This window comes from Streptomyces aurantiacus (assembly GCF_001418335.1).
GTDB lineage: Bacteria > Actinomycetota > Actinomycetes > Streptomycetales > Streptomycetaceae > Streptomyces > Streptomyces aurantiacus.
The window spans coordinates 1-46,459 of the sequence record NZ_LIPP01000056.1; the positions used below are offsets into that span (position 1 = coordinate 1).

Below are 46,459 nucleotides of genomic sequence, written 5' to 3' on the forward strand. Positions count from 1 at the left end.
CCCAGGGGCGCGAGGAACTGCGCGCTCAACCACGGCCGACCCGCAGCCAACGCAAGAGCCAAACCCCCACCCCCAGGGGCGCGGGGAACTGCGCGACAAGCCCCCACGCACCCGCAGACAAAAGGGTCAGCTCTTGTTGAGCGAGCGGGTGACGCCCGCCACCACGGCAGTGGTCAGCAGCCATCCCGCCGCGATCAGCCCGTACGAGAGCCACATGACCCCCCGCTCGTCCCAGTGCCAGGCCTCGCGCTGGCCGAAACCCCCGATCGGGATCAGCAGGTCCAACGTATAGGCGAGGGCACTGAACTCGGGCCCCTCGCCCTCCTTGTCCGCCATGGGTGAGTGGGCGTGGAAGACCGTCGTGCCGATGAGCGACAGCAGCATCAGCCAACCGCCCGCCCGCCAGGGGCGATACCCGTAACCGACCACGGCGTCGAAGACGTGGCCCCAGATCCGGGCGACCGGGCGCAGCGTCCCACGCCGGTGACGTTGCTTCGCCAGCAGCACGAGTCGCGCGTCGTCGTCGTGGCCGATCAGGCGGTACCAGCCGGCGAGTTGCTCGTACGGCTGCGGGCTGTAGCCGGGCGACCGGCGTATCCACGCGATCCTGCGGGCCGCCCCGACCCGTACGCCGAGCCCCGCCGGCGGCGCGTCGTCCGCGTGCAGGGAGGTGTAGGCGAGGCCCTCAAGACGCAGCTTCGCCGTCCGGCTCACCTCGTTGTCGCGCAGGACCTCCACGCGTGCGCTGCGCAGGTCGACGCCACCGGGCGGGGCGACCGCGGGCGTGAAGTCGAGCTCGGCCACCTGCGCGCGGGCCAGGTCCAGCGCGGCGCCCGGCGAACCGAGAGCGGCGCCCCGCACCGACAGCCGGCTGGTGACGTGCGCACCGCGCAGCCGGACCGCACCGGTGGTCGCGAAACCGTCGGTCATCTCCAGGGTCGACACCGTGGCGGCGTCGGCGAGCAGCGCCTCGCCCCGCGGGTTCGCCAGCCGCGCTCCCTCCATGAACAGGCCGCCGGACAATTGCGCGCCCAGCAGCCGGAGTCCTCCCCGGGTCGTCAGGCCGCGGCAGAAGACCGCGCCCTCCATGACGAGCCCGCCCGCGAACAGCGCCCACTCGTCGTCGGTGGACAGGGTGGCCTCGTTCAGTGACAGTTCCCCGGCGATGTGGGTGTTGATGAGCGCGACCCGGGCGCCTTCCACGGTCGTCCCCCGGAGGTCGAGCCGGCCCTCGATCCGGGCCAGCGCCGCGTCGATGCCCGGTATCCAGCACTCGGCCAGCCGGATCGACCGCGTGGCGCAGCCGCGCAGCCCCACCGGCTCCTCGAAACGGCAGGAGTCGAGCCGTACCGTCTGGGCGATGTCCGCGCCCGCCAGGTCGAGGGCGCCGGCCACCCGCGCGCCGGTCAGGCGGAGCGCCGCGACGGCTCCCGGCCTGGCGGGGTTCGCGCCCAGCAGCAGAGCGGCCAGGACCTCCGCGCGGACCGTGCGCCCTGGGCCCCACGCCTGCCCCTGGCGGGCGTCGTCCTCCCCGGGAACCCCGCTGCGCAGGTCCACGAGCCGGCCCTCGGGAAAGGCGTCCCAGACGGCACGTTCCGGACGCGTCAGATCGTCGTACTCCAGCACCCCGGAAGGCTATCCGCGCCACCGTGCCGGAAACCGGCGGAACCCCGGCGGAACCCCGACGGAAGCCCGGCGGAAGCCGGTGAAACCCGTGCCGGACACCGGCCACCGCGGGCATAATCTCTGACTGAGTCAGCCATCCGCGTCGCGAGGCAGGTGCCAGGAGTCATGACCATGGACAGCGTCGTTCAAGAGAGGGAGATCCGTGAGATCCGTGCCTTCAACCGCTTCTATACGAACCTCATCGGCGCCCTCGACTACAGCCGCCGGCTGCACGCGCCGTACACCCTCACGGAGTCCCGCGTGCTGTACGAGCTCGCCCGCTCCCCCCGTACGGACGCGGCCGACCTCCGCGCCGAACTCGGTCTGGACTCCGGATACTTGAGCAGACTGCTGGCGAAGTTCGAGAAGAACGGCCTGATCGAGCGGACGCCGTCGGAGAAGGACACCCGGCGCCGCCGGGTCACACTCACGGCCCGCGGCAGGGAGACCGCCGACCTGCTGGACGAACGCTCGCGGGACTCGGTCGGCTCGCTGCTCTCGACCGTGCCGCCCGCGGACCGGCCCCGGCTCACCGAGGCGATGCGGGACATCCGCGAGATCCTCTCCGGCTCGCGGCGCCGGCGCCCGCGCCGCGAGGACGTCCTGCTGCGCGAGCCGGGACCGGGCGACCTCGGCTGGATCGTGCAGCGCAACGCGGCGCTCTACACCGCCGAGTACGGCTGGAACACGGACTACGAAGGCCTGGTCGCCCGGATCGTCGCCGACTTCGCCGAGGACCACGACCCGCATCTGGAGCGGGTGTGGATCGCGGAGCTGGACGGCCGCCCGGTGGGCTGCGTGATGTGCGTACGGGACGAGGCACCCGGCGCCGCCCGGCTGCGCCTGCTGCTCGTCGAGCCGGACGCGCGCGGCCTCGGCATCGGCGACCGGCTGGTGAGCGCCTGCGTCGAGTTCGCCCGGGGTGTCGGCTACCGGGAGACGGTCCTGTGGACGAACGACGTCCTGTCCTCCGCCCGCCACATCTACCAGCGCCACGGATTCACCCTCCTCGGCGAGAAACCGCACCGTTCCTTCGGCGCCGATCTCGTCGGCCAGGACTGGCGTCTGGACCTGCACGCCACACAGGAGTGAGAGCGGAAGTGAGAGAACGCGCGCGGCGGGTAGGGTCCGCTGCATGCTGCGCCGGTCCGACCTGGATCGGATCGGAACGGTCCGGAACGGTCCGGAACGGTCCGGAAACATCACGCCCGGAACTCGATAGCGAAGGTGCAATCGTGAAACTGGCCTTCTCCACCCTCGGTGTCCCCGGACTCCCGATCAGTGACGTCGTACGGCTCGCCGCCACCCACGGCTACCACGGCGTCGAGTTGCGCGCGCATCCCGAGGAGCCCGTGCACCCCGGCCTCGACCTCACCGCACGGGCCGACGTGGCCGCCGAGTTCAAGTCGGCGGGCGTCGAGATCCTGAGCGTGGCCGGGTACACGCGCGTCGCGGCGCCGGGCGACGACGAACCGGTCATCGCCGAACTCCGCGCACTGCTCGACCTGGCCCGGGACCTGGGCGCCCCCTTCATCCGGGTCTTCCCCGGCGCCGGTGAGGACCAGAGCCCCGAGGAGGCCGACGCGGCAGCCGCCCGCCGCCTGGGCACGGCCGCCGAGTACGCCGCCGACCTCGGCGTACGGATTCTGCTGGAGACCCACGACTCGCACCGCACCGGCGCCGCCGCGATCCGCGTCCTCGGCCTCGTCGGCCACCGCCAGGTGGGCTCCCTCTGGGACGTCATGCACACCTGGCTCGGCGGCGAGCAGCCCTCGACCAGCCATGCCGCGCTCGCGCCGTTCCTCGGTTACGTCCAGGTCAAGGACATCGCCTCCCCCGACGACACCACTCCGCTGCCGCTCGGCGCGGGCGTCCTGCCCCTCACCGAGTGCGTCGACCTGCTCTCCCGCGCGGACTGGGACGGCTGGCTGTGCTGGGAGTACGAGAAGCGCTGGTACGAGTCGGCCCCGCCGCTCGAAGGGCTGCTGGGAGCGGGCCGCGAGCACCTGGCCCGGCTGCTGAACGAGTCGGCGTAGGGCATAGGGCCTAGGGCATAGGGGCACAAGGATGGCTGTCGTCCGGACCTGCTCCGGCTGAGCGACGACAACGTGTGGCGGTCCACGTCGGCGACTGGGCCGAGCGGCGGCGTGTCGTCCGTCCGCGCTATTGACTGGCAGTTATTTCCCGGATATCCGTGACTCCTTGGCAGTTTCCTTCATGCTCGCCCCTCCACGGGCCCTCCCGGGCCCCTTCCGGAAGGAGCGCACGTGCACACCTCCAGACGTACGCTGCTCGCGGCGACCGCGGGCGCGGCGGCGGCCGTCGCCGTCGGCGGCACCCCCGCGTCGGCCGACCAGGACGACAGGCTCCAGGACCACAGGCTCCGGGACCACAGGCTCCGGGACCTCATCTCCCGTATGACGCTCGAAGAGAAGGTCGGGCAGCTCTTCGTGATGCGGGTGTACGGGCACTCGGCGACCGCGCCCGACCAGGCCGACATCGACGCCAACCTCGCGGAGATCGGCGTACGGACGGCCGCCGAGCTGATCGCGAAGTACCGGGTCGGCGGGATCATCTACTTCGGGTGGGCGCACAACACCCGCGAGCCGCACCAGATCGCGGACCTGAGCAACGGGATCCAGCGGGCCTCGCTGGCACAGCCCCGCGGGCTGCCCGTGCTCATCTCCACCGACCAGGAGCACGGCATCGTCGCCCGCGTGGGCACGCCCGCGACGCTCTTCCCGGGCGCGATGGCCCTCGGCGCGGGCGGTTCGCGCACCGACGCCCGCACCGCCGGGCGGATCGGCGGCGCCGAACTGCGCGCGATGGGCATCCGGCAGGACTACGCGCCGGTCGCCGACGTGAACGTGAACCCGGCCAACCCGGTCATCGGCGTACGCTCCTTCGGCGCCGACCCGCAGGCCGTGGCGGGCCTGGTCGCCGCACAGGTGAAGGGCTATCAGAGCGCCGGGGTCGCGGCCACCGCCAAGCACTTCCCGGGGCACGGCGACACCGAGACGGACAGCCACTACGGCTTCCCGGTCATCGAACACACCGAGGCGCAGTGGGACGAGCTCGACGCGCCCCCGTTCCGCGCCGCCGTCGCCGCCGGCATCGACTCGATCATGACCGCGCACATCATGGTCCCGGCGCTCGACCCGGCCGGTGACCCCGCCACCCTCTCCCACCCGATCCTCACCGGCATCCTGCGCGAGCGGCTCGGCTACGACGGGGTCGTGGTGACGGACTCGCTCGGCATGGAGGGCGTCCGCACGAAGTACGGCGACGACCGTGTGCCCGTACTCGCCCTGAAGGCCGGCGTCGACCAGCTCCTCAACCCGCCGAAACCGGACCTCGCCTGGAACGCCGTCCTCCAGGCCGTCCGCGGCGGCGAGCTGACGGAGGCCCGCCTCGACGAATCGATCCTGCGCGTCCTGCGGCTGAAGGCGGGACTCGGGCTGCTGAAGGACCCGTACGTCACCCGGCGCGGGGTGGACCGGACCGTCGGCGTCCCGGCGCATCTGAAGGCCGCGGACCGCATCGCCGAGCGGACGACGACCCTGCTGGTCAACTCCGGCCGCCTGCTGCCGCTTTCACGGCGTACGCACAAGAAGGTGCTCGTCGTCGGCGCCGACCCGGCCTCACCGTCCGGCACCACGGGGCCGCCCACCACCGTGCTGGCGGACGCCCTCAACGAGCTGGGGTTCACCGCGACGGCCCTGTCCACCGGCACGGCACCCTCCGCCTCGGCCATCGCGAAAGCCGTCGCGGCGGCCCAGGACGCGGACGCGGTACTCGTGGGGACGTACAACGTCACCGCCGCCTCCACCCAGCGCACCCTCGTCGACCAACTGCTCGCAACGGGACGCCCGGTGGTCGCGCTCGCCATCCGCAACCCGTACGACGTGGCCCAACTGCCTGCCGTCAGCGCCTACTTGGCGGCGTACTCCTGGACGGACGTCGAGCTGCGCGCCGCGGTACGGGTTCTGGCGGGGCGTGCCGACCCGACCGGCAAGCTGCCGGTGCCGGTGCAACGCGCGGACGATCCGGCACAGGTGCTGTACTCCGTGGGGCACGGCCTGACCTACTAGGACCCTTGACCCACTCGTGAGGACGCCTTCCGGCCGCGCCCGCCCGTTGTAGCCCGGAGGCTCGACGGACGGGCGCGGCTCAGGAATGGTCGCCGCGGGGGCGCTACGGGCGGAGCTGCTGGCGCTCCGTCATGCGCTTGTCCAGCTTCGAGTCGTACGTGGCCAGCGGCTTCGCCTTCTCCGGGTCCGCCTGGACGGCGGCCGGTGCGACGCCCGCCCACTCAAGGATGCGAGCGGTGGCGAGGGCCTTCTGCTCGGGGACGAGAGCCGCGACGTTGGCGCCGTGGTTCAGGCCCGGGGCCGTGAAGACGTAACTGTCACGGACGCCCTTGCCGAGGCGGAACTGCTCGGCGCCCCACGGGTCGTTCTGGCCGTACACGAACAGCATGTGGTTCGCGTTGTGCTTGACCCAGCTGTCGACGTCACGCATCGCGCCCGGCTGGAACTTCATCGAGATGTCGCGCGGCACGAAGTTCCGCGGCGGCTGGTAGCCGTAGCGGACGTACTTCTTCTCGATGTGCGGGAAGGTGATCGTCGGCGCACCGAGCTGGGTGCCCGCCTGGTAGTAGTACGGCGTGTACGGCGACAGGCCCTGGTCCGTGTAGAACGAGAAGCCGGAGATCGTGTCGATCGACGTCCAGATCTCGTCGTCCGTCGCGTTCTTCGCGTCGGCCGGGATCGAGTCGCAGTCGGCGAGCAGGCTGTACTGCCAGAAGGCCCACACGTAGTCGAGGACGACCGCCTCGTACGCCCGGTCCAGGCTGCCGACGGTGGTGAAGGTGTAGCCCTCGGCGGCGGCCAGTTCCTTGTACTTCTTCTCCAGCGACGTGCGGCGGACGAGTGCCTCGCGCTGCACCGCGTTCAGCCGGGTGCGGCACTCCTCGGTGCCGACCTTCGCGAAGAACCGGTCGTACGCCGAGTCCTCCTTGTTCACCACGTCGTTGGGGGCGACGTACGCGACGACGCCGTCCATGTCACGCGGGTAGAAGCGCTCGAAGTACGTGGCGGTCATGCCGCCCTTCGAACTGCCCGTGGAGAGCCACTTCTTGTCGTAGACCGGCTTGAGGGCCTTGAAGATGCGGTGCTGGTCGCTGGCCGCCTGCCAGATGTCGAGCTTCGTCCAGTCGGCCGGCGCGGGCCGGGACGGAGTGAAGTAGCGGTACTCCAGCGAGACCTGGTTGCCGTCCACGGTGCGGGTCGGCTCGCTGCGGCCGGGCGACGTGGAAACGCCGTAGCCGCTGGTGTAGAAGACCGTCGGGCGTGAGACGTCCTTGTGCAGCACGGTGAGACGCTGCTGGAAGGTGCCCTTGGACGGGTGCCGGTGGTCGACCGGCTGGGTGTAGTTGAGGACGAAGTAGCGGTAGCCGGTGTAGGGCTTCTCCTCGATCAGGCTCATGCCCGGGATCGCGAGGAGCCGGTCCTTGATGTCCGCGGCCTCGTCCGTGACGAGACCGGAGCCGGTGACGGCCCCGGTACTGGAACCGGTGGTGTCCGGCTGGGCGGCGGTGGCCGCCCCGGCCGTGCTCACGGTGCCTATGAGCACCGCGAGAGACAACAGCCATCTGAGCGTCTTGCGCATGCGTTCTCCCCTGAATACGCAGATGTCCGCCGGAACCTAGCGGAGCAACAGCTGTCGCACCAGGGGATGCCGGGGACATTACGGGCAGGACGGCACGAAGATCGCGCGACTGGGCGGGAGATCAGGAGGGGCGGCCCGCTCAGCAGAGAATCCAGCCCGTGGCCACCGAGCCCGAACCGACGGCTCCCGCGATCCGCACGCAGCGGTGGCCCGCGTGCACCCGCACCGGACCCGCGTACCTCGTGAACCGGCCCGCGTTGGGCACCCGCTGACTCCCGCGGGCCTGCACGCTCACACTCATGTACCGGCGGGCGCCCACCCTCTTCGGGTAGGTCACCGCGCACACGTAACCGCGCTTCTTGTGGACGTCCACGTGTCCGGTGGAGAAGGTCAGCGTGCGTACCTTCCGCCCGGCGCACAGTGCCGCCGCCGACGCGTCACCCACCGGGCCCGCGAGCGACAGCAGCCCGGACGCCGTCAGCACGGCCGTAGCGAGCGCGAGGTGTCGGCGTGCGGCTCTCATGTCCACCGATGTCCCTCCTCCCCCGGCCCGACCCGGCCCGAAACGGCTCAACAGCCCGACGACCCACAGCGATTGCCGCACTTTGGCGTACTGATGTACGGACGCGTGACGTATGGCGGACGGTTGCCTCGTCCGACATACGCGGCTTTTCTACGGATTCGAGCCGTGATCCGTCACGTCGATGTGCTGACCTTCGCGGCCGGGTCCGGCTCCCCCACGAACGTCCGCCACAGCCGCGCGTACCGGCCGTCCCGCGCGAGCAGTTCGTCGTGCGTGCCGTCCTCCGCGACCCGGCCGTCCGCCATCACCACGACCCGGTCCGCCCGCGCCGCCGTGGTCAGCCGGTGGGCGACGACCAGTGTGGTGCGACGGCCCGCGATGCGGTCGGTGGCCTGGTTGACCTGGGCCTCGGTGGCCAGGTCGAGGGCGGCCGTGGCCTCGTCGAGGAGCAGGATGTCCGGGTCGACCAGTTCGGCGCGGGCCAGCGCGATCAGCTGGCGCTGCCCGGCGGAGAGGTTGCGGCCGCGCTCGGCGACCTCGTGGAGGTAGCCGCCGTCCAGTGTGGCGATCATGTCGTGCGCGCCGACCGCGCGGGCCGCCGCCTCCACCCGGGCGTCCGTGGCGTCGGGCCGGCCGTACGCGATGGCGTCCCGGACCGTGCCCTGGAAGAGGTACGCCTCCTGCGGGACGACGCCGAGCCGGTGCCGGTACGAGGTCAGGTCGAGCGAGCGCAGATCCGTGCCGTCGACCGTGACCCGGCCGCCGGTGGGGTCGTAGAAGCGGGCCACCAGTTTGACGAGGGTGGACTTGCCCGCGCCCGTCTCGCCGACGAACGCGACGGTCTGCCCGGCCGGGATGCTCAGCGAGACCTTGCTGAGGGCCTCCTCCGCTGCCGCTGCCGCCCCCGCCGTTCCGTCCGCCTCGTCGGCCGCTCCGTACGCGAAGTCCACGTCCTCGAAGGCGATCTCGCCCCGCAGGGACAGCACGTCGAGCGGCTCCTCGGCGGCCTTCGTCGACGTCGGTTCCCTCAGCAGCTCCTGGATGCGGCCGAGGGAGACGGTCGCCTGCTGGTAGCCGTCGAAGACCTGTGAGAGCTGCTGCACGGGGGCGAAGAACAGGTCGATGTAGAGGAGGTACGCCACCAGCGCGCCGGTGGTGAGGGTGCCCGCGTCGACCCGCCCCGCGCCCACGACGAGCACCGAGGCGGCGGCCACCGACGACAGCAGCTGCACGAACGGGAAGTAGATGGAGATCAGCCACTGCCCGCGGATACGCGCCTGGCGGTAGTGGTCGCTGCCCTCCGCGAAGCGCCGGTTGCCCGCTCCCTCGCGGCGGAACGCCTGCACGATCCGCAGCCCCGACACCGACTCCTGGAGGTCCGCGTTCACCACGGAGACCCGCTCACGGGCGAGTTCGTACGCCTTCACGCTGGACCGGCGGAAGAAGAACGTGCCGACGATCAGCGGCGGCAGCGTCAGGAAGACGACCAGGGCCAGCTGGAGGTCGATCACCAGCAGGGCGGCCATGATGCCGAAGAAGGTGACGACCGAGACGAACGCGGTGACCAGGCCGGTCTGGAGGAACGACGACAACGCGTCCACGTCCGTCGTCATCCGGGTCATGATCCGGCCGGTCAACTCCCGCTCGTAGTAGTCGAGTCCGAGTCGCTGGAGCTGCGCGAAGATCTTCAGCCGGAGCGAGTACAGGACCCGTTCGCCGGTGCGTCCGGTCATGCGGATCTCGCCGGTCTGAGCCGCCCACTGGACCAGCACGCTGATCAACGCGATCACCGAGGCCGCCCACACACCGCCGAGCGCCGCCTCCGTGACACCCTCGTCGATGCCGTGCCGGATCAGGACCGGCAGCAGCAGACCCATGCCCGCGTCGACGGCGACGAGGCCGAGGCTGACGAGGAGCGGCAGCCCGAAGCCCCGCAGCAGCCGCCGCAGCCCGTACGAGTCCTCCGACGCGACCGCGCGTGCCTCGTCGACGGCGGGGGTGTCGGTGGCGGGCGGCAGGGCGTCGACCTGGGCGAGGAGCTCGGGGGTCGCGGGCGTGCCGGCCAGCGCGGTGTCCTTCGGTTCGCGGTCGCCGGTCCACAGGTGCGGGGTGACGCCGCGCTCGGCGTCGAACTCGGCGTCCAGCTCCTCCCGTACGGAGTCCCCTACGGAGGTGTCCTCCGTGGGACAGGACTGTTTGGTGTGACCGGGCGAGACGCCGCCCAGCTCGTCCGGGTCGGTGAGCAGCCTGCGGTAGAGCGGCGAGCGCTCGGTCAGCTCCTCGTGCGTGCCGATGTCGGCGAGGTGCCCTTCGTCGAGGACGGCGATGCGGTCGGCGAGGTTCAGGGTGGAGCGGCGGTGGGCTATCAGCAGGGTGGTGCGGCCCGCCATGACGCCGCGCAGGGCCTCGTGGATCTCGTGCTCGACCCCGGCGTCGACCGCCGAGGTGGCGTCGTCGAGGACCAGCAGGCGCGGGTCGGTGAGGATCGCGCGGGCCAGGGCCACGCGCTGGCGCTGGCCGCCGGAGAGGGTGAGCCCGTGCTCGCCGACCAAGGTGTCGTAACCGGCGGGCAGTGCGTCGATGAAGCGGTGCGCCTGGGCGGCGCGGGCCGCCGTCTCGATCTCCTCCTGGGTGGACTCGGGGCGGCCGTACGCGATGTTGGCGCGGACGGTGTCCGAGAAGAGGAACGAGTCCTCGGGGACGAGCCCGATCGCGGCCCGCAGGGAGTCGAACGTCAGCTCGCGCACGTCGAGGCCGCCGATGAGGACCGCGCCCCCGGTCACGTCGTAGAAACGGGGCAGGAGCAGGGAGACCGTGGACTTGCCCGAGCCGGACGAGCCGACGACCGCGAGGGTCTCGCCGGAGCGGATCTCGAAGCTGAGCCCGTCCAGGACCGGGCGTTGTTCGTCGTAGGCGAAGGACACGCCGTCGAACTCGACGGTCGCGGGGGCGTCGGCGGGCAGGGCCTTCGTGCCGTCCTCCATCGACGGCCGGGTGTCGATCAGCTCCAGGACGCGTTCGGCGCCGGCGCGGGCCTGCTGGCCGACCGTGAGGACCATGGCGAGCATGCGCACGGGCCCGACGAGCTGGGCGAGGTAGGAGGAGAAGGCGACGAACGTACCGAGGGTGACCTCGCCCTTCACCGCCAGCCAGCCGCCGAGCGCCAGCATGGCGACCTGGCCGAGCGCCGGAACGGCCTGGAGGGCCGGGGTGTACTTGGAATTGAGCCGGATCGTGCGCATCCGCCCCGCGAAGAGGCGGCGCCCGATCTCCCTGAGCTTGCCGGTCTCCTGGTCCTCCTGCCCGAAACCTTTCACCACCCGTACGCCACTGACCGCGCCGTCGACCACTCCGGCCACCGCGGCGGCCTGCGCCTGCGCGTACCAGGTCGCCGGGTGGAGCCTGGAGCGGCTGCGCCTGGCGACGAACCAGATCGCGGGGGCGACGGCCAGGGCGACGAGGGTGAGCGGGAGCGACAGCCAGGCCATGATCCCGAGGGAGATCAGGAAGAGGAGGATGTTCCCGATCGTCATCGGGAGCATGAAGAGCAGACCCTGGATGAGCTGGAGGTCGCTGGTCGCGCGGCCCACCACCTGCCCGGTCGACAGCTCGTCCTGGCGCCTGCCGTCGAGGCGGACGATCGTGGCGTACATGTCCGTACGCAGGTCGTGCTGGACGTCGAGCGCGAGGCGTCCGCCGTAGTAGCGGCGGATGTAGGTGAGGACGTAGACGACGACGCCGGCGCCGATGAGGGCGCCGGCCCAGGGGGCCATGTCACGGGTGTGGTCCCCCACCACGTCGTCGATGATCACCTTGGTGATCAGGGGGACGAGGGCCATGACGGCCATGCCCCCGAGCGAGGCGCCCAGCGCGAGCACGACGTCCTTCGGGTACCGCCAGGCGTACCCGATCAGCCGCCGTGCCCATCCCCGCTGCGTTGTCACTCCTGGTGCCTTCCCTCTGGTCATCAGGACGATCCGACCTGATCGTCCGGAAGGCACCAACACGAATCGAAGCGGATTTCATCCCTCCGCAACAATCCAGCACGCGACAGGTGATCGTTCAGAGGCGTACGCGCAGGGAGTAGAAGCGGGTCGTCTGGGTCGCGCCCTGGTTGTCGTCGCTGACCAGGAGGACCTTCAGGGCACTGTGGGCGCCGGGGGTGCGGCCGGTGATCGTCATGCCCTCGATGTTGTCGAGGAGCGGGTGGCCGACCAGGCGCCGGAACTGGGCAGCGAGATAGGTGTTCTTCGAGCGGGCAGCTGCCGTGGCAGCGTTGCCCAGGGCTCCCTTGAGCCAGGTGTCACCGTGGCGGGTGCGTCCGCTGGTGACCTTGTCGGCGGATTCGTGGTTGCCTGGGCAGACCCCGGCCCAGGAGGCGAGGGGGGAAGCGCCGCATGTCGACCCCGATCTCCGCGACCACGACCTGGGCTGCGGTGAGACTGATTCCCGGGATGGTCACCAGCAGCTCCAGCTGGCGTCGGTATGGCTCCAGACGGCGGTCGATCTCGGCGGTGAGCCCTTTACCGTGGCTGTGGCGGCGTCAATGTGATCCAGCATGGTGCGGGCCAGGAAAGCGTGGTGATCGGTGAAGAATCCGGTGAGCGCCTGGATCAGTTGGGCTTCCTTGTTCTTCAGGGCTCCGACGGCGAGCCGGGCCAGAACCTGGGGGGCGCGCTCACCGCTGATCAGCGCCTCCACCATCGTGCGGGCTGACTTCCCGCCGAGGTCGGAGACGACGCTCGACAGTTTGATCCCGGGATCCTCCAGCAGCTTCTCCAGGCGCTGGATCTCCCGGGTGCGTTCCACATCCGCAAACTCGCCGACCTCAACAATTCAGAACGGTCGGAACGGCCGCTGTGGGTGCACCTGATGGCTATGCGGAAACGCAGGACCCTCGTGGTCGGCGAACACTGCCACCAGAACGTCCACGCGGGACGAGGCGCAGCCCCCAGCCCGGAATTGAATGCTGGAGAGCCAGGTGCGGGGAAATCTCGCCTGCCCAACTCGGGAAGGGGCCGTCGAAAGGACCCGAGTCACGGGCGCCTCGTCGGCGGCCTGCTTCACTCTGTAGGAGTCGGGGGTGCAATTCCCTCAAGTCACCCGACCACTCGTTCTGGCATCCCGCGAGTTTCGGGCTATTGGATGTATCCGTGGCGAATCGCATAAGCCACGGCGTGGGTTCGGTTGCTCAGATTGAAGCGAGTGGTGAAGTTCTGAATGATGAGCTTGATGGTACGCGGTGAGTAATTCAGCTGGGCGGCGATCTCTTCTGTGTCCTTGCCTTCCGCCATGAGACTGAGGACATTGATGTCACGTGGTGTGATCTCAACTCGTTCGGACTCGACGCTAACCTGGGCAAGAAGGGTGACGAGAGATTCGAGGGGCATTTCGGTGCGGCCCCGTGACGCGGTGAGTACGGCTTCGACGAGCCGATCACCGGTCACCGCGTCACGGGGGAGGAGGATCTTCATCCCGCTCCGGACGGCGTCCAGCAGATTCCCCGGCCCGAGGTGGTTCGGAATGAGAACCGCTCTCTGGTCACCGACCTTGACGAACTTGTGCAGGTATTGGATCGCTCTCTGGTCCACGGCTTCGGTGAGCAGGACGACGACCGAAGCGGCGTCGCTCTCCTCCGTGATCCTTACGTCGTCGCGACCTCGTAACCAGCTGACGGCTCCCTCCTGGGACACCCGATCGTCCGCATAGACAGCCACCGAAACGACCTTCAGGTCCAATTTACGATCACCACCATGGCTCATTCTGTTGTGCCTGTTTCGTGAACTCCCGGAGCCGAGCAGGGTGCTCGGCTCGAACGTGGTACCCAGGTAGCTTTTCCGACCACCGGATCAGCGGCGAGGGTGTCCGGCGCGCAACGCGACTGCAGGTACGGCAAGTTGGTGTACGGTGATTCGTGCTAAGTGGTGCGACAGTGCGAGCGAGGTGGAGGTGTTCGATCTCCGGAAAGCGCGGTTTCGCGCTAGTCCGGCTATCCCGTCCAACTCTTGAGTTTCGCTCTTTTGAAGGTCGCGTTTAATGCCCAGGCTGTGGCGCAGTCCGTGCTGAATCCGAGCACTCATTGCCGACCTTCTACTGGCCTACGTGCTTCTAAGAATGCTCGGCTCGTGTGCTGCGATCACGGCTTAGATCAGGCTTCCTTAATCTAAGGGCTGTCCCGTAATTCCCGGCGGCGCACGACAACAGCTACGGCACCTCGCGGCATTGCCGGATCACCCGAATACACCCGGTATGAGGGTGACCCGGCGCCTTGCGATGCACCGCATCTGACGCCGCGCGCTGATCCACCGGGCATTACGGGAATACCCTTAGTACCCGCTCGGCGGCTGCCAAACCGTCGGTACAGGTTCTCTCGGACTGGCCTGAACAGTAATAATGCACCCGGACAGTAGTGTTATGCCCGTTGACGCTGGACGTCTCCACCAGCTCCAGCTACCTCGCCCGCGCCGGGAGCGGGATCCTCGACGTCACTGACCCGCAGTACATCTGACGCGCCGTAGCTCGTAATCCGAACCACCATGTTGCAGTCCTTCCATGCCCCGCTGTCTGGTGGCTCCGATTTTGGTCCCTTCAGGCAGCATCACGGTGGGTCCGCTGTTCCTGGGTCCAGCAGACCCACCTTCGCCCCCTGTGGGCGCTCTCCATAGCGGTCGCTTTCATCTTGAGTGCGATATTTTGAGTTGGTTTATTCTTCCTCGCGACGTGCTGCTGTTGAGGCGGTTGTTCTCAGTGAGGTATGTGAGATGAAAGGGCTGCTTGCGCCTGTCTCATTCATGAACCACCGTGTCTGTCCCGTGCTTCTACGGGTGTGACTTCCAGCGATAGAGATCACCTTCCAGCAATTGTTGTCCCTGCCTCGCAGCATGGAGACGGCTGGGGTACGTGCGGCCAACATGAAGTGCCGGCTGATGAAGTTGGGGGTCGAGGAACAGCGCCAGGACGGCCAAGCTGCACCCCTGAAGGCGGATCACAGCTACGCCGTACTGCCCATCGGCTCTTTCCTGGTGGACAAATACCTCTCACACATGGCCCGGAGGACCGCTTCCCCCTCCGACGACGTCCTTCGGTACCGCAAGCAGCGACGGTGGTGTCCCCGCCCGAGGAGTACGACGCGCTGGTGACCGTGGGCCGCTACGGCACACCGGTACGAGAGGGAGCGCTGTGCCGGGCTTTCAACCTGGCGAAGGAGGCGGCCCGGGCCAAGGGAGTCTCTATCCCGCAGACGGCGGCCTTCCGGGACCTGCGTCACTTCATAGACGCTGTCTTGATCGCTTCCGGCGTTGCACCGCGCAGCGTCCCGGCTCGGATGCTGTGCACGGCCTCTGGTCACACGGAACATCCGGGCAGGTCAGAGGCCGTTAGTACTGGGTTCCTCAATCGGTGTACACATATCGGCGCCGTAGTAGGCGGCTTGGTGGTGCTGGTCTGCCCCAGACCCAGGGTTTGGCGCGGGAGTTGAGCTGGCTGGTTGCGAGGGTGGTGGCGTGTTCGATGTCGTCGGGGTTGGCGAATGACCGGCCGGCGAGGGCTGTTTTGCAGAAGATCCGCCACCAGCCCACCTGCGGTTGAGCCAGCACGCGCCGACAGGGATGAAGGCGTGGTGGATGCGGGGATGGTCCTCCAGCCAGATCCGGGTGGACAGGCTGCTGTGGGAGGACAGGTTGTCGGTGACGATCCAGATCTCGCCGGTCGGGTTGGCGTCCTCGACCAGCTGCAGGAACTGCTGGTAGAAGACGCTGTTGCGGGAGGACGCGGTCATGGTGATCTGCTGGCCGTCCCGGACACGTAAGCCCCCGTAGACCCAGGTCTTCTCGGGTCCGCGGCTGTAGTCGAGTTCCGCCTTGATCCGGTGCCCGTCGGGTGACCAGGCGGGTGCGGGAGGGAAAGTCCGCGGGATCACCGGCCCCAGCTCGTCGGCGCAGATCACCGTCGCGCCGACGGGCGGTGAGTGTAGAGGCCGATGATCCTCGTCCTTTTGGGACGAAGTCCGGGTCCTTCGACCGCATCCATGACCGGGTGCGGCGCCAGCGCACACCCTCGGCGAGCAGGATGCGGCGCACCTGCGAGCGGCCCGCCTCGATCCCCTCCACCCGCGCTGCCGCGGCCAGAGAATCCAGAGTCCACTCGGCGGGTCCGGACTCGTCGAATGCCCACAGCTCCCCGACCGGCTCCCACCGCAGCCGCCCCGGCGGCACGGTCTTGACCAGAGAGATGATCCGAGATCGCTCCTCCTCGGTGATCCGCCGCTTGCGGCCCTGCCCACCCAGGTCATCCAGCCCTTGCAGCCCCAGCAGGTTGAAGCGGTGCAGCCAGCAGCGGATCGTCTTGTGGCTGCAGCCCAGCTCCGCAGCGATCGCCGGCACCCGTAGCCCTGACCAGCTCAGCTCAACCATCCGCGCCCTCATCACCACGTCCCGCGGCGCCTTCCGCGCCCGCGACAACCGACGAATTACCACCCGCTCGTCCTCGTCACGCCTCCGCCGTGCTCATAACACCATCGCCCAGCACCCGCCCCCGAGCACCATCAACTACCCCGCCACCAGGACATATACCCAACGAAAGCGGAACCCAGCAGTAGAAATCAGTGCATTGATACTGTGCGCAGTCGACCTTCAGAAGGATAGCCAACAGGATCGATGCCCCATAGGGCAACGTGGGCGCCCTTTCGAACACGACTCGTAGACATAGATTGTTCCCGTGGCGTTCTCCCGTGAAAATGTAATGGTAATTCAAGCCGGAGTTCCTACGTGCAGTGTCGAGTCCTTATCGGGGTGTCGAAAATCAAGGCTCCTCGATTGCGAAGCACTCAATGCAACCCTGCAGTATGACGATTGGCTTTGGCTTACTTGATATAGCTTGCAGAGGTCACCCTTCGTTGTTGTAACACAACTCGGCAACCTAGGTCGAATCTTTGCGGGGCCTCGAAAATCAACAACTGGAGTATCAGTGACAATTCAGACCGATACCGCACTGGAGAAGTCTGCGAGTGAGAATGAAGACATTCTCGCGATTCTTGTGGGCGAGTCGAGTCGCGCCCACGAGATCTCCGAGATGAATGTGAAGATGCCCCCGATGGCGATGATCCCCGTCACTCCCGTGGTGGTCGCGACAAGCATCGCAGTCCACTGCTAAAACGCCAGGGATCCATTCATTCACGGAGTGAGTTCAATCACTAGTGTGCGGATGATTGATCTTCCGGAGTGAGGAACTGTGCCACGCCGGTTGCGCAGATTGCTACCGGCGTGGCACAGCAGTCTCATACAGTTTCTAACTGCTGCACGCTGATCTCCCGGAAAGGAGATGGGTTTGAAGTCAGATCCATCGATTTCTGTTGAAGCAATTATTGCCGAGAGGGCGTCAACGGTATTTGGGCCAGATGCTCGTCCGATTTCTCCTGCTGTAAGGAGCGTTCAGAACGGTCGACCAATCCTCGACAATGTTGCTGGCGCCCGTCTCCATGAGGTACTTGAGCAAGAAGGAAAGCTCGAGTTGGCTACCCTGCGCTCAACCGGTGGCGTACTGGCTTGCCTGCACCGCGAATCCGCGCCGACAGAGCGAGCGTCACAGTCGGAGACACCTCCCTGGGGGCCTTTGCCGCACGCTGTCTATGCATGTTTGTCACCGCCTCGTCGCGCGGTTGTGGCGAGGATTCACAGCAACACTCCGCTCCGCGCTGCCGGCCGGAGGCTCTCCGCTGGTGCGATGAATGGGAAAAACTGGTGTCACGGGGATGCCCGTCTGGACAACTGGTGCGTGAGAGACGGGGCTCCGGTGCTCATCGACTGGGAACGCTCAGGTCTCGCCAGGCCGGAGTTGGACCTGGCAGCCCTTCTGGGATCGATTGTCGCTCTCGTACTCCAAAAGGCGTCGACCAGCACCGGTGACGCTTCCGAGGTGCGCGGTGCGATAGAGACCGCGCTGAAAGCGTCCAGGTCAATGCTTGCGGCCGCGCTTAACGGATATTTGGCTGCGGGTGGAGCTCGACCGGACCCCTGGCTGCTCGGCGGGAACGTGGGCAACCTACTTGTCTGCCGGGCCTACACAACGTCGGTTGTCGATCCGCACGATCGCACTTTGGCTTTGCTCCTTGACGTGGGGGTAGGTCTAATCGAGCATCCGATGCGGTGGCGAGCGTTGTGCCCTAGCGGTGGAGAAGTCTATGTCCACTCTAACTGACCTGCGTTCCGAGTTCGAAAAGATGTGCTTCTCTGCGCCGCAGAACGGCCGGTCCGGGGAGTTCCGGAGTCAGCTCGTCTGGGAGGTGTACCGCACTCTGCACTGTCGGATCTCACGGGGGACATCGCTCCATTCCAATGACCAGCAGGCTGTCAGATCTCTGGAACGGGCGCGGGTTAAGTTGCGCGCGCACCGTGTTCCGCACGATTGCTGGACAGGCTGGGACGAGGGAGCTGCCGTGCTTCGCGATGGCGATGGTATCGAGGTGATTCCCCCTCCTGGCGCAACGGTGGAAGAAACCCCTGATGGACTCGTGATGATCACTCCGTTCTTGAGTCTTACTACAGAAGGTCACTGGCTGGCTTGGAGCACAAAGGAAATCCCTTCGCCAGGGTCGATGAAGCTCTATGTGAATGCCCTCGCCGAGTCGGCGATCGACGTGTGGCTGGCAGTGTCGGACGCTTTGGCCGAGACAGATTTGACATGTCAGGTAAAAGTCGCCGCGTCTGTCGAACTCGCTCGTCGCGCAGACTGTTTGGTGGTGTACGCGCACAACAGAGACCTAGAGCGTGTGGCCGCCGTGGTAAGAAAAACGGCCGACCCAGGGTTGCTCGGTGCCGATGTGCCCGGGTTCGCCTGGCCTATCAGCCGAGGAATCGCGGTCGGATTGCCCGACGGCGAGGAGTCTTTCCTCGTTAGCACGGGGCTGGCGTGGTCCGCGCGCCTGGTGGACGCCTTCTTGGCCGGGCCGAGCGATATCGACCGCGCATTCGAAAGACTTGCGACAAGTCAGCAGCACGTCATTGTGACGTTCAGTCGGCAGGCGTCTGAGGCATGACCGACGACCGCCACGACGCCCCACTCAACGTGACGTCCGGGCCCCCTGCTGAACTCGGGCCCGGCCGCATTCTTCTCGTCGGCACGGGTGCACCCACCTCAGCCGGTCTTCCCATGCTCGCCACCTACCTGCGAAGCAGCTACAAGACGAAGATCAAGGTCGTACTGACGAAGGCGGCCCAACGGCTCGTATCCCCCGCCTTACTCAGTGCATCCTCGGGGCAGGCGGTGCTTCCCACACAGTGGGAAGAGGATCCTGACAGCGGTCCACTGCACGTTACCTGGGCAAACTGGCCTGATCTCATTGTGGTGTGGCCGGCCACACTCGAATTCATGGCTCGTTGTGCAGCTGGGCTCGCCAGCGATGTGCCGAGTGCAATCGTGCTCTCCAGTAGTGTCCCTGTGCTCTTCGCGCCGTCATTGGCTCCCAGTGCCGTTCACGCCGGTCCGTATCGGCGTGTCAAGAAAATGCTGCGGGAGGATGGACACACGGTGGTCGATCCGATCGCGGGCATCAGTCTGTCCGATTTCACGCCCTCGGAGGGTGCCTGCATCGATATCGAAAAACTCGTAAGGGAGATTAATAACGTTTGGCTCAACCGACCTTGTTCAGCCAAGTAGAAAACTTTCCACCTGAAGGAACGCCCGTGAGAAACACCGCTGGTGAAGCCGCCATCCGGAGAACAATCGATGTGCTCTGGACGCGTGGTGAAGTCAACCGGTGTACTGAACTGATCCACCCCGAATATCGCCTATATGATCCGTGGGGCCGACCGCTCGGCAGGGGAATCGACTGGTACATAAATAGCATCAACGCCTGGCGTGCACTATTCCCTGGCGGCACTTCGACAGCCATCATCCCAGTCAGTAGCGGCTGTAATGTTTCGTGGCATTGGAATGCAACAGTCCTTGTGCCGAGAGAGGCCCTCCAACCGCCTCTTCGCGAAATGTCCGACGAGATACCCGAACTCCGCGTTCTACGTTTCCAATGGTTTATGTTTACCACACTGAGCGCCGACGGCCGAATTATCGAAGAGGTTAGCATGTCAGATAGGGGCGAACTTCACCAGCAGATCGGAACTTCAACAGGTGATGAATAGTTCACATACAATGAGCTCCGTGGTCGCCAATCCGTGGTGCGATGAAAATTACCCGCCTCATTGGTCCGACGCCGGAGTCGTGGAAGTGCACGGCGCCCGGTTTCGGTTCGGCATCGCCACTGCCAACGCCACACAATTCGATGAGGCCGCTGATTACAACCGGGACCATGCGCTTGTCCGTGTCATCGCATTCTCTCTCAACCGCTGGGATCATGCTTCCTTCAGCGATGATGGAAAATCAGTTCTCGACAGTACCCACGGTATCGGATCAGACTTCGTCGCCGAAGTCATCTCTGTTGGCCGTCAGGTCACTGATCTTGGAGCCGGCCACCGAGTTGTACCGTGTGCGGACTGGCCTTCCCATCCTGGAATTCCAGGCGCCCGGGGCCTAGTCAGCACGAGTGCATCTCGTCAACTCTTGCGACTCCCGGCCAACGGACTCATGAAGGTATCCGAATCGATAACGGACGAGGCTGCGGCCGCGCTGTCCATGTCAGCCCAATCCGGTTATGCGATGGTTCGCCGACTGGATCCGCAACCGGGCCAGCACGTCACGGTCTGCGGCGCCTCCTCCGATGTCGGGCTAGCTGCGCTCGGCGCCCTGGCCTGTCGAAATATCAAAGTGTCGGTGTTGGATGCAGCCCCCGAGTACGCCCCCCTGCTGCGGAAGTTGGGCGTATCCCAGGTCCTCCAGTCGGGCAAAACCGGATTGGACAGTGCATGGTCGTACGCCGCATCCATAGGCGGGTTCGACGGTGTGCTCGACGCGCGAAGCAGCATTGACCTCCGTCCTGTGGAGCTCCTCGGCTTCTCTGGGCGCTATGTGGCATGTGGCATGCGAGCTGAGGTCCCTGACGATTTGGCTACGGCATTGCCGAGCGTTATCAGTAAGAACATAACAATTATCGGCAACAATTTGGGAATCCGGGCGGATCTGGCTGATGCCCTCCAGCATGTCGCGGAGGGAAGATGGGAGCCCGTCATCGACTCCGTGTACACCGAGAGCCAACTCACCGAATTCCTTGAGCGCGAGTTCGGGACCAAGAACCGTCTCGGCAGAGTGATATTTCGCTACCCCCGGAGTGGGAATCATGAATGAAAAATTCTTTGGCAGTTTTCGCACGATTGCCGCACTTGAGCTGCCAAGAACCTCCATGACCCCGCCGTTCGAAGGCGTCCTTGGCGAGTGTTACTCGGCGGTGGTCGGCGCGGATGCGCATGATCTGCAATGGGCACTGGACCGACTGGGAAGTGAGGCAGGTACTGTGCTCGATCTGTGCTGTGGGGGCGGGCGATTTCTCACAGAAGCCGTATCGGCAGGCCACACGGTTACCGGGGTCGACATCTCGCAGGACATGCTCCACGCGGCAACCCGACGTATGGCTTCCACTGACTTGGGTATTCAGTCTCGGGCACGCTTGCTGGCTGGCGACGCGCTGACTCTAGATTTGGAAGAGACCTTTGACTACGTCATCCTGGGCGGCTTGACCATCACCCTCTTTGAGGCTGAGGAACGTGCCGCATTGTTGCGGACAGCCGCCCGCCACCTCAAACCAGGAGGCCAGCTCCTACTTGATTACTCGCCGGTTGAAGATCGCCAAGAAGATCACACAGGACATTTTACGGTACCTGTCGCTATCGGCGATCAACGTGGATTCTACGACGTAGGCTGGAGCTGGCGACCGAATGTCCGTCAATCTGTTACCAACACATATTGTGAGCTGGTGGACCGGCATGGTGTCACAGACCGCTACCTCAGCGCTTTCTCCTTCAAGCTTTTTACAGGCGCGGAAATGTCAGCCGAACTTCAGGTGGTCGGTTTCGAAATATCCCAGGTCAGCGACGTGGATCAGAAGCCCTCCAGTCCGGATGTAGTTCATGATTTGCCGCCTCTTAACCTGTGGCTTGCGGCAGAACTCACGGCGGCGTGATCCCGCGAACCAATGCTGGCCCGAGGAGTAGATTAAGCTGTGAACGAAGAAATCGCCAATGAATTGCACAGCCGGGTCGAACGCGACCAAACCGTCCGGTCCGTGGTGGCGTCTTCGCCTGAACGGCTTGATGAGATGCTGTCCTGCGACCGCGAAAATGCCCGATGGCTACGGGGAGTCATCCGACGCCATGGATGGCCCGGTATCTCAATGGTGGGCGAGGCGGCCGAGATCTGCGCGTGGGTACTGGCCCAGCACGCCGATAAGGAAATTGTATTTCAGCACCAGTGCCTCCAGCTTCTTATCGAGGCCGCGGACGCCCACGAAGCGCCGGTTTGGCAGGTCGCTTTCCTGAGCGACCGGGTGTCGATGCATGCCGGTCAGCCGCAGCGGTACGCCACTCAGTACCGTCGGCTCCAAGGTGGATGGGAACCGCTGCCTGTCGAGGACCTGAGTGGCCTTCGTATGCGACGCCTGTCACTCGGACTAGAAGCGATCGATGACTGCTCACCGGACGCCGAAATATGCAACGCCGGCTCAAGGGCAGTTGGGCAATAACTCGAAAATCAGAAGTTTGGCAACCATATCAGTACAGGAGATGTGATGCAGGGAAGAGAAGTAGAATTCAGCTTTGAGAACATTTACGGAAAGGGCATGGCGTCAATCTATGACATGTTGAACCCACATAGTTCAGACGAAGTGCAAGAGACGGCACAGTTCATCTACGATGAAGCGCCGAAGGGGCGAGTTTTGGAGTTGGGGGTGGGCACCGGTCGACTTGCCCTACGGCTTGCCGATATGGGCATGAACGTACACGGGATTGACGCGTCCGAGCCCATGCTCCAAAAGCTGCGTGAGAGGGATTCGGCGGCGAGAATAAAGGTCAGTGTGGGAGATTTTACTGAATCACTGCCCGACGATAAATATGATGTCGTGCTGATGAGTGGTGGCACGTTCTTTCTTATAGCAAGTCAGGAGAGGCAGATCGAGACTCTGGAGCTGATGAAATCAAGACTGAAATCCGACGGCGTCGTGGTCATCGAGAACTACGACCCGACGTATCACCATCGTAACGCTGAGCCCGCCACCAGGACCTTTCCTCTCGAAAATGGCATCCTCATTGAGACGGAAACAGTAGTTCGCCTCTATCAGGCAGCTATCACATCACGAACGGTGGTTGGCGCCGAAGGTTTCCAGGGAACATTTAACGAACATCTTCGATACGTCTGGATGTCCGAGTTCGACCTCATGGCACGGATTGCTGGCCTGAAACTTCGAGACCGCTTCAGTAGCTGGAAGCGCGAGCCGCTTACGATGGATCCTTCTGCGCCCGTAAACCGCTATCTTTCTGTCTTCGAGCGCCAAGGCCATTCCGAAACTCTTTGAAGTCGAATTATCGCCATCTCGTCCCTCAGCTCGGTTCAATGCGCAATCGGTTCGGCTGTGCATGCCGGGAGCAAGGCCGCCGTCGAATCGTTCACGCGGGTGGCGGCGAAGGAATTCGGCGCACGCGGCATCACAGTCAACGCCCTCCTGCCGGGGCCGTCGACACTGCACGACTGCGCCGCGAGTTCCCCCGGCAGGCATGCGCCGCCCTTGCGCTCCGCTCCCCACTGGGACGGATGGGCACGCCGGACGACGTCGCACACGCAGTCCGCTGGCAGGCGACGACGCGCGCTGGATGACAGGTCAGCTGATCCGTGTCGACGACGGGCTCGGCTCCTGACGGCTCCCATAGTGGCTGACCCTCCCGGGACCGAGCCCGCCAAGACCTTCCAAACCCAGAGAAGATTGGTACGGACGCACATGACAGCACCCCTGAAAGACCAGGACGTCGCCCGTTTCCACAACGACGGTTACCACTTCCCCGTGCCGGTGCTCACCGGTTCGGAAGCGGAAGAAACCCTTGGCGCGGTCGGCCGCTACCGCAAACGGACGGCAGAGGCCGGCGGTGCCCTGGCCCGCCACTGGGATCACCCGAAGATGCATCTGGTGGCCGACTGGGCGGACCGGCTGGTACGGGACGACCGCCTCGTGGACATCGCGGAGCAGCTGGTCGGGCCGGACGTCCTCGTCTGGTCCACAAGCCTGTTCACCCGGGCCGCCCGCAGCCAGGACGACCTGACGTGGCATCAGGACGCCCCGTACTACGGCTGGCAGGGATGGCAGGGATCCGTGGTCCGCGTCTGGCTCGCGCTGACCCCCACCACCCGTGAGAACGGCACCATGCGTTATGCCCCGATGACGCACCGGCAAGGGCTGCTGCCGCACCGCTTCGAGGGGACGTCCCCCGCGGAACTGCGGCGAGGCGAACGCACGGACATCGCGGTGGACGACAGCAGTGCCGTCGACGTCGTCCTCACAGCCGGCCAGTGCGCCCTGCACACCCCGGCCACCGTGCACTGCTCGGGGGCCAGCGTCAGCGAGCAGGGCCGGGTCTGCTTCGCCGTGGACTACATCGCGCCGACCGTGGCGCCGACCGGCGGTCCCGACAGCGCTCTGCTCGTCCGGGGGCACGACACAACGGGGCACTACGAACTGGAGGAGCCGCTGCGGACCGCCTTCGGCGCGGCGGAGATCCAGCGCTTCGAACGGGCGACGGAGATCCGGTTCCGCCGACTCGGCGCCGTCATCCGGCAGGTCCGGGCCGCCGCGAAGACGGCGCCGACCGTCACCGGATGAACAGCGACGACGACTGGAAGTCTGCCGGACCTACCCTCACTGGCCGCGCCCGAGACATACTGTCGCCGTGATCGAGGACCCCAGACGCGAACTCGCCGAATTTTTGCGGACCCGCCGAACCCGGGTGCGACCACAGGACGTCGGCCTGGAACCCGGTCCGAGGAGGCGCGTCGCCGGGCTGCGGCGTGAGGAGCTGGCCCTGCTGGCCGGGGTGAGTTCGGACTACTACCAGCGCCTGGAGCAGGGGCGCGACGTACGCCCCTCGGAACAGGTCCTGGACGGCATCGCGCGCGCCCTCAACTTCTCCACCGAGGAGTCCCGGCACCTGCACAGCCTCGCCGCCGCCGCGCGCACGCCGGCCCGCGTCCCGCGCCGGTACGAACCGGAGGAAGTTCCGGACACCACGGAGCGGTTGCTGCGCGCGATGCCATCGCCCGCGTTGGTCGTCGGCCGTTTCCTCGACGTGCTGGCCTGGAGCCCGCTCGCCGGCGTCCTGCTCGGCGAATTCACCCGGCTCCCGGTGGCAGAGCGGAACTTGCTCTCGCTCCTGCTGCACCCGGAGGCCGGCCAAATGTGCCGGGAACGGACAGCCACCGTCACCGAGCTGATCGCGATGCTGCGGACACAGGTCGCCGCCGATCCCGGGAACCCGCGCGCCGTAGAGTTGGTCGGCGAACTCGCCGTCCGGAGCGACCAGTTCGCGACACTGTGGGCCCGCCATGACGTGGAGGAGACGACCCGCGGCCGGATGCGCATCAAGCACCCGTTGGTCGGGAAGCTGAACCTGGACTGGGACGCCTATCCGCTGCCGGGCACTCCCGGGCCGATGTTGATCGTCTACACCGCCGAGGAAGGCGGACCCGACGACGAGCGACTCCAACTGCTCGCCGGTCGGCTCGCCGCCCCCGGCCCGGCGTCGGACTCCGCCCAACAGCGGTTGCCCGACACCCCGGTAGGGCCTGCCTGACGATTCCGGTCGGCTTTCGTCTACAAGATTCACCATGTCAAAGACGTCATCTACGGCGAGGACGCCTCCCGCTTAGCTTGACTCGGGGATCTTGGAGTTCCTTGGTGCGGCAGCATGATCAACGGGCATGCTCGGGTGGTTCCGTTGACCGATGCAGTTGTCGAGGTGCCCGTTGTCCCTTCGCCCCGTTCTGGTGAGCAAGTCCCTTCTCTGACCGCGCAGATCGCGATGGCGAGCAACCCGGGTGGTACGACGGCGATATGGGCACGCGATCGACTCGATGGGCTGTGGTGCGACGAGGACTTCGCCGGCTGGTACCCGCGGGATGGGCGCCCGGGGCTCTCGCCTGCTCAACTGGCCACCGTCTGTGTGCTGCAGTTCCTGCTCGGCCTGTCGGACCGGCAGGCCGCTGAGGCGGTCCGCTGCCGTATCGACTTCAAGTGTGCGCCGTTTCACTCGGCGCTGGATCGCTCCCGCAGGGAGCCGAGGCTCGGAAGGAGGTGGCCTCGGGGCCGCCCGTCTTACCCGGACGCGAAAGCGCGAGGGGACCACAGCATGGCGGGAAAGCACGGAAGGTCGCGAAGGCATCGAAGACCTTGCTGTGCAAGGCCCGCGTGATACGGCGAAGGCCATACTGCTTGAAGCCGAGTCTCCAGGGACGCAAGTCGTACGTCCTGCGACACGATGCCTGTAGTCGCAGCCACCGGTATCGGGCGGTCCTATTTGAGCCGCCTCAACCCTTCCGGCCGGTGGACAGCGGGCAGTGAGCCTTTCCCAGTAAGCGCCTGTCGCTCGCTGTGATCGCGATGCTGGCGCTGTGGTTCCGTGTGGTCCCCAAGTCCGGGCAGGGGTAAGGCCCCTGGTAGGAACGATCTTGCGAAGGAAAGTTCCGAACAAGGGGCCTCACGTGCCGATCAGTGTCACATACACCGCCGTGCTCGATGTGAAGCGGTCCACCGCCGAGCACCTGGCCCGGCTGCTCCGCGACCACCGGACCGGGGTCAAGACCCGCAGGGGGCGGCGCGCGCTGAGCTGTTTCAAGCAGTCGGTAGTGATCCTGCGCTGGTTTTTCGACGGCGCCCGTCTGTCCCAACTCGCCCGCGACAACGGTCTGTCGGCCTCCACCGCTTACCGGTACCTCCACGAAGGACTGACCGTGCCGGCGGCCGGAGCTCCGGACCTTGCGACCGCGCTGGAGCGTGCGAAAGCAGCCGGGCTGACGCATCTGAACCTTGACGGCACCGTCATCCGAACCGACCGCGTCGCCGCCCCCGGCCCAGGCGGCGCAGACCTGTGGTGGTCCGGAAAACACAAGCACCACGGAGAAAACGTACAGGTCATCTCCACCCCGGACGGCTGGCCGATCTGGGTCTCGCCAGTACGGCCCGGCAGGGAGCACGACACGACCTGCGCCCGCCACCACGGCCTGACCGACGCCCTGGACCGCACCGCCGCCGAACTGGGCATGCCGACCCTCGTCGACCTCGGCTACGAGAACGCCGGCCCGGGCTTCCGCCACCCCGTCAAGAAGCCCGCAGGAGGGGAGCTGACCGAGGCCCAGCAAACCTACAACAAGGTCGTCCGAGGCATCCACAGCGTGTGCGAGCGCGCCAATTCCCTGCTCAAGATGACCTCCAAGGCCCTGCGCAGGGTCAGCCTCGACCCCAGCCGCATCACGAAGACCGCCGCCGCAGCCCTCGTCCTGCTCCAGCTCAAGTACGGCCGCATCATCTGAACGATCACGCACCGTCGTGATCCATTACCGGGAAAGACTCAGTGCTGCTCCTGGTAAAGGAGCTCTTCGCGTACGTTGCCGGCGTGGTCCCGGGACACCAGGACGGCCGTGGCGGGGCCGCGCTCGGTGAGGTCGGTGAGGTCGGGCCCAGCAATGAGAAATGTCCCGCCGGCGATTTGGGCCGGCAGGTCGGGCATGTTGTCACGGCGCAGGACCACGGAGGCGATGTCGGCGTCGTCGACCAGACCCACAACGGCGATGGTGCCGCTGGCCCCGTCAACGAAGTCGTAGTACATCCGTGTGAACGCGATGCTCTTGCCGACCACGGCGAAGTCCTGGACCGGGCCCTGCTGAGGGGTGAAGTCGAACACGAAGGGATCCTCGACGCTCTCCCGCCCACCGGTTCGGTGCCACACAAGTAGCTTGCCGTAGCGGCCGAGCCGCACCTGCTCGGTCGGTGTGAGGTCCGCGTGGACGCCGGGCCGCCACTGCTCAGGGTCGACGACCGGAGGTGCGTCGGCCGCGGCGAGGGCCGCCACCAGACGGGCGGTGGCCTCCGTGGCCGGTGCGGGCCGGTCCACGACGGCGGCCGAGCGCGGTGGCAGGGCCGCCGCGGGCACGACCTCGCCTCTGGGGCTGTGGTTGATCCGCAGGACGAGACCTGCTGGGCCGACGAGGAACGCGTTGGGTGCGACGAACACGCCGTCGGCGACCAGCGTCCAACCGAGCGGGCGCCGGTCCGCGGCCAGCTCCACGGCCAGGCCGGTTACATCGGGCGCAACGACACCCGCGATCGTGCCGAATTCGCTGTGGAAGGTCACCGAGGCTCCCTCGCCCGCCGACGGCGCCTCGCCGGCGGGCGAGGACAACGTGACCCGCTTCGGGGTGAGTTCGGCGAACACCGCCCCGGCCGGTGAGTCGAACGCGATCACTTTGACACCGTTGTACCGCACGGTGAGCAGCGGCAGCCACTGCGCCGGATCGGGATGCGCACCCGTCGAGGCCGCGGCGCAACGGCGCACGTCCGACGCATCGGCCCACCCGGTCCGCAGGCGGTAGAAGTCCTCCACCGTACGAGTGCCGGTACGGCGCCGGTCGCCAGGTGTCCCGGGGAGCGCGGTGAGATGCTCGCGCAGGCGTGGCCAACTCAGGAACCCGTAGAGGCGGGCGATCACCAACTGGGCAGTGTCGAGGGTGAATCCGGCCGGATCTTCCAGACTCTCAAGCGCGTGTCGGGCGACCAGCGCCAAAGCGGTGGGGGACTGGGATCGCACGGCCCGCTGCAAGTCCTTCGCCCGCTTCTTGAGCTGCTGCGGACTGGGACGCTCGGGCAGGGACAGGGGCCGCGGTGTCGTCGGCACAGAGCCTCCTTCGGTGAACCGGTGGTCCGCCGCGCCGGCCGAAGGACGTAGGCCAAGATGACACGCTCGTGTAAGCCAGGTGGGCTCTGCCCTTCCCGCGGACCCGGAGGCGCCCCGCGCGCCTGGCGGATCACTCTACTGGGTTCCGTCCGGGCCTGCCAGCAACCGCAGAAGCCGTACAGAGAGAGGAAAAACACTTCCGGGTTCATGCGGCCGGGGCCATTCGTGCGGTGACCGCGAACGTTCGCGGGCTTCCTTGTCGGCTACGGCAACACGGTGCAAGAAGCTGCCGAGAAGCTTCAGGGTCAGTGAGTCTTTCCCGGTAATGGATCACGACGGTGCGTGATCGTTCAGATGATGCGGCCGTACTCGAGCTGGAGCAGGACGAGGGCTGCGGCGGCGGTCTTCGTGATGCGGCTGGGGTCGAGGCTGACCCTGCGCAGGGCCTTGGAGGTCATCTTGAGCCAGGATCACTACCGACTGCTTGAAACAGCTCAGCGCGCGCCGCCCCCTGCGGGTCTTGACCCCGGTCCGGTGGTCGCGGAGCAGCCGGGCCAGGTGCTCGGCGGTGGACCGCTTCACATCGAGCACGGTGGTGTATGTGACACTGATCGGCACGTGAGGCCCCTTGTTCGGAACTTTCCTTCGCAAGATCGTTCCTACCAGGGGCCCTACGCCTGCCCGGACTTGGGGACCACACGGAACCACAGCGCCAGCATCGCGATCACAGCGAGCGACAGGCGCTTACTGGGAAAGGCTCAGTAAGCCCGCCCAAGTGGACGGACAGACCGCCTACGTCACGCTCGATACGTCCAGCGCAAGGGGAATACGGGATCGCCTACGGGGCGCGAGCCCTATGGCGACGGAGTGCCCGTAGAGCTCGTAACAGGATCTTGTTGAAGTGCCCTGGTTGGGCGTGACCGATGTGACGATTCGGCCGTTCGGGATGGTGTGAGTACTCGGCCGTGGATCGTGGACGACGACTTGTGGGCGCCGATCGAACCGCTGTTGCCACCCTGGCCAGAGAAGTCGCCAGGCCCGCAGCCGGTGGCGGATCGGCTCTGTCTACAGGGCATTCTGTACGTGCTCCACAACGACATAGCCTGGCAACTCCTGCCGCTGGAGCTGGGAGTCGGCTCGGGACACACCTGGCGGCGTCTGGACCGCTGGCAGCAGGCCGACGTCTTCGACCAGTTGCACCGCGTTCTACTCGCCGAGCTGAGCGCGGTCGGCGAACTCGACTGGTCGCGAGTGTGCGTGGACGGCTCCCACATCCGCGCGAAAAAGGGGGAGCCGACACCGGTCCGTCGCCGGTCGACCGGCGGAAGACGGGCAGCAAGCACCACTTGATCTGGGACGGACGCGGCACCCCGCTCAAGGTCATCACCACCGCGGCCAACGTCAACGACGTCACCCAGACCCTCGCCCTCATCGACGGCATCCCGCCCGTGACCGGACGTCCCGGCCGCCCGCGCCGCCGCCCCGCGTCACTTCTCGGCGACAAGGGCTACGACTCCAACCCAAACCGGCGTGAGCTGCGCAGACGCAGGATCCTGCCGGTCATCTCCCGCAAAGGCACCCCGCACATCAAGGGCTTGGGCAAACTCCGTTACGTCGTTGAGCAGACCTTCGCCCTGCTCCACCAGTTCAAGCGCCTCGCCGTCCGATGGGAACGCCGAACCGAATTCCACGACGCCTTCGTCTCGTTGGCCTGCAGCCTAATTTGCTGGGGACGTCTCAAGAAGACCCGCTCATGATCCTGTTACGAGCTCATAGAGCCAGTTCGTGGTGAGTGACTGGGGAGGTCATAGGAAGGAGCGGCTATGACGGGGCGGGAGAGGCTGCGCGGTCGCTGTTGCGCCCCATCTGCTCATCTTTCGTCCCAAGAGGCACCGGTTCACTCCGAATGCTTCAGTTTCTGCCTCGCGCGCCCTGTCAGGCCATTCGAGCCTGCCGCCTCCTGGCAGTATGAGCGAACGCCGACGGTATCCCAGCGACCTTGCCGATGCCCGATGGGCCCTGGTGGAGCCCCTGTTGACGAGCTGGCGCGACGGCAAGGCCCGTCACGGACTCAACATCGGCACACCGCCCCAGCACGATCTGCGCGACTTGCTCGACGCCATCCTCTACGTAGCCCGGACCGGCATCCCCTGGCGCTATCTCCCGCACGATTACCTATTGGTTACGTGGAATCACGCGCCGCGGGATGCAGCTCGTATCCTGCGGCGTCCCCACGTACTGAGAAGATCCGTTGGGCAGCGCGGTGGTGTTGGAGGGGAAGTGGCCGGTCCTGGGTCGGCACGAGAGGGCACCCGCTTGGCCGGATCATGGCCGGTCGTGGAGGCGGGGACCCCGGCGGCGGCATGGACACTCTGGGTGTCCAGGACCACCAGGATCGGGTCCTCTGATCGGCGGGCGCGTTCGCGGACCTGGCAGCGCAGGAGTTCATGGATGACCTGGTCGGTGCCGTCGTCCCGCCAGGCGGCGAAGTAGTAGTAGGTCGCGCTCTTCTGCGGCAGGTCGTGCGGGAGACAGGCCCACTGGCAGCCGGTCCGGCCCTGGTAGAGGATCGCGTTCACGATCTCCCGCATCGCATAGGCGCCCTAATGACCGCTGACCGAGCGGTGCCGGTCCTTCCACGCGGTGATCACCGGCTCGATCAACGACCACTGCTCGTCCGATAAGTCACTCGGATACGGCTTGCGTTCACTCACCCGGTCACATCACCAGATCAACAACCGCGGACCGGCAGATTCCGCCCCGCCGCCACGCCATCAGGCGACACCAGATCAACTCAAAGAATCACGAACCGCCCACTCAGACGCATGCGGTCACGGTAGGCGGAAGCGGGTTGAGGGGGAGGGTACTGGCCGTGAATTCCGGACAGCGGGAGCGGTGTAGGGCGGAGGGGGCGAAGGGGGGCGGACCACGGGCACGCGGTGCGCGTGCCCGTGTACATGCCTGTGTACGCGTACGTGTACGTATGGGTGTGCGTCGGTCAGTTCTGGTGAACCTTGTTGGAGCCCGCGCCGCCGGAGAGGGTGTCCTTGCCCTTACCGCCGTACAGGGTGTCGTTGCCGGTGTTGCCGTAGATGGTGTCGTTGCCGGCCAGGCCGTAGAGCTTGTCGTTGCCCTTGCCGCCGTAGAGGTAGTCGTTTCCGGACGCCCCGCGCACGATGTCGTCGCCGTCGTCGCCGTACGCGCTGGTGTAGCCGCCCTCGCCGTCGCTGACCGCGGTGAGGGTGTCGTTGCCCGCGCCGCCGTTGCAGCTGTAGTCGCAGCTGGCGAGGATGGTGTCGTTGCCGGCGCCACCGAAGGCGCCGCGGATCCAGGAGCCGTCGATGCCCTCGATGCGGTCGTTGCCGGCGTCGCCGTTCAGCTGGTTGGCGTGCCGGCCCTTCAGGACGTCGTTGCCGGCGCCACCGCGGATCGTGCCCTGCGCACTGCCGGCGCCGACCGTCGCGGAGTCGGCCCCGTCACCGAGGTCGACGTCGTACTGGTTCGAGTCGTCGGAGCCGAGGGGGGCGGGTTCCACGCACTGGACGACGGTGTGGTCGGTCGCCGACGGGTACGTGCACACGTCGGAGCCGATGGTGATGTCGACCCGGTCGCGGAAGGTGATGAGGTAGTCGTCCCCGAACTCGTCGGGGTTCACGTCGATGGACTCGCTGGAGACCTTGAGGTCGTTCGTCTGTCCGGCGGCGGCTTTGTACCAGATGGAACCGTCCTCGCGGACGACGGTCGCCGTGCCTGCCGCGGCTGCGGACGCCGTGTCCGCCTGGGCGGTGGGCGCCAGGAGGACGGCCCCGCCCAGGGCCAGACCGAGGGTGGTGGTGGCGAGGAGACGCAAAGAGCGCATGCTGAAGTGACCCTTCGTGGAAGTGGATCCGGCACCGATCGCGACCGCGGACGCGGTGAGCGCCCGTACGACCGTCGGCGCGGTCGCCGATGGGGTCGCCGGTGTGGTCATCACCGCCGACGCTCGACACGGTGAGCGGACTGCGATCGGGTGGCCAGGTGAGGCCCGAGCCGAGTGAGGAGAGTGAGAGGAGCGAGAGGAGTGAACAGTGAGACGGGTGTTGTCCCACTCACCCAGTCAGACACCGCACCCGGGGCGGAGGTTGTACCGAAACCGGCCTTCTGTTCCACGAATTAGCAGGTCAGAGGCCCTACTAGCCCTCTTTGATGAGCACTGGCCGACGGCTGTGTGAACAGTTCCCCTCATCAAGGGGACGCTGTGACGACGGGCGGGCAAGTGCCGGTGTCTTCGCCGATGGAGTTGATTTCGGCGTTGGACCGCGAATCCCCCGCGTAATTCGTCTGGTCCGTACAACGCGCCTCGGATTTCTCCTTCGGACTGCCCGACGCCGCCGCGCCGGTGGCGGGACTGTCCGACTGCTCGGCCGAGTCGTCGGTGCTGTCCGCGGACACGGAGCTGGACACGGAGGACCGGGGCTGCGGGTCACTCGTCGGGTCGCACGCGGTGAGTGACAGACCGACAGCCACAGCGGTAAGGGCCAGCATCGACATCTTCCGAACGCGCATGAGGTTTCCTCCGGACGGGGCCCTGCTCCGGTCGAGCGGGCTTTCTGACCCTCCAGATGTGAGCACCGTGAGTCCCGTTGCGGCACACGGCGCGTTAGGACAGGCCTGTGACAGTCGGGACATCGCCTTCGCCGTCGCCGTCACCGCAGCCACAGCCACAGCCACAGCCACAGCCACAGCCACAGCCATCGGAGCCCTCGTGGGCATCCGCGGGAAACCGGGCGACGCGGCTCTCCGCGATGCGGTGGACGTCACGCAGCGCCTCGGCCATCCGGGCCGCCAGGAAATGGAGTTGTACGGATGTGGCCTTGTCATCAGCGAGCATGCCGGCGGCGTGATCGAGGAGTTCGCCCGCCATACCGAGCTGCACGCTCTCGACTCTGTCGACGACCCGGGAGAGACGTCCGCTCCCGTCGCCGACGAGGTAACAGGGCTTGCCTTCCGGGCTGGGCCACGGAAGCAATCGGGCTGTCTCCGTCCGGTTGCCGATCACGCGGTCACCTCCACACCGTGGATGACCTGCGGGCCGATGTCGATGCCGTGCACGGCGAGCCACAGGGCACGCCGTCGGCCCCGCTGCCGCCGCGCTTCCTCACGCTCGTGGGCGACGAGATAGGGACGGACCATCGCGTGATCCTCACCGCGCAGGGGGCGGGAACCGGCCCGGGTGGAGGTAGGCCCCTCGCCACACGTGCAAGGGGGACATGAGCAGGGGGGACACGCGCACGCACCCACCGGAGCGGTGACCGGGCGACGCCTGCGCCCCGTTCCGGGAAAGAGCAGTCGCAGCAGCGGTTCGAAGAGGCGGGCGACACGGTGACTCATGTCGTCAACTCCGTTGGGTTCGTTGATGACCACACCCCGGACCGGTGGTACGCGGTCGTACGGGCACGGGGGTATCGCGTTCTGTAGCGATCCACTTACAGAGTGAGACGGTCCGGTCCAGGCTCGCCAGAGGGTCGAGTGTGACCAGTCATTTGTCACAAAGGAGAGGCCATGACCAGCACGTACGGTGACTGGCTCAAGCAGCAACGCGAGACAGCAGGGCTGACGCAGCAGGAGTTGGCCGACGCGGCGGTCATGACCCGTTCGCACATCTCGCACATCGAGGCGGGGCGGCGTGTTCCTTCGCAGGAGGACGCTCGGCGCCTGGACAGGGTCCTGAACACGGGAAATGTGCTGAGCAGTTTCCTGCCGGCGGAGGACGCGGCGGTCGCCAGCTACTTCGAGGCGGCTCGACTGCTCGAACAACAGGCCGTAATGGTCCGGGAGTTCGCCCTCTCGTTCGTCCCCGGCATCCTCCAGACGGAAAGGTACGCACGTGCGGTTCTGGACACGTCGTTCCCTCCGGTGGGTGAAGAGGAATGTGACAGGCGCCTTGTCACACGCCTTGAGCGGGCGAAGATCCTCGACGATCCGGTGACACCGGTGGTGTGGGCCCTGCTCGACGAGGCGGTTCTACGCCGCGTCGTGGGCAGCCCGGACGTCATGGCGGAGCAACTCACTCACCTGGTCCGCCTGGTGGAAAGCGGGCGGGTACGCGTGCATGTCGTCCCGTACGGAGTTGGGGCTTACCAGTTGCTCCAGGGCATGCTCACGCTGTTGTGGTTCGAGGACCAACCGCCGGTGGCGTACTCGGAGGGCGTCCAGGTGGGCAAACTGCACGACTCCCCCACCGTGGTCGCCCGGCTCCAGAGCGCCTACCATCTGGCCCTGAGCGACGCGCTGTCGCTGAAGGAGTCTCTCGCCATGCTGAAAGCCGTAGCGAAGGAATTCGGACACGATGCCTGACCAGAAGGCCCCCGGCGGCGTCATAGCGAAGGGCTGGCGCAAGTCGTCATACAGCGGCCCCGAAGCCGGCAGCTGCCTCGAAGTGGGCGACGGCCACCCGGCCGGGGTTCCCGTGCGGGACTCCAAAGACCCCCACGGACCCGCCCTCCTCATCCCGGCAAGGGACTGGGCCTCGTTCGTCTCCGCCGTCAAAGCCGGAGGCTTCCCCGCTCACAGCTGACCCCCAGGTTCAGCACAGCCCGCGCCAAAACCGCCCGCGCACGATGACCTCGTGACATCTGCCACCGATCCGTACCCCCACGCCCCCGAGGCCGTCGCCTCGACGCCGTCCGACGAGCCGGTCGCACGGCCGGACAAGGCACCCCGCTGGTCGCTGCCCGTACTGGGCGCGATCCTCGTCCTGGCCGGCCTGCTGTACTCCTGGAACCTCTCCTCCTCCAGCCTCAACAGCTTCTACAGCGCCGCCGTGTTCAGCGGCACGCAGAGCTGGAAGGCCTGGTTCTTCGGCTCGTTGGACGCCGGGAACTTCCTGACCGTGGACAAGCCACCCGTCGTACTGATGGTCATGGGGCTGTCCTGCCGCGTCTTCGGGTACGGCACCTGGCAGATGATGCTGCCGCTGGTCGCCGCCGCGCTCGGCACGATCTGGATCCTGCACGCGTCGGTCAAGCGGGTCTGGGGCCACGGCCCCGCCGCCGTCGCCGCGCTCGTCCTCGCGCTCACCCCGATCACCGTCGCCATCAACCGCGACAACAACCCGGACACCCTGCTCGTCCTCCTCATGGTCGCGGGCGCCGCCCTGGCCCTGCGCGCCGTCCACAACGGGAAGCTGCTGCCGCTCGTCGGCGCGGCCGTCTGCTTCGGTTTCGCCTTCAACACCAAGATGCTCCAGGGCTACATCGCCCTGCCCGCCGTCTTCGCCGTGTACCTGTACGCGGCTCAGGGCGGCCTGCTCCGTCGCGTACGCGACCTCGCCGTCGCCGCAGTCACCCTCGCCGTCTCCAGCTTCTGGTGGGCCGCCGCCGTGTCGTTCGTGCCCGCCTCGTCGCGGCCGTACATCGGCGGGTCGACGGACGGCACCGCCTGGGACCTGATCATGGGCTACAACGGCCTCGGCCGCGTCCTCGGCGGCGACGGCAACGGCGGGGGTGGAGGCGGCGGTGGCGGAGGCGGCTTCTCCGGGACCGCCGGTATCGGGCGGATGTTCAACGAAACACTGGGCGGCCAGATCTCCTGGCTGCTGCCCTTCGCCGGGATCGCCCTCGTCGGCGGCCTCGTACTGCGCGGACGCGCTCCCCGTACGGACCTCACGCGGGCCGCGCTGATCCTGTGGGGCGGCTGGACCGCGCTGCACTACCTGACCTTCAGCCTCGCCGAAGGCACCATGCACCCGTACTACACGACCGCGCTCGCACCCGGCATCGCGGCGCTGTGCGGGGGCGGCGGCGCGATGCTCCTGCACGCCTTCCGCACGTTCCGCACAGGTGACGCCAAGCGCTGGTCCGGGGCCTGGGCATGGACATGGACATGGGCCCTGCCCGTGGCGTTCGCCGCCACCGGCGTCTGGGCGGTCGTCCTGCTGCGGCGGGCCTCCGGCTGGAACAGTTGGCTGTGGCCGACCGTCGCCGCGGTGATGGTCCTGGCGATCGTCGGCCTGTTCCTCTTCCGGTCCGGTCGGCGGGCGCGGCTGCTCTCCGGCGCCGTGGTCGCGGCCGTCGTCGCCTCCCTCGCCGGACCCGCAGCCTACGCCGTCTCCGTGCCCGCGAGTTCGGGCGGCGGCATGAGCGGTACGAACCCGACGGCCGGCCCCACCACCGGTGGCGGCATGGGCGGCGGACCCGGCGGCGGTGGAGGTGGCGGCCGGGGCGGCTTCCCCGGCGGCAACGGCAGCCAGGCATCAGGCGGCCAGGCACCGGGCGGCCAGCAGCAGGGCGCTCCGCAGGCCGGTGGCGAGGCACCGGGCGGCGGCGGCCAGACGGGTACCCAGCCCAGTGGCGCCCCGAGCGCCCAGGAGCAGGGCGGCGACGGCCAGACCGGCACCCCGCCGAACGCAAGCGGTGGCGGCATGGGCGGTGGAGGCGGCGGCATGGGTGGCGGCGCCGACAGTGCCATGACCACGTACCTGGAGAAGCACCGCGACGGCGCCAAGTGGCTGGTGGCGGTGTCCGGTTCGCAGAGCGCGGCCCAGCTGATCGTCAGCACGAAGCAGCCCGTCATCTCCATGTGGGGCTGGTCCGGCAGCGACAAGGCCATGACCCTCGCCAAGCTCAAGGAACTCGTGACGAAGGGCGAGCTGCACTACATCGTGCTCGGCGGCGCAGGCGGGGGCGGAGCCGGCGGTATGGGCGGCGGCGACTCCGACAGCGTCAGCTCCGAGGTGACGGCCTGGGTGCAGAAGCACGCCACGGCGGTGAAGGCGAGCGAGTACGGCAGCGGCTCGTCGTCGGGGTCCGCCACGTCCACTTCCCAGGACTCGGAGGACGACGCGCAGAACACCCAGGCGCTCTATCGCCTGGACGCCTCGGACGTCGGCTAGACGTGTTGTCCGCTCAGCTGTCCTGTGCCGCCAGGGCCGCCACCGCGGGGATTGCCGCGAAGGCTTTGTGTACGTGCCGAGTGAGCGCCGCACGGTCCTGCCGTACGGCGTCCGAGGCGATCCACGTCTCCAGCGCGCGGTGCCAGGCGGCCAGCATGAGGTCCAGCAGCAGGCGCAGTTCGGTGTGGCCGGGGAACTGACCGGAGGGCCGGCCGGGGGACCGGCCGGCCAGCCGGTCCGCCACGATCCGGACGACGTTCGCGGAGGTTTCTGAGCAGAAGCGCAGGCTGTGTGCGGTCAGCGCGGGGGTGCGGTCGGCCAGGGTGCGGCTGACGCGGAAGCTCCGCTCCCAGCCGTCCGTCATCTGCTCCAGCGCCGCGAACAGTGCGTCCTTGTAGGCGCCGAACAGGTGCTCACCGGTCAGAGGCCGGTTCTCGACGAGCTTGAGGTAGGCGGCCCACAGTTCCTTCTCCGGGGCCAGGGCCAGGTCTTCCTTCGAGGCGAACGTGCGGAAGAAGGTGCGCTTGGAGACCTCCACCGCATCGACGATCTCGTCCAGGGTGACCGCGGTGAAGTCCCGCGCGGTGAACAGCTCAAGAGCCGTGTCGACCAGAGCTTGGCGGGTCCGCAGCTTCTTGCGCTCACGCAGCGGCAGTTCCTTCGGGTCCTTCGAGTCCTTCTGCACGGGCGAAGCCTATCAGCAGCGTTTGCCACTTGTAAGCTTATGCCTCTCAGTGGCACTATCGCTCACCATGAAGGCACTGACGATTGATCACTCCGCTCCGGGACACCTCGCGCTCACCGCGGTCGCCGACCCCGAACCCGCCGCCCACCAGGCCCTGGTGCAGGTCCACTCCTTCTCCCTCAACTCCGGCGAGGTCCATTACGTGATCCCCGGGGGCGAAGCCGGCACAGTGCCCGGCTGGGACGCCGCGGGCGTGGTGGTCCAGGCAGCCGCCGACGGCTCCGGCCCCGCGGCCGGCACTCCCGTCGTCACCGTGGGCGCCGACGGCGCCTGGGCCGAACTGCGCGCCGTGGACACCCATCTGATCGGCACCGCACCCGAGGGTGCCGACCTCGGCCCGATCAGCACGCTGCCGGTCGCGGCGGGTACGGCCCTGCGCGTCCTGCACCGCATCGGGCCGATCCTGGGACGGCGCATCCTGGTGACCGGCGCGGGCGGCGGCGTGGGCCGCTTCACCCTGCAGCTCGCGGCCCGGGGCGGCGCACATGTCACGGCGGTGACCAGCGACCCGGCGAAGGCGGACGCACTGCGCGCACTCGGCGCCCACGAGATCGTCACCGACCTGTCCGCGCTCCAGCACCTCGAACCGGTGCACGGCGTGGTCGAACTGGTCGGCGGCGCCCACATGGTCGCCGCACACGGCGCCCTGGCTGAACACGGCGTACTGGTGGCCGCAGGTCACATAGCCGGCGACAGCGAGCAGTTCCCCCACGGAGCCTTCTTCGGCAGCGGCCACCACCACAACCGTCAGATCGCCACCTACTTCCTGTTGGACGACACCGCGGGTCTTGGCGCGGACCTCACCTGGCTCGCCGCGCTCACCGCCCGTGGCGAGCTGGACCCGCAGGTCGCCCTGCGCACCGACTGGACGCAGGCGGCGCTGGCAGCCGCCGAACTGGCCGCCCGCCGCGTGCCCGGCAAAGCCGTCCTCGACGTCCGCTGAGCAGACAGGCGCAACTAGGGTTCTCCCTCGACCTGTCAGGGAAAACCCTGGCCTTTCGCAGCCCCTGGACCCGAAACGGCCAGGGGTTGCGCCATATGCGAGAACGTCACATGAACGACACTCTCCCGTTATGCGAATGACCTCATGTCCATGCCACTCTCCCGATTGACCGAAGTGTCAACACGCGTAGAACGCGGACGCCGGCCCGTCGATCCGGGCCTCCGCGTAACCTCCGCGTGCCGTTCTCGGGAAAGGGCACCCCCACATGTCCGTTGCTCGGATTGGCAGTTGGAAGGCGCTGGCGGCAGGCGTTTCCGCCGTCCTCGTCGGCCTCACCCTCCCGACGGTCGCCGCGACCCCCGCCGCGGCCACAGCCACCACCACGACCGGCGCCACCACGACCGGCGCCACGGCGGCCGCGTACGACGACACGTACTACGCCGGCGCGATCGGCAAGACCGGTACGGCTCTGAAGACCTCGCTGCACGGAATCATCAAGAACCAGACCAAGATCTCGTACTCCGCGGTCTGGGAAGCCCTCAAGGTCACCGACCAGGACCCGAACAACAGCAGCAACGTGATCCTGTTGTACTCCGGCATCTCCCGCAGCAAGTCGCTCAACGGCGGCGACGTCGGCGACTGGAACCGCGAGCACACGTGGGCCCAGTCCCACGGCGACTTCGGCACCTCGGCCGGGCCCGGCACCGACCTGCACCACCTGCGGCCCGAGGACGTCCAGGTCAACAGCATCCGCGGCAACAAGGACTTCGACACCGGCGGCAGCAGCTTCACCAACAGCGGCGGCAGCCTCACCGACTCGAACTCCTTCGAGCCCCGCTCCGCGGTCAAGGGCGACGTGGCGCGGATGATCCTCTACATGGCCGTCCGTTACGAGGGCGACGACTCCTGGCCCGACCTGGAGCCCAACGACGCCGTCACCAACGGCAGCGTCCCGTACCACGGCCGCCTCTCCGTACTGAAGCAGTGGAACGAGCAGGACCCGCCCAGCACGTCCGAGCAGCGCCGGAACGAACTCATCTACAGCAACTACCAGGGCAACCGGAACCCCTTCATCGACCACCCGGAATGGGTCGAGTCGATCTGGTAGACCCGCCGTGGCCGGTGAACCCAGTGTGATGGGCGCTGAACTCCTCGTAAATAAAGGGGAGTTCGGCGCCGCACCTGTCCCTTCGGTTACGAAGCCATGACATTGAGGCGTACAACTGAGGACACCCCGATCGAGTCTCACCTCCTGAACGCGGCATTCCGCTGCGGCAGGACCGACCGACTCGAAAGGCTCACGTATGTCCCGAGCACACCGCAGCACTCGTACCGCGCGTCTCACCGCACCTCTGGCAGCCGCGGTGCTGGTCGCCGGTGGATTCGGCGCCATGGCCCTCACCGGGGCCTCGGCCCAGGCCGCCACCGGGGCCGTGAACGCGCAGGACGACTTCAACGGCGACGGATACGCCGACCTGGTCGTGGGAGCCCCGAACGCCACGATTTCGAGCAAGGCCAAGGCGGGCTACGTGGCCGTCACGTACGGCTCCGCCAGTGGTGTCTCCACCGCCGACAAGAAGCTCATCAGCCGCTCCACCAGCGGCGTGCCCGGCTCTGCCACCGCGAACCAGCAGTTCGGGTCCACCTTCACCAAGGGCGACCTGGACCGTGACGGCTTCAGCGACCTGGTGATCTCGGGCGGCAAGGCCGGCTCCGTCATCCTGTGGGGCTCCGCGTCCGGACTCACCGGCGGCACGGCCATAGCCGGCTACGACTCCCCGCAGACCGGCGACTTCGACGGCGACGGCAAGACGGACCTCACCCTGTTCGCCTACCAGAACGTCGAGGGCGACGACCCCGAGAACGCCACCGGGACCGTGTGGAAGGGCCCGATCTCGCGTGCCGGAACGCCCGCCGCCAGCCTGCCCCTCCTGAAGACCGGCGAGGCGCTCAGCGGCCCCGTCGACACCACCGAGTCCGGCGACGTCAACGGTGACGGCAAGGACGACATCGTCGCCTTGCACTACGAGGGCGACGGCGTCTGGGGCAACAGTCTGCTGCTCGGCGGCGGCAGCGCGGGCTTCACCAAGAGCTGGGTCCCCGGTGAAGCCGCAGGCAACGAGATGGGCACCGGCATCGGGGACGTCAACAACGACGGCTTCGACGACGTCGTGGTCGGCAACGACTGGGGCGGCGGCAACGTCAAGGTCGCTCTCGGTTCGGCCACCGGCCTGTCCGAGGACCGCGTCCAGACCTTCAACCAGGACAGCCCCGGGTTCCCCGGCGCCGAGGAAGAGGAGGACGAGATCGGCGGGTCGGTCTCGGTCGCGGACGTCACGGGTGACGGCTACGCCGACATCGCGCTCGGCATCCCGGGCGAGGACGTCGGCGACATCTACGACACCGGCTCGGTCGCCCTGGTCCCCGGCAGCGCCGCCGGCGCCACGGGCGCCGGGACGCAGGTCTTCCACCAGAACACCGCCGGAATTCCCGGAGTGGCCGAGAACAGCGACGAGTTCGGTGTGACCACCGCCCTCCTCGACCTCAACGGCGACGGCCACCGCGACCTCGCGGCCGGTTCCACGGCCGAGAACGAGCACAACGGCGCGGTCTGGATCCTGAACGGCACGGCGAGCGGCCTCACCGCCACCTCGTCCTTCGCGTTCGGTGCCGGTGACCTCGGCGCCCCGGCGACGGCCGCAAGCTTCGGGTCGTACCTGCGCTGACATCTGCGCTGGCATCTGCGCTGACCAACTGATCCACAGCAACACGGTGGGGCGGCCTCGTGCCGCCCCACCGTCATGTCCGGACCTAAAAGGGGATTCGGGCTCAGTCCAGGTGCGTCGGCGCGAACATCCGCAGCACCGCCGGCAGCACGACCACCGAAGGGCCCGGCGTGGCAAGGGACTTGGCGAGGTCGTCGGCGAGGGTGTCCGCGGTGGTCCGTACGCCCGGGACGCCGAAGGACTCCGCGAGCGCCACGTAGTCGGGGCGGGACAGTTCCGTGGCGGTGGCCTGGCCGAAGGCGTCCGTCATGTACTCGCGCAGGATGCCGTAGCCGCCGTCGTCGACGATGAGCCAGGTCACGTCGAGGTTGTGCTGCCTGGCGGTGGCCAGTTCGGCGATGGAGTAGAGCGCGCCGCCGTCGCCGGAGACCGCGAGGACCGGGTGGGTGGGGTCGGCGACCGCGCCGCCGATCGCCGCAGGGAAGGCGTAGCCGAGGCCGCCCGCGCCCTGGGCGGAGTGCATGGTGTTCGGCCTGCGGGCGTCGAAGGCGGACCAGGCCCAGTAGGCGAGGATCGTCATGTCCCAGAAGCTGGCCGACCGGTCCGGCAGGGCTTTCCGCACGGCCGCCAACACCTTTTGCTCCAGGGCGAGTTCCTGGGAGTCGATGCGCTCACGGACGAGGCCGAGCACGGCCCGTACGCGGTCGGTGGCCGACTCGCCCTCCCCTGCCTGCGCATCCTGCCGTGCGGGCAGGGTTTCGAGGAGGGCCGACAGGGCGAGGCGGGCGTCCGCGTGGATGCCGAGGGCCGGGTGGTTGGACTCCAGCTTGCCGAGGTCCGCCTCGATCTGGATGACCCGGCCGCGGGGCTTGAACGTGAAGTAGTTCGAGGAGAGTTCGCCGAGCCCCGAGCCGACGACGAGCAGGACGTCGGCGTCCTCCAGGAAGTCCGTGGTGTGCCGGTCCTCCAGCCAGGACTGGAGCGAGAGCGGGTGGTTCCAGGGGAAGGCACCCTTGCCGCCGAAGGTGGTGACGACGGGCGCGTTCAGCCGCTCGGCGAGCTGTCGCAGCTTGCCCGACGCGTCGGCGCGTACGACTCCGCCGCCCGCGATGATCGCCGGGCGGGCCGCGTTCGCGAGCAGGTCGGCGGCCACGGCGGTCAGTTCGGGGCGGGGAGGGAGGTCGTGCGGGGCGGCGTCCACGGCCGTGACGACGGGCAGATCCGTCGCGGCGAGCAGCACGTCCTGCGGGATCTCCACCCACACCGGGCCGTGCGGGGCGGTCAGCGCCGACTCCCAGGCCGCGGCGATCGCGGAGGGGATCTGTGACTGCGTACGGACCGGGTGGACGGACTTGACCACGCCCCTGAACGAGGCCTGCTGGTCCGGCAGTTCGTGGAGGTAGCCGTGCCGGCCGCCGCCGAGCCCCGCGCCGGGGATCTGGCTGCTGATGGCGAGGACGGGGGCGGATGCCGCCGCGGCCTCCTGGAGTGCGGCCAGCGAGGTCAGGGCGCCGGGTCCGGTCGACAGGAGCAGCGGGGCCGCCTCGCCGGTGATACGGCCGTACGCGTCCGCCGCGAACCCGGCGTTGTTCTCGACCCGCAGGCCGACGTACGCCAGGTCGGAGCGGCGCAGCGCGTCGAACATGCCGAGCGCGTGCTGGCCCGGCAGGCCGAAGACGGTGGTCGCGCCGAGACCGGTGAGGGTCTCCACGACCAGGTCACCGCCGTTGCGTCCGGGCGGCGGGTCGAGTGCGGCCTGCGTCTGCGCGGCGGTCGGGCGGAGCACCAGGTCGTGGTCGTGGGTCACTGCGCTCGGGCCTCTGCAATCTGGCGGGACATGATCGTGGTGAGTTCGTACGCCGTGTGGGACGCGGCGACCGAGGTGATCTCGGCGTGATCGTACGCGGGGGCGACCTCGACGACGTCCGCGGACACCAGCCGGCAGGAGGCCAGTCCGCGCAGGATCTCCAGCAGCTCGCGGGACGTCATGCCGCCCGCCTCCGGCGTCCCCGTGCCGGGCGCGTGGGCCGGGTCGAGGCAGTCGATGTCTATGGAGATGTAGAGCGGGCGGTCGCCGATGCGCTGCCGCAGCTGGTCGGCCACCTCGTCGGCGCCGCGCCGGTAGATGTCGGCGGAGGTGACGATGCCGAAGCCCATCTTCTCGTCGTCGGTCAGGTCCTGCCTGCCGTACAGCGGGCCGCGGGTGCCGACGTGGGAGAGCGCCTCGGTGTCGAGGATGCCCTCCTCGACGGCCCGGCGGAACGGGGTGCCGTGCGTGTACTCGGCGCCGAAGTACGTGTCCCAGGTGTCGAGGTGCGCGTCGAAGTGCAGCAGCGCGACCGGGCCGTGCTTCCTGGCGACCGCGCGCAACAGGGGCAGGGCGATGGTGTGGTCACCCCCGAGGGTCATCAACCGGGCGCCGGTGCCGAGGAGTTCGTCGGCGGCGCCCTCGATGGTCTCCACGGCCTCGTTGATGTCGAACGGGTTCGCGGCGATGTCACCGGCGTCCGCGACCTGCGCGAGGGCGAACGGCGAGGCGTCCTGCGCCGGGTTGTAGGGCCGCAGGAGACGGCTCGCCTCCCGGATCGCGTTGCCGCCGAAGCGGGCCCCCGGCCGGTACGAGACACCCGCGTCGAAGGGCACGCCGACCACGGCGACCTCGGTGGTGCCGACCTCGTCGAGGCGGGGCAGCCGGGCGAAGGTCGCCGGGCCCGCGTACCGCGGCACGCGGGAGGAGTCGACGGGCCCGCGGGGCGTCTCGTTGCTGTTCATCGGGTGACACTCTCTTCCTTGAGTTCGGAGGCGGGCTCGGAGCCCCGGCCCGCGAGCCGTTCGCGCCAGGCGGTGAGCACCGCCGCGTCGGTCGCGGGGGTGGCGAGCGAGACGATCACGTACACGGCGAGGGAGGCGAGGAGCCCGTAGTAGATGGGCTCGTTCGCGAGGATTCCGTACGTCACCATCAGGCCGACGACCGCGCCGCCGCCGACCACGACCGCGGCGAGGGCGCCCTGGGCGGTGCCGCGCTTCCAGAGCAGGCCGCCGAGGATGGGCACGAGGAGGCCGCCGACGAGCAGGTTGTAGGCGACGGTCAGGGCCTCGACGACGTTGTTGAGGACGATGGCCGTACAGATCACCGCGACGCCCATGACGAGGATGAAGATGCGGTTGCCCTTCACCTCGTCGTGGTCGGCGGCGTCGCTCCCCGGCCGGACGGCGCCGCGCAGCCGCGACCAGATGTCGTTGTTGGCGACGGTCGCGCAGGCGATGAGGGCGCCGGAGGACGTGGACATCACGGCGGCCAGGGCGGCGGCGAGCACCAGTCCCCGTACGCCGACGGGCAGTTCGTCCTTGACGATCGTCGCGAAGGCGTCGTCCGGGCTGGCCAGCTTCGGGTAGAGGACCTTGGCCGCCGTGCCGATGACGGCGCCGGCGAGCGCGTACACCAGGCAGTAGGTGCCCGCGACGGTGCCGCCCCACTTGGCGGTCCGGTCGCTGCCGGCGGTGAAGACGCGCTGCCAGATGTCCTGACCGATCAGCATGCCGAACGTGTAGATCAGTACGTACGTGAAGATCGTCTCGCCGCCGATGCCCAGCGGGTCGAAGTACCCGGTGGGCAGCTGTGCCTTCATCTCGCTGAAGCCGCCGGCCTTGACGACGGCGATGGGCAGCAGGAGCAGCAGCACGCCGATGGTCTTCACGACGAACTGCACCATGTCGGTGAGGGTGATCGACCACATGCCGCCGAGCGTCGAGTACGCGACGACGATCGAGCCGCCGAGGATGATCGCGACCGTGCGGTTCATGTCGAAGAGGACGTCGAAGATCGTGGCGTACGCGATGGTCGACGTCACGGCGAGCATGAGCGTGTACGCCCACATGACCACGCCCGAGATCACCCCGGCCCGGCCGCCGTACCGCAGGTCGAGCATCTCGGAGACCGTGTAGACCTTCAGCCGGGCGATGCGCGCCGAGAAGAAGAGGGACAGGGCGAGGAGCCCGAGGCCGATGGTGAAGACCATCCAGGCGCCGGAGAGCCCGTACTGGTAGCCGAGGCCGACGCCGCCGATGGTGGACGCGCCGCCGAGGACGATCGCGGCCATCGTGCCGGAGTACATCGTGGGGCCGAGCCGCCGTCCGGCGACCAGGAAGTCACTCTTGGACTTGGCGCGACGCATGCCCCACCAGCCCATGGCGAGCATCCCGGCGAGGTAGACGACGATCACTGCGTAGTCGACGGCCATGGGGCCTCCGTAAGTTGGCTTCGCGCGGCAGGTTGGCTTCGCACGGCTGATCGTGTGATCGCTTGCGATGAGCGCGGGGGTGTCCGCTTGGGTCCGCGGCCTCCGGTCGGCACGACCCTAGGTGTCCGGAAAGCAGCGTTGAAGTGTACGTTTCATCCATCGTCACCGGATCGGATGGAGGAAACGTCCACATGCCGGACCCAGCCGAACGTACTGGCCTCGCTGGCCCCGCTGGCCCCGCTGGCCCCGCCGGCCCTGTCGTCCCGC

38 protein-coding genes and 5 pseudogenes are annotated in these 46,459 nt (G+C 67.5%); 24 read left to right on the plus strand and 19 right to left on the minus strand.

The genetic code is table 11. From position 1 onward, the window contains the following. Window positions 1-126: 126 nt before the first annotated feature. Entirely contained in the window at window positions 127-1,626 is a 1,500-nt protein-coding gene (locus tag AOK01_RS08605; protein WP_055510136.1) for a hypothetical protein, read from the minus strand. A 171-nt stretch (window positions 1,627-1,797) separates the two neighbouring features. On the opposite strand from AOK01_RS08605, the gene AOK01_RS08610 reads away from it, so the two are divergent. From AOK01_RS08610 to AOK01_RS08620, 3 genes are all read left to right on the plus strand, one after another. Next, complete coding sequence (locus tag AOK01_RS08610; protein WP_055510194.1) at window positions 1,798-2,757, plus strand: bifunctional helix-turn-helix transcriptional regulator/GNAT family N-acetyltransferase; 960 nt, start codon at window positions 1,798-1,800, stop codon at window positions 2,755-2,757. A 143-nt stretch (window positions 2,758-2,900) separates the two neighbouring features. Beyond that, window positions 2,901-3,701 carry a sugar phosphate isomerase/epimerase family protein gene (locus tag AOK01_RS08615; RefSeq protein ID WP_055510138.1) on the plus strand — a complete coding sequence of 267 codons (801 nt, stop codon included), beginning with the start codon at window positions 2,901-2,903 and terminating at the stop codon, window positions 3,699-3,701. Window positions 3,702-3,932: 231 nt separating this feature from the next. Beyond that, window positions 3,933-5,756 carry a glycoside hydrolase family 3 protein gene (locus AOK01_RS08620; protein WP_055510140.1) on the plus strand — a complete coding sequence of 608 codons (1,824 nt, stop codon included), beginning with the start codon at window positions 3,933-3,935 and terminating at the stop codon, window positions 5,754-5,756. 103 nt (window positions 5,757-5,859) lie between these two features. On the opposite strand, the gene AOK01_RS08625 is transcribed toward AOK01_RS08620, so the two are convergent. The 7 genes and pseudogenes from AOK01_RS08625 to AOK01_RS44815 form a co-directional block, all read right to left on the minus strand. Next, window positions 5,860-7,335 (minus strand): S28 family serine protease, encoded by a 1,476-nt coding sequence (locus AOK01_RS08625; RefSeq protein ID WP_055510142.1) that lies wholly within the window; start codon window positions 7,333-7,335, stop codon window positions 5,860-5,862. Between the two features lie 139 nt (window positions 7,336-7,474). Next, the gene (locus AOK01_RS08630) at window positions 7,475-7,858 is read right to left on the minus strand and encodes a hypothetical protein (protein ID WP_055510195.1); all 384 of its coding nucleotides are present in this window, start codon (window positions 7,856-7,858) and stop codon (window positions 7,475-7,477) included. A gap of 173 nt (window positions 7,859-8,031) precedes the next feature. Further along, on the minus strand, window positions 8,032-11,826 hold the full coding sequence (locus AOK01_RS08635) for an ABC transporter ATP-binding protein (RefSeq protein ID WP_055510145.1): 3,795 nt from the start codon (window positions 11,824-11,826) through the stop codon (window positions 8,032-8,034). 238 nt (window positions 11,827-12,064) lie between these two features. After that, window positions 12,065-12,664: pseudogene (locus AOK01_RS46470) on the minus strand (transposase); the annotation flags it as partial. A gap of 332 nt (window positions 12,665-12,996) precedes the next feature. Further along, window positions 12,997-13,596: a response regulator transcription factor gene (locus tag AOK01_RS08645; protein WP_055510148.1), complete on the minus strand. Its 600-nt coding sequence runs from the start codon at window positions 13,594-13,596 to the stop codon at window positions 12,997-12,999. Between the two features lie 1,628 nt (window positions 13,597-15,224). After that, a complete protein-coding gene (locus AOK01_RS40780) occupies window positions 15,225-15,803 on the minus strand; it encodes a transposase (RefSeq protein ID WP_245702169.1) in 579 nt (192 codons plus the stop codon). A gap of 130 nt (window positions 15,804-15,933) precedes the next feature. After that, a pseudogene (locus AOK01_RS44815) lies at window positions 15,934-16,281 on the minus strand (helix-turn-helix domain-containing protein); the annotation flags it as partial. Window positions 16,282-17,176: 895 nt separating this feature from the next. Between AOK01_RS44815 and AOK01_RS46475 the strand changes: the two are divergent. From AOK01_RS46475 to AOK01_RS08690, 13 genes and pseudogenes are all read left to right on the plus strand, one after another. Next, the gene (locus tag AOK01_RS46475) at window positions 17,177-18,052 is read left to right on the plus strand and encodes a phosphotransferase (RefSeq protein WP_079103269.1); all 876 of its coding nucleotides are present in this window, start codon (window positions 17,177-17,179) and stop codon (window positions 18,050-18,052) included. Between the two features lie 238 nt (window positions 18,053-18,290). Next, complete coding sequence (locus AOK01_RS08660) at window positions 18,291-18,890, plus strand: T3SS effector HopA1 family protein (protein ID WP_157871225.1); 600 nt, start codon at window positions 18,291-18,293, stop codon at window positions 18,888-18,890. Then, window positions 18,887-19,510: a flavoprotein gene (locus tag AOK01_RS40795; RefSeq protein WP_079103270.1), complete on the plus strand. Its 624-nt coding sequence runs from the start codon at window positions 18,887-18,889 to the stop codon at window positions 19,508-19,510. The genes AOK01_RS08660 and AOK01_RS40795 overlap by 4 nt, the downstream gene beginning before the upstream one ends. Window positions 19,511-19,536: 26 nt before the next feature. Next, the gene (locus tag AOK01_RS46480) at window positions 19,537-19,989 is read left to right on the plus strand and encodes a nuclear transport factor 2 family protein (protein WP_359394870.1); all 453 of its coding nucleotides are present in this window, start codon (window positions 19,537-19,539) and stop codon (window positions 19,987-19,989) included. 19 nt (window positions 19,990-20,008) lie between these two features. Next, a complete protein-coding gene (locus tag AOK01_RS43445) occupies window positions 20,009-21,088 on the plus strand; it encodes a quinone oxidoreductase family protein (RefSeq protein WP_157871227.1) in 1,080 nt (359 codons plus the stop codon). Then, window positions 21,081-21,920, plus strand: coding sequence for a class I SAM-dependent methyltransferase (locus AOK01_RS40800; protein ID WP_079103271.1), 840 nt, complete (start codon window positions 21,081-21,083; stop codon window positions 21,918-21,920). Before AOK01_RS43445 ends, AOK01_RS40800 begins: the two co-directional genes overlap by 8 nt. Window positions 21,921-21,959: 39 nt before the next feature. Next, a complete protein-coding gene (locus AOK01_RS08675; RefSeq protein ID WP_157871229.1) occupies window positions 21,960-22,478 on the plus strand; it encodes a DUF6624 domain-containing protein in 519 nt (172 codons plus the stop codon). Between the two features lie 45 nt (window positions 22,479-22,523). Continuing rightward, window positions 22,524-23,306, plus strand: a complete 783-nt coding sequence (locus tag AOK01_RS40805; RefSeq protein WP_079103272.1) for a class I SAM-dependent methyltransferase — start codon at window positions 22,524-22,526, stop codon at window positions 23,304-23,306. Between the two features lie 15 nt (window positions 23,307-23,321). Continuing rightward, a pseudogene (locus tag AOK01_RS46485) lies at window positions 23,322-23,456 on the plus strand (SDR family oxidoreductase); the annotation flags it as partial. Window positions 23,457-23,726: 270 nt separating this feature from the next. Then, window positions 23,727-24,602, plus strand: coding sequence for a phytanoyl-CoA dioxygenase family protein (locus AOK01_RS08680; RefSeq protein WP_055510161.1), 876 nt, complete (start codon window positions 23,727-23,729; stop codon window positions 24,600-24,602). A 67-nt stretch (window positions 24,603-24,669) separates the two neighbouring features. Further along, window positions 24,670-25,569, plus strand: coding sequence for a helix-turn-helix transcriptional regulator (locus AOK01_RS08685; protein ID WP_055510163.1), 900 nt, complete (start codon window positions 24,670-24,672; stop codon window positions 25,567-25,569). A 228-nt stretch (window positions 25,570-25,797) separates the two neighbouring features. Continuing rightward, window positions 25,798-26,187 (plus strand): transposase, encoded by a 390-nt coding sequence (locus AOK01_RS44820; protein WP_245702173.1) that lies wholly within the window; start codon window positions 25,798-25,800, stop codon window positions 26,185-26,187. 295 nt (window positions 26,188-26,482) lie between these two features. Then, window positions 26,483-27,304: an HARBI1 family protein gene (locus AOK01_RS08690; protein WP_425424725.1), complete on the plus strand. Its 822-nt coding sequence runs from the start codon at window positions 26,483-26,485 to the stop codon at window positions 27,302-27,304. Between the two features lie 38 nt (window positions 27,305-27,342). Here the strand turns inward: AOK01_RS08690 and AOK01_RS08695 are convergent, their stop codons facing one another. Both AOK01_RS08695 and AOK01_RS44040 read right to left on the minus strand, forming a co-directional pair. Then, window positions 27,343-28,665: a hypothetical protein gene (locus AOK01_RS08695; RefSeq protein ID WP_055510167.1), complete on the minus strand. Its 1,323-nt coding sequence runs from the start codon at window positions 28,663-28,665 to the stop codon at window positions 27,343-27,345. A gap of 465 nt (window positions 28,666-29,130) precedes the next feature. Then, window positions 29,131-29,283 (minus strand): annotated as a pseudogene (locus tag AOK01_RS44040) (IS5/IS1182 family transposase); the annotation flags it as partial. 351 nt (window positions 29,284-29,634) lie between these two features. On the opposite strand from AOK01_RS44040, the gene AOK01_RS40820 reads away from it, so the two are divergent. Together AOK01_RS40820 and AOK01_RS46750 are read left to right on the plus strand one after the other, a co-directional pair. Then, window positions 29,635-30,422 (plus strand): IS5 family transposase gene (locus tag AOK01_RS40820; protein WP_107099768.1). Its coding sequence is split into 2 segments (ribosomal slippage): window positions 29,635-29,953 and window positions 29,953-30,422, totalling 789 coding nucleotides; the frame shifts between segments, so codons are not numbered across the junction. A gap of 211 nt (window positions 30,423-30,633) precedes the next feature. Continuing rightward, the gene (locus AOK01_RS46750) at window positions 30,634-31,158 is read left to right on the plus strand and encodes a transposase (protein ID WP_483855241.1); all 525 of its coding nucleotides are present in this window, start codon (window positions 30,634-30,636) and stop codon (window positions 31,156-31,158) included. Here the strand turns inward: AOK01_RS46750 and AOK01_RS46755 are convergent. From AOK01_RS46755 to AOK01_RS46285, 5 genes and pseudogenes are all read right to left on the minus strand, one after another. Continuing rightward, window positions 31,128-31,256: pseudogene (locus AOK01_RS46755) on the minus strand (transposase); the annotation flags it as partial. The gene AOK01_RS46750 and the pseudogene AOK01_RS46755 overlap by 31 nt on opposite strands. A 407-nt stretch (window positions 31,257-31,663) precedes the next feature. Continuing rightward, complete coding sequence (locus AOK01_RS08710) at window positions 31,664-32,635, minus strand: calcium-binding protein (RefSeq protein ID WP_342671032.1); 972 nt, start codon at window positions 32,633-32,635, stop codon at window positions 31,664-31,666. 254 nt (window positions 32,636-32,889) lie between these two features. After that, the gene (locus tag AOK01_RS08715) at window positions 32,890-33,210 is read right to left on the minus strand and encodes a hypothetical protein (RefSeq protein ID WP_055510172.1); all 321 of its coding nucleotides are present in this window, start codon (window positions 33,208-33,210) and stop codon (window positions 32,890-32,892) included. A 94-nt stretch (window positions 33,211-33,304) separates the two neighbouring features. Then, on the minus strand, window positions 33,305-33,703 hold the full coding sequence (locus AOK01_RS08720; RefSeq protein ID WP_245702172.1) for a hypothetical protein: 399 nt from the start codon (window positions 33,701-33,703) through the stop codon (window positions 33,305-33,307). Continuing rightward, complete coding sequence (locus AOK01_RS46285) at window positions 33,700-33,837, minus strand: hypothetical protein (protein WP_342671033.1); 138 nt, start codon at window positions 33,835-33,837, stop codon at window positions 33,700-33,702. Before AOK01_RS46285 ends, AOK01_RS08720 begins: the two co-directional genes overlap by 4 nt. Window positions 33,838-34,206: 369 nt before the next feature. Here AOK01_RS46285 and AOK01_RS08725 point away from each other — a divergent pair, with 369 nt between their 5' ends. The 3 genes from AOK01_RS08725 to AOK01_RS08735 are packed head-to-tail and all read left to right on the plus strand — an operon-like array spanning window position 34,207 to window position 37,537. Further along, a complete protein-coding gene (locus tag AOK01_RS08725) occupies window positions 34,207-35,001 on the plus strand; it encodes a helix-turn-helix domain-containing protein (RefSeq protein WP_055510174.1) in 795 nt (264 codons plus the stop codon). Further along, window positions 34,994-35,221 carry a DUF397 domain-containing protein gene (locus tag AOK01_RS08730; protein WP_055510176.1) on the plus strand — a complete coding sequence of 76 codons (228 nt, stop codon included), beginning with the start codon at window positions 34,994-34,996 and terminating at the stop codon, window positions 35,219-35,221. The genes AOK01_RS08725 and AOK01_RS08730 overlap by 8 nt, the downstream gene beginning before the upstream one ends. 51 nt (window positions 35,222-35,272) lie before the next feature. After that, window positions 35,273-37,537 (plus strand): ArnT family glycosyltransferase, encoded by a 2,265-nt coding sequence (locus AOK01_RS08735; RefSeq protein ID WP_055510177.1) that lies wholly within the window; start codon window positions 35,273-35,275, stop codon window positions 37,535-37,537. 13 nt (window positions 37,538-37,550) lie between these two features. Here AOK01_RS08735 and AOK01_RS08740 read toward each other — a convergent pair whose 3' ends face one another. Further along, window positions 37,551-38,222, minus strand: a complete 672-nt coding sequence (locus AOK01_RS08740) for a TetR/AcrR family transcriptional regulator (RefSeq protein WP_055510179.1) — start codon at window positions 38,220-38,222, stop codon at window positions 37,551-37,553. Window positions 38,223-38,289: 67 nt separating this feature from the next. Between AOK01_RS08740 and AOK01_RS08745 the strand changes: the two genes are divergently transcribed. From AOK01_RS08745 to AOK01_RS08755, 3 genes are all read left to right on the plus strand, one after another. Beyond that, window positions 38,290-39,225 carry a zinc-binding dehydrogenase gene (locus tag AOK01_RS08745; protein ID WP_055510181.1) on the plus strand — a complete coding sequence of 312 codons (936 nt, stop codon included), beginning with the start codon at window positions 38,290-38,292 and terminating at the stop codon, window positions 39,223-39,225. Window positions 39,226-39,490: 265 nt separating this feature from the next. Next, window positions 39,491-40,333 (plus strand): endonuclease I family protein, encoded by an 843-nt coding sequence (locus AOK01_RS08750; protein WP_055510184.1) that lies wholly within the window; start codon window positions 39,491-39,493, stop codon window positions 40,331-40,333. 196 nt (window positions 40,334-40,529) lie between these two features. After that, window positions 40,530-41,951: an FG-GAP-like repeat-containing protein gene (locus AOK01_RS08755; protein WP_055510186.1), complete on the plus strand. Its 1,422-nt coding sequence runs from the start codon at window positions 40,530-40,532 to the stop codon at window positions 41,949-41,951. Window positions 41,952-42,054: 103 nt separating this feature from the next. Here the strand turns inward: AOK01_RS08755 and AOK01_RS08760 are convergent, their stop codons facing one another. The 3 genes from AOK01_RS08760 to AOK01_RS08770 are packed head-to-tail and all read right to left on the minus strand — an operon-like array spanning window position 42,055 to window position 46,192. Further along, window positions 42,055-43,758 carry a thiamine pyrophosphate-binding protein gene (locus AOK01_RS08760; RefSeq protein ID WP_055510188.1) on the minus strand — a complete coding sequence of 568 codons (1,704 nt, stop codon included), beginning with the start codon at window positions 43,756-43,758 and terminating at the stop codon, window positions 42,055-42,057. Beyond that, the gene (speB, locus tag AOK01_RS08765) at window positions 43,755-44,723 is read right to left on the minus strand and encodes an agmatinase (RefSeq protein WP_055510190.1); all 969 of its coding nucleotides are present in this window, start codon (window positions 44,721-44,723) and stop codon (window positions 43,755-43,757) included. The genes AOK01_RS08760 and speB overlap by 4 nt, the downstream gene beginning before the upstream one ends. Then, window positions 44,720-46,192, minus strand: coding sequence for a sodium:solute symporter family protein (locus tag AOK01_RS08770; protein ID WP_055510192.1), 1,473 nt, complete (start codon window positions 46,190-46,192; stop codon window positions 44,720-44,722). The genes speB and AOK01_RS08770 overlap by 4 nt, the downstream gene beginning before the upstream one ends. Window positions 46,193-46,459 lie beyond the last annotated feature (267 nt).

What these genes read in the sequence shown, in the direction of transcription:
- AOK01_RS08715 (WP_055510172.1), bottom strand. Translation starts at nt 33,210, where the DNA reads ATGCGCGTTCGGAAGATGTCGATGCTGGCCCTTACCGCTGTGGCTGTC.
- AOK01_RS46750 (WP_483855241.1), top strand. Translation starts at nt 30,634, where the DNA reads ATGAGCGAACGCCGACGGTATCCCAGCGACCTTGCCGATGCCCGATGG.
- AOK01_RS08745 (WP_055510181.1), top strand. Translation starts at nt 38,290, where the DNA reads ATGAAGGCACTGACGATTGATCACTCCGCTCCGGGACACCTCGCGCTC.
- AOK01_RS46475 (WP_079103269.1), top strand. Translation starts at nt 17,177, where the DNA reads ATGGGTTTGAAGTCAGATCCATCGATTTCTGTTGAAGCAATTATTGCC.
- AOK01_RS08770 (WP_055510192.1), bottom strand. Translation starts at nt 46,192, where the DNA reads ATGGCCGTCGACTACGCAGTGATCGTCGTCTACCTCGCCGGGATGCTC.
- speB (WP_055510190.1), bottom strand. Translation starts at nt 44,723, where the DNA reads ATGAACAGCAACGAGACGCCCCGCGGGCCCGTCGACTCCTCCCGCGTG.
- AOK01_RS08730 (WP_055510176.1), top strand. Translation starts at nt 34,994, where the DNA reads ATGCCTGACCAGAAGGCCCCCGGCGGCGTCATAGCGAAGGGCTGGCGC.
- AOK01_RS08750 (WP_055510184.1), top strand. Translation starts at nt 39,491, where the DNA reads ATGTCCGTTGCTCGGATTGGCAGTTGGAAGGCGCTGGCGGCAGGCGTT.
- AOK01_RS08635 (WP_055510145.1), bottom strand. Translation starts at nt 11,826, where the DNA reads ATGACCAGAGGGAAGGCACCAGGAGTGACAACGCAGCGGGGATGGGCA.
- AOK01_RS08725 (WP_055510174.1), top strand. Translation starts at nt 34,207, where the DNA reads ATGACCAGCACGTACGGTGACTGGCTCAAGCAGCAACGCGAGACAGCA.
- AOK01_RS08680 (WP_055510161.1), top strand. Translation starts at nt 23,727, where the DNA reads ATGACAGCACCCCTGAAAGACCAGGACGTCGCCCGTTTCCACAACGAC.
- AOK01_RS08755 (WP_055510186.1), top strand. Translation starts at nt 40,530, where the DNA reads ATGTCCCGAGCACACCGCAGCACTCGTACCGCGCGTCTCACCGCACCT.
- AOK01_RS08625 (WP_055510142.1), bottom strand. Translation starts at nt 7,335, where the DNA reads ATGCGCAAGACGCTCAGATGGCTGTTGTCTCTCGCGGTGCTCATAGGC.
- AOK01_RS08710 (WP_342671032.1), bottom strand. Translation starts at nt 32,635, where the DNA reads ATGACCACACCGGCGACCCCATCGGCGACCGCGCCGACGGTCGTACGG.
- AOK01_RS40800 (WP_079103271.1), top strand. Translation starts at nt 21,081, where the DNA reads ATGAATGAAAAATTCTTTGGCAGTTTTCGCACGATTGCCGCACTTGAG.
- AOK01_RS46285 (WP_342671033.1), bottom strand. Translation starts at nt 33,837, where the DNA reads ATGGTCCGTCCCTATCTCGTCGCCCACGAGCGTGAGGAAGCGCGGCGG.
- AOK01_RS44820 (WP_245702173.1), top strand. Translation starts at nt 25,798, where the DNA reads ATGGCGAGCAACCCGGGTGGTACGACGGCGATATGGGCACGCGATCGA.
- AOK01_RS08610 (WP_055510194.1), top strand. Translation starts at nt 1,798, where the DNA reads ATGGACAGCGTCGTTCAAGAGAGGGAGATCCGTGAGATCCGTGCCTTC.
- AOK01_RS40795 (WP_079103270.1), top strand. Translation starts at nt 18,887, where the DNA reads ATGACCGACGACCGCCACGACGCCCCACTCAACGTGACGTCCGGGCCC.
- AOK01_RS08630 (WP_055510195.1), bottom strand. Translation starts at nt 7,858, where the DNA reads ATGAGAGCCGCACGCCGACACCTCGCGCTCGCTACGGCCGTGCTGACG.
- AOK01_RS40805 (WP_079103272.1), top strand. Translation starts at nt 22,524, where the DNA reads ATGCAGGGAAGAGAAGTAGAATTCAGCTTTGAGAACATTTACGGAAAG.